The organism is Undibacterium umbellatum, assembly GCF_014284125.1.
Taxonomy (GTDB): domain Bacteria; phylum Pseudomonadota; class Gammaproteobacteria; order Burkholderiales; family Burkholderiaceae_D; genus Undibacterium; species Undibacterium umbellatum.
Map to the genome: position 1 here is coordinate 57,672 of NZ_JACOFX010000012.1, position 56,824 is coordinate 114,495.

60 protein-coding genes and 1 pseudogene (2 of these 61 only partly in view) are annotated in these 56,824 nt (G+C 49.5%); 21 read left to right on the plus strand and 40 right to left on the minus strand.

What is annotated here, in order from left to right; all coding sequences use genetic code 11:
• The 4 genes from H8L47_RS30105 to H8L47_RS19680 form a co-directional block, all read left to right on the plus strand.
• Positions 1–3,737 carry the 3' portion of a putative Ig domain-containing protein gene (locus H8L47_RS30105; protein WP_186955306.1) on the plus strand. Its footprint begins 6,850 nt before the window's first position, so 3,737 of the gene's 10,587 nt are visible here — the last part of the coding sequence; its start codon lies off the left edge, out of view; it ends in the stop codon at positions 3,735–3,737.
• A gap of 137 nt (positions 3,738–3,874) precedes the next feature.
• Entirely contained in the window at positions 3,875–4,291 is a 417-nt protein-coding gene (locus H8L47_RS19670; RefSeq protein WP_186955307.1) for a DUF2946 domain-containing protein, read from the plus strand.
• A 94-nt stretch (positions 4,292–4,385) separates the two neighbouring features.
• A complete protein-coding gene (locus H8L47_RS19675; RefSeq protein ID WP_186955308.1) occupies positions 4,386–4,961 on the plus strand; it encodes an SCO family protein in 576 nt (191 codons plus the stop codon).
• 36 nt (positions 4,962–4,997) lie between these two features.
• Positions 4,998–5,447: a copper chaperone PCu(A)C gene (locus H8L47_RS19680; RefSeq protein ID WP_186955309.1), complete on the plus strand. Its 450-nt coding sequence runs from the start codon at positions 4,998–5,000 to the stop codon at positions 5,445–5,447.
• A 78-nt stretch (positions 5,448–5,525) separates the two neighbouring features.
• On the opposite strand, the gene H8L47_RS19685 is transcribed toward H8L47_RS19680, so the two are convergent.
• The 5 genes from H8L47_RS19685 to H8L47_RS19705 all read right to left on the minus strand — a co-directional run bounded on the left by H8L47_RS19685 (position 5,526) and on the right by H8L47_RS19705 (position 8,391).
• Positions 5,526–6,326, minus strand: coding sequence for an alpha/beta fold hydrolase (locus H8L47_RS19685; protein WP_186955310.1), 801 nt, complete (start codon positions 6,324–6,326; stop codon positions 5,526–5,528).
• 160 nt (positions 6,327–6,486) lie between these two features.
• Complete coding sequence (locus tag H8L47_RS19690) at positions 6,487–6,678, minus strand: helix-turn-helix transcriptional regulator (RefSeq protein ID WP_186955311.1); 192 nt, start codon at positions 6,676–6,678, stop codon at positions 6,487–6,489.
• On the minus strand, positions 6,675–7,067 hold the full coding sequence (locus H8L47_RS19695; RefSeq protein ID WP_186955312.1) for a hypothetical protein: 393 nt from the start codon (positions 7,065–7,067) through the stop codon (positions 6,675–6,677). Before H8L47_RS19695 ends, H8L47_RS19690 begins: the two co-directional genes overlap by 4 nt.
• 287 nt (positions 7,068–7,354) lie before the next feature.
• Positions 7,355–7,774 (minus strand): organic hydroperoxide resistance protein, encoded by a 420-nt coding sequence (locus H8L47_RS19700; RefSeq protein WP_186955313.1) that lies wholly within the window; start codon positions 7,772–7,774, stop codon positions 7,355–7,357.
• Positions 7,775–7,938: 164 nt separating this feature from the next.
• Positions 7,939–8,391, minus strand: a complete 453-nt coding sequence (locus H8L47_RS19705; protein WP_186955314.1) for a MarR family winged helix-turn-helix transcriptional regulator — start codon at positions 8,389–8,391, stop codon at positions 7,939–7,941.
• A 171-nt stretch (positions 8,392–8,562) separates the two neighbouring features.
• On the opposite strand from H8L47_RS19705, the gene pyrF reads away from it, so the two are divergent.
• Entirely contained in the window at positions 8,563–9,381 is an 819-nt protein-coding gene (gene pyrF, locus H8L47_RS19710) for an orotidine-5'-phosphate decarboxylase (protein WP_186955315.1), read from the plus strand.
• 52 nt (positions 9,382–9,433) lie between these two features.
• On the opposite strand, the gene H8L47_RS19715 is transcribed toward pyrF, so the two are convergent.
• A complete protein-coding gene (locus H8L47_RS19715; RefSeq protein ID WP_186955316.1) occupies positions 9,434–9,709 on the minus strand; it encodes a hypothetical protein in 276 nt (91 codons plus the stop codon).
• A 267-nt stretch (positions 9,710–9,976) separates the two neighbouring features.
• Here H8L47_RS19715 and H8L47_RS19720 point away from each other — a divergent pair, with 267 nt between their 5' ends.
• A complete protein-coding gene (locus tag H8L47_RS19720; protein WP_186955317.1) occupies positions 9,977–10,834 on the plus strand; it encodes an HDOD domain-containing protein in 858 nt (285 codons plus the stop codon).
• Between the two features lie 2 nt (positions 10,835–10,836).
• Here H8L47_RS19720 and H8L47_RS19725 read toward each other — a convergent pair whose 3' ends face one another.
• The 10 genes and pseudogenes from H8L47_RS19725 to H8L47_RS19770 all read right to left on the minus strand — a co-directional run bounded on the left by H8L47_RS19725 (position 10,837) and on the right by H8L47_RS19770 (position 17,623).
• The gene (locus tag H8L47_RS19725; protein ID WP_186955318.1) at positions 10,837–11,583 is read right to left on the minus strand and encodes a LytR/AlgR family response regulator transcription factor; all 747 of its coding nucleotides are present in this window, start codon (positions 11,581–11,583) and stop codon (positions 10,837–10,839) included.
• Positions 11,576–12,643, minus strand: coding sequence for a sensor histidine kinase (locus H8L47_RS19730; RefSeq protein ID WP_186955319.1), 1,068 nt, complete (start codon positions 12,641–12,643; stop codon positions 11,576–11,578). Before H8L47_RS19730 ends, H8L47_RS19725 begins: the two co-directional genes overlap by 8 nt.
• Before the next feature lie 12 nt (positions 12,644–12,655).
• The gene (locus H8L47_RS19735) at positions 12,656–13,342 is read right to left on the minus strand and encodes a LiaI-LiaF-like domain-containing protein (protein ID WP_186955320.1); all 687 of its coding nucleotides are present in this window, start codon (positions 13,340–13,342) and stop codon (positions 12,656–12,658) included.
• A gap of 33 nt (positions 13,343–13,375) precedes the next feature.
• Positions 13,376–13,729: a LiaI-LiaF-like domain-containing protein gene (locus tag H8L47_RS19740; protein WP_186955321.1), complete on the minus strand. Its 354-nt coding sequence runs from the start codon at positions 13,727–13,729 to the stop codon at positions 13,376–13,378.
• Positions 13,730–13,925: 196 nt separating this feature from the next.
• The gene (locus tag H8L47_RS19745; protein WP_186955322.1) at positions 13,926–14,297 is read right to left on the minus strand and encodes a hypothetical protein; all 372 of its coding nucleotides are present in this window, start codon (positions 14,295–14,297) and stop codon (positions 13,926–13,928) included.
• A 125-nt stretch (positions 14,298–14,422) separates the two neighbouring features.
• On the minus strand, positions 14,423–14,869 hold the full coding sequence (locus H8L47_RS19750; RefSeq protein ID WP_186955323.1) for a DUF2214 family protein: 447 nt from the start codon (positions 14,867–14,869) through the stop codon (positions 14,423–14,425).
• Between the two features lie 131 nt (positions 14,870–15,000).
• Positions 15,001–15,579, minus strand: coding sequence for a DUF1223 domain-containing protein (locus H8L47_RS29870; RefSeq protein WP_268978080.1), 579 nt, complete (start codon positions 15,577–15,579; stop codon positions 15,001–15,003).
• A gap of 25 nt (positions 15,580–15,604) precedes the next feature.
• Positions 15,605–15,883, minus strand: a pseudogene (locus H8L47_RS30455) (hypothetical protein); the annotation flags it as partial.
• Entirely contained in the window at positions 15,837–16,769 is a 933-nt protein-coding gene (locus H8L47_RS19765; RefSeq protein WP_186955325.1) for a fused MFS/spermidine synthase, read from the minus strand. The gene H8L47_RS19765 and the pseudogene H8L47_RS30455, both read right to left, overlap by 47 nt.
• A 23-nt stretch (positions 16,770–16,792) precedes the next feature.
• Entirely contained in the window at positions 16,793–17,623 is an 831-nt protein-coding gene (locus tag H8L47_RS19770) for a ParB N-terminal domain-containing protein (protein ID WP_186955326.1), read from the minus strand.
• A 256-nt stretch (positions 17,624–17,879) separates the two neighbouring features.
• On the opposite strand from H8L47_RS19770, the gene H8L47_RS19775 reads away from it, so the two are divergent.
• The 3 genes from H8L47_RS19775 (at position 17,880) to H8L47_RS19785 (ending at position 19,640) form a co-directional block, all read left to right on the plus strand.
• Positions 17,880–18,137 (plus strand): hypothetical protein, encoded by a 258-nt coding sequence (locus H8L47_RS19775; protein ID WP_186955411.1) that lies wholly within the window; start codon positions 17,880–17,882, stop codon positions 18,135–18,137.
• 13 nt (positions 18,138–18,150) lie between these two features.
• On the plus strand, positions 18,151–18,996 hold the full coding sequence (locus tag H8L47_RS19780; protein ID WP_186955327.1) for a PA4780 family RIO1-like protein kinase: 846 nt from the start codon (positions 18,151–18,153) through the stop codon (positions 18,994–18,996).
• A gap of 113 nt (positions 18,997–19,109) precedes the next feature.
• On the plus strand, positions 19,110–19,640 hold the full coding sequence (locus H8L47_RS19785; RefSeq protein ID WP_186955328.1) for a GNAT family N-acetyltransferase: 531 nt from the start codon (positions 19,110–19,112) through the stop codon (positions 19,638–19,640).
• 14 nt (positions 19,641–19,654) lie between these two features.
• Here H8L47_RS19785 and H8L47_RS19790 read toward each other — a convergent pair whose 3' ends face one another.
• The 7 genes from H8L47_RS19790 to H8L47_RS19820 all read right to left on the minus strand — a co-directional run bounded on the left by H8L47_RS19790 (position 19,655) and on the right by H8L47_RS19820 (position 25,866).
• Complete coding sequence (locus H8L47_RS19790) at positions 19,655–20,038, minus strand: hypothetical protein (protein WP_186955329.1); 384 nt, start codon at positions 20,036–20,038, stop codon at positions 19,655–19,657.
• Between the two features lie 324 nt (positions 20,039–20,362).
• Positions 20,363–20,980 carry a transporter substrate-binding domain-containing protein gene (locus tag H8L47_RS19795; protein WP_222616614.1) on the minus strand — a complete coding sequence of 206 codons (618 nt, stop codon included), beginning with the start codon at positions 20,978–20,980 and terminating at the stop codon, positions 20,363–20,365.
• Between the two features lie 353 nt (positions 20,981–21,333).
• Positions 21,334–22,299 carry a phasin family protein gene (phaP, locus tag H8L47_RS19800; protein WP_186955331.1) on the minus strand — a complete coding sequence of 322 codons (966 nt, stop codon included), beginning with the start codon at positions 22,297–22,299 and terminating at the stop codon, positions 21,334–21,336.
• 241 nt (positions 22,300–22,540) lie between these two features.
• Complete coding sequence (locus tag H8L47_RS19805) at positions 22,541–23,233, minus strand: TorF family putative porin (protein WP_186955332.1); 693 nt, start codon at positions 23,231–23,233, stop codon at positions 22,541–22,543.
• 43 nt (positions 23,234–23,276) lie between these two features.
• Positions 23,277–24,590: a S8 family peptidase gene (locus H8L47_RS19810; protein WP_186955333.1), complete on the minus strand. Its 1,314-nt coding sequence runs from the start codon at positions 24,588–24,590 to the stop codon at positions 23,277–23,279.
• Positions 24,587–25,267 carry a zf-HC2 domain-containing protein gene (locus tag H8L47_RS19815; protein ID WP_186955334.1) on the minus strand — a complete coding sequence of 227 codons (681 nt, stop codon included), beginning with the start codon at positions 25,265–25,267 and terminating at the stop codon, positions 24,587–24,589. The genes H8L47_RS19810 and H8L47_RS19815 overlap by 4 nt, the downstream gene beginning before the upstream one ends.
• The gene (locus H8L47_RS19820) at positions 25,264–25,866 is read right to left on the minus strand and encodes an RNA polymerase sigma factor (protein ID WP_186955335.1); all 603 of its coding nucleotides are present in this window, start codon (positions 25,864–25,866) and stop codon (positions 25,264–25,266) included. Before H8L47_RS19820 ends, H8L47_RS19815 begins: the two co-directional genes overlap by 4 nt.
• Positions 25,867–26,348: 482 nt before the next feature.
• Between H8L47_RS19820 and mrtJ the strand changes: the two genes are divergently transcribed.
• The 8 genes from mrtJ to H8L47_RS19860 all read left to right on the plus strand — a co-directional run bounded on the left by mrtJ (position 26,349) and on the right by H8L47_RS19860 (position 34,318).
• Entirely contained in the window at positions 26,349–26,657 is a 309-nt protein-coding gene (gene mrtJ, locus H8L47_RS19825) for a JDVT-CTERM system glutamic-type intramembrane protease MrtJ (protein WP_230413827.1), read from the plus strand.
• Positions 26,658–26,684: 27 nt separating this feature from the next.
• Positions 26,685–28,847, plus strand: coding sequence for a choice-of-anchor D domain-containing protein (locus H8L47_RS19830; protein WP_230413828.1), 2,163 nt, complete (start codon positions 26,685–26,687; stop codon positions 28,845–28,847).
• A 126-nt stretch (positions 28,848–28,973) separates the two neighbouring features.
• Positions 28,974–29,426, plus strand: a complete 453-nt coding sequence (locus tag H8L47_RS19835) for a TlpA family protein disulfide reductase (protein ID WP_230413829.1) — start codon at positions 28,974–28,976, stop codon at positions 29,424–29,426.
• A complete protein-coding gene (locus H8L47_RS19840) occupies positions 29,423–29,662 on the plus strand; it encodes a DUF4266 domain-containing protein (RefSeq protein WP_186955338.1) in 240 nt (79 codons plus the stop codon). The genes H8L47_RS19835 and H8L47_RS19840 overlap by 4 nt, the downstream gene beginning before the upstream one ends.
• Positions 29,663–29,677: 15 nt before the next feature.
• On the plus strand, positions 29,678–30,874 hold the full coding sequence (locus tag H8L47_RS19845) for a DUF3570 domain-containing protein (protein WP_230413830.1): 1,197 nt from the start codon (positions 29,678–29,680) through the stop codon (positions 30,872–30,874).
• A gap of 29 nt (positions 30,875–30,903) precedes the next feature.
• Positions 30,904–32,793 (plus strand): protein-disulfide reductase DsbD, encoded by a 1,890-nt coding sequence (gene dsbD, locus H8L47_RS19850; protein WP_186955339.1) that lies wholly within the window; start codon positions 30,904–30,906, stop codon positions 32,791–32,793.
• Between the two features lie 23 nt (positions 32,794–32,816).
• A complete protein-coding gene (gene trxB, locus H8L47_RS19855) occupies positions 32,817–33,761 on the plus strand; it encodes a thioredoxin-disulfide reductase (RefSeq protein ID WP_186955340.1) in 945 nt (314 codons plus the stop codon).
• A 158-nt stretch (positions 33,762–33,919) separates the two neighbouring features.
• A complete protein-coding gene (locus H8L47_RS19860) occupies positions 33,920–34,318 on the plus strand; it encodes a nucleotide pyrophosphohydrolase (RefSeq protein WP_186955341.1) in 399 nt (132 codons plus the stop codon).
• On the opposite strand, the gene H8L47_RS19865 is transcribed toward H8L47_RS19860, so the two are convergent.
• The 11 genes from H8L47_RS19865 to H8L47_RS19915 form a co-directional block, all read right to left on the minus strand.
• Positions 34,315–35,505, minus strand: a complete 1,191-nt coding sequence (locus tag H8L47_RS19865; protein ID WP_186955342.1) for an MFS transporter — start codon at positions 35,503–35,505, stop codon at positions 34,315–34,317. The two genes, H8L47_RS19860 and H8L47_RS19865, sit on opposite strands and share 4 nt — an antisense overlap.
• An 18-nt stretch (positions 35,506–35,523) precedes the next feature.
• The gene (gene arsN2, locus H8L47_RS19870) at positions 35,524–36,465 is read right to left on the minus strand and encodes an arsenic resistance N-acetyltransferase ArsN2 (protein WP_186955343.1); all 942 of its coding nucleotides are present in this window, start codon (positions 36,463–36,465) and stop codon (positions 35,524–35,526) included.
• Between the two features lie 426 nt (positions 36,466–36,891).
• Positions 36,892–37,419: a hypothetical protein gene (locus H8L47_RS19875; RefSeq protein ID WP_186955344.1), complete on the minus strand. Its 528-nt coding sequence runs from the start codon at positions 37,417–37,419 to the stop codon at positions 36,892–36,894.
• A 143-nt stretch (positions 37,420–37,562) separates the two neighbouring features.
• Positions 37,563–38,459, minus strand: a complete 897-nt coding sequence (locus tag H8L47_RS19880) for a hypothetical protein (RefSeq protein WP_186955345.1) — start codon at positions 38,457–38,459, stop codon at positions 37,563–37,565.
• Between the two features lie 70 nt (positions 38,460–38,529).
• Positions 38,530–39,039, minus strand: a complete 510-nt coding sequence (locus tag H8L47_RS19885) for an EVE domain-containing protein (protein ID WP_186955346.1) — start codon at positions 39,037–39,039, stop codon at positions 38,530–38,532.
• Between the two features lie 2 nt (positions 39,040–39,041).
• Positions 39,042–39,404, minus strand: coding sequence for a VOC family protein (locus H8L47_RS19890; RefSeq protein ID WP_186955347.1), 363 nt, complete (start codon positions 39,402–39,404; stop codon positions 39,042–39,044).
• Positions 39,405–39,567: 163 nt separating this feature from the next.
• Positions 39,568–41,574: a flavin monoamine oxidase family protein gene (locus tag H8L47_RS19895; protein WP_186955348.1), complete on the minus strand. Its 2,007-nt coding sequence runs from the start codon at positions 41,572–41,574 to the stop codon at positions 39,568–39,570.
• Positions 41,575–41,637: 63 nt separating this feature from the next.
• Positions 41,638–42,831, minus strand: a complete 1,194-nt coding sequence (locus tag H8L47_RS19900; RefSeq protein WP_186955349.1) for an FAD-dependent oxidoreductase — start codon at positions 42,829–42,831, stop codon at positions 41,638–41,640.
• A 73-nt stretch (positions 42,832–42,904) separates the two neighbouring features.
• Positions 42,905–43,741, minus strand: a complete 837-nt coding sequence (locus H8L47_RS19905; protein WP_186955350.1) for a heme-binding protein — start codon at positions 43,739–43,741, stop codon at positions 42,905–42,907.
• A 340-nt stretch (positions 43,742–44,081) separates the two neighbouring features.
• Positions 44,082–45,335, minus strand: coding sequence for an MFS transporter (locus H8L47_RS19910; RefSeq protein WP_186955351.1), 1,254 nt, complete (start codon positions 45,333–45,335; stop codon positions 44,082–44,084).
• Positions 45,336–45,526: 191 nt separating this feature from the next.
• Positions 45,527–46,228, minus strand: coding sequence for a hypothetical protein (locus H8L47_RS19915; RefSeq protein ID WP_186955352.1), 702 nt, complete (start codon positions 46,226–46,228; stop codon positions 45,527–45,529).
• Between the two features lie 154 nt (positions 46,229–46,382).
• On the opposite strand from H8L47_RS19915, the gene H8L47_RS19920 reads away from it, so the two are divergent.
• Both H8L47_RS19920 and H8L47_RS19925 read left to right on the plus strand, forming a co-directional pair.
• Positions 46,383–47,018 (plus strand): glutaredoxin family protein, encoded by a 636-nt coding sequence (locus H8L47_RS19920; RefSeq protein ID WP_186955353.1) that lies wholly within the window; start codon positions 46,383–46,385, stop codon positions 47,016–47,018.
• Positions 47,019–47,451: 433 nt separating this feature from the next.
• Positions 47,452–48,021 carry an outer membrane beta-barrel protein gene (locus H8L47_RS19925; RefSeq protein WP_186955354.1) on the plus strand — a complete coding sequence of 190 codons (570 nt, stop codon included), beginning with the start codon at positions 47,452–47,454 and terminating at the stop codon, positions 48,019–48,021.
• Between the two features lie 80 nt (positions 48,022–48,101).
• Here H8L47_RS19925 and H8L47_RS19930 read toward each other — a convergent pair whose 3' ends face one another.
• Together H8L47_RS19930 and H8L47_RS19935 are read right to left on the minus strand one after the other, a co-directional pair.
• Positions 48,102–48,614, minus strand: a complete 513-nt coding sequence (locus tag H8L47_RS19930) for a hypothetical protein (RefSeq protein ID WP_222616615.1) — start codon at positions 48,612–48,614, stop codon at positions 48,102–48,104.
• A gap of 39 nt (positions 48,615–48,653) precedes the next feature.
• Positions 48,654–49,004, minus strand: coding sequence for a YkgJ family cysteine cluster protein (locus H8L47_RS19935; protein ID WP_329605475.1), 351 nt, complete (start codon positions 49,002–49,004; stop codon positions 48,654–48,656).
• Positions 49,005–49,287: 283 nt separating this feature from the next.
• On the opposite strand from H8L47_RS19935, the gene H8L47_RS19940 reads away from it, so the two are divergent.
• Positions 49,288–50,388 carry a serine hydrolase domain-containing protein gene (locus H8L47_RS19940; protein ID WP_186955355.1) on the plus strand — a complete coding sequence of 367 codons (1,101 nt, stop codon included), beginning with the start codon at positions 49,288–49,290 and terminating at the stop codon, positions 50,386–50,388.
• A gap of 158 nt (positions 50,389–50,546) precedes the next feature.
• On the opposite strand, the gene H8L47_RS19945 is transcribed toward H8L47_RS19940, so the two are convergent.
• Positions 50,547–52,880 carry an O-linked N-acetylglucosamine transferase family protein gene (locus tag H8L47_RS19945; RefSeq protein WP_186955356.1) on the minus strand — a complete coding sequence of 778 codons (2,334 nt, stop codon included), beginning with the start codon at positions 52,878–52,880 and terminating at the stop codon, positions 50,547–50,549.
• Between the two features lie 120 nt (positions 52,881–53,000).
• On the opposite strand from H8L47_RS19945, the gene H8L47_RS19950 reads away from it, so the two are divergent.
• Positions 53,001–53,240 carry a hypothetical protein gene (locus H8L47_RS19950; protein WP_186955357.1) on the plus strand — a complete coding sequence of 80 codons (240 nt, stop codon included), beginning with the start codon at positions 53,001–53,003 and terminating at the stop codon, positions 53,238–53,240.
• Positions 53,241–53,255: 15 nt separating this feature from the next.
• Here the strand turns inward: H8L47_RS19950 and H8L47_RS19955 are convergent, their stop codons facing one another.
• From H8L47_RS19955 to H8L47_RS19965, 3 genes are all read right to left on the minus strand, one after another.
• Complete coding sequence (locus H8L47_RS19955) at positions 53,256–54,185, minus strand: TonB family protein (RefSeq protein WP_186955358.1); 930 nt, start codon at positions 54,183–54,185, stop codon at positions 53,256–53,258.
• A gap of 70 nt (positions 54,186–54,255) precedes the next feature.
• On the minus strand, positions 54,256–55,986 hold the full coding sequence (locus tag H8L47_RS19960; RefSeq protein ID WP_186955359.1) for a glutamine--tRNA ligase/YqeY domain fusion protein: 1,731 nt from the start codon (positions 55,984–55,986) through the stop codon (positions 54,256–54,258).
• Between the two features lie 178 nt (positions 55,987–56,164).
• On the minus strand, positions 56,165–56,824 hold the final stretch of the coding sequence (locus H8L47_RS19965; protein ID WP_186955360.1) for a GGDEF domain-containing protein. The gene runs 669 nt beyond the window's last position; 660 of the gene's 1,329 nt are visible here — the last part of the coding sequence; its start codon lies beyond the right edge, outside the window; it ends in the stop codon at positions 56,165–56,167.

Consider the following 56,824-nt stretch of genomic DNA (forward strand, 5'->3'; position numbering starts at 1 on the left):
ATGAACGTCATGTTCAAAAAACTACGACGATCTCCATGAGCATGGAAGACATCCGTGCGGGTGGCTCAAACAATCATATCTTGTACAGCTATGCAGCTGGCGGTTGGGACGCCACTGGTTATCAAATCATTGACGCTGGTGACGGTGATGACTTTGTTGATAGCGGGATCAGCAAGTTCGGCCCTTTACAGGAATGGGTCAAATGGACTTTGTTCAATCCCAAAATTCAGGACTTTAATGCCAGCCGCAATGATGTGGAAACTGTCTTCTATCAAAACGATGATGGTGCGTCTGGTTGCCTGGTATATGGTGGCGCGGGCGACGATACCTTGCTGGGTACAGGCGGTCGCGATGACATCATCGGTGGCGATGGCAATGATTTCATGAACGGTGGCGCGCAGGGGGACTGGTATCGTTTGTCTGCCGGTGATGACGGCTGGGATGTGATTTATGATTCTGGCGTGGCCAACCGGACCAGCATGCAATTCCCGGCTGAGGGGGCATTTGACGTCGATATCGATCAGAGTAATTTACCAAAAGATACGGTGATCTTCGAGGCGGGTATTAATTTGAGTGACCTGCAATTCTCGTGGGGGCTTTTTGAGGCCGATACCCCGCACCAGACCTTGAATATTTCCTGGGGCCAGGGTAAGGGTGTACGCATCGTGCTCGCCAATGGTGATGAGGGTAAGAATTTCGGTATCGAAACCTTCGAGTTTGCCGATGGCAGCAAGCTCAGTCTTGATGAAATGTTGCGACGCGCCCCTGCACGGCCTTCCCTGGGCAGCAATATTGCACCGACTGTGACAGGTACGATTGCAGAACAAAAAATCACTGAGAAGAAGGCATTCAGTTTGACGTTGCCTGATCAGTTATTTAGTGATGCCAATGTGGGTGATGTGCTGCGCTATAGCATTAGTCTGGCCAATGGTGACGCCTTGCCTGCCTGGCTGACATTTGATGCTAAGACAAAGACATTGACAGGTACGCCGGGGCACGACAACGTCGGCGATCTGTCTGTCAGGGTCACTGCCAAAGATGAAGGGCAGCTTGCTGCCAGCCTGGATTTCAGTTTGAAAGTGATTGCAGAAGCTGATGCCAACACTGCACCAGAGGTCAAGGCGAGCCTGGCAGACCAGACGCTGGCTGAGAAAAAAGTCTTTACGCTCGTTATCCCTGATACGCTCTTTGCTGATGCTGACAAGGGCGATGTATTGGGCTATAGCGTCACTCTGGCTGATGGCAAGGCACTGCCAGCCTGGTTGACGTTTGATGCCATCACCAAAACTTTGAGCGGCACGCCAGATCATGCTGCGGTGGGCGATTTGTCTTTGTCTATTGTCGCCAAGGACAAAGGCGGCCTGACAGCGAAGACAAACTTGAATCTGCACGTGGCGGAATATGTCGCACCAAATACTGCGCCAGTCGTCGTCAAAACCCTGTCAGATCAAGCCGTGACAGAGAATGCTGTCTTTAGCTATGCCATACCAGCAGGCACATTCAAGGATGCAGATGCTGACGACGTGCTGACTTATAGCGTCACCCTGGCAGACGGTAAACCTCTGCCAGGCTGGCTGACATTTAACCCTGTCAGCAAGACCCTGAGCGGCACGCCAGATCATTATGCGGTAGGTGATTTGTCATTGTCGATCGCAGTCACGGATAAGGGGGGGCTGACAGCTAAAACAGCGCTGAACTTGCATGTGGCAGAATATGTCGCACCGAATACTGCGCCAGTCGCTGCCAAGACTTTGGCTGACCAGACCTTGACGGAGAAAGCAGCCTTCAGCTTTGCCTTGCCAGCGGGTAGCTTTACCGATGCAGATGCGGGTGATGTGTTGACTTATAGCGCGACCATGGCAGATGGCAAGCCATTGCCAGACTGGCTGACATTTGATGCGCAGACTAAAATCCTGAACGGCACGCCTGATCATGCTGCTGTGGGTGACTTGTCTATTTCCATCCAGGTCAAAGACAAGGGCGGTCTGACAGCAACCAGCAAACTGGTGCTGCATATTGCAGGTGCAACGCCTGGTGGACTGAGCGGCACTGATGCAGCAGACGTCTTGAGTGGCACTTCTGTTGCAGATGTCATGAGTGGTGGCGCTGGTGCTGACACCCTGTCTGGTGGTGCAGGCAATGACAGTCTGACTGGCGGTATCGGTAATGACGTTTTGAATGGTGATGCTGGTGATGACCAGTATTTCTATGCTCAGGGCGATGGCCTCGACTTCATCAGTGATACTGCTGGTGTTGACAGCCTCAATTTCGCCAGTGGTTTAAGTCTCGATAACCTCATCGGTTCGGTGGCAACGGTAGGTAATAAGAAAATTGCCCAAATCCGCGCCATTAATGCTGAAGGGGATGCCAGCCAGGGCCTTGACTTTGAAGTCACTGTTAATGCGCAAGGCAAAGTCATTTCCCCTATCGAGAAATTTATCCTCTCCGATGGCAAGCAAGTGAGCTGGGATGATCTGTTGGTCAAGCAAGTCACTGTCAATGGTGGTAATGCAGCAGAAGTGGTCAGGGGCGGGCGCAATGACGATACCATCTTTGGCATCGATGGCAATGACACCGTGTATGGCGGCTATGGTAATGACAAACTTGACGGCGGCAATGGCGAAGACGTGGCCTATGGCGGTGTTGGCAATGACAGACTGTACGGTCAAAGCGGTAATGATGCCTTGTATGGTGAAGACGGCGATGACTTGCTTGATGGCAGCAGTGGTAACGACACCCTGGATGGCGGCGAAGGCAAGGACACGCTGGATGGTGGTGATGGCATAGACATCCTGTATGGCCGGGCTGGTGACGACAAGCTGACCGGCGGCAATGGCAACGACATGCTTGATGGTGGTGATGGCAATGACACCCTTGACGGTGGTGACTATGACGACAGCCTGTATGGCGGCAATGGCGACGATATCATCAGCGCCGGTTATGGCAATGACTACGTCAACGGCGGTAGCGGTGTTGACACCATTACGCTGGCCAATGGTAATGACGTTGTGCAAGGTGGTGCTGGCAATGATGTGATCACAGGTGATTACGGCAACAAGCTGGTTGACGCTGGTGATGGTGACGACACCATTACCATGAATGTCGGCAATCACTGGTATGCCGGTGGCAAGGGCAATGACACGATAGACCCAGGCCAGGGTATGAATGTATTTGCCTTTAACCGTGGTGATGGCGCTGACATCTACAAAAACAACAAGGTCAATGGCAATACGATTTCTCTGGGCAATGGCATTAAATATGCTGACCTGTCACTGAGCAAATCCGGCATGGACCTGGTGTTGAAGCTGGGCCAGGGCGACAGCATCACCCTGAAAGACTGGTATGCCAATCAGGGCTTGCGTGGTGTAGACCGCCTGCAATTCATTACTGAAGGCGGTGATTATGATGCGGCATCAACTGACAAGACCAAAAATAGCAAGGTGGAAGTGTTTGATTTCACCAAGCTGGTCCAGAAGTTTGATGCCAGCCTGGCGGCCACGCCTGGCCTGAATCAATGGGCTGTCATGACCTCGATGCTGGATGCGCACTTGTACGGTTCGAACACGGTTGCTATCGGTGGCGATCTCAGTTACCAGTATGGCTTGAATGGCAATCTGACTGGCATAGGTCTGGGTGTTGTTCAGACCAGCCTGGCTGCTGGTGATTTTAACAATAACAAGGGCCAGGCTTTGCATAGCAGGCCGCAACTGGAAACGGGGGCTTTGTTGTTGATGTGAGTTTGATGTAGTTAGGATGCAAGTTGAGAGGGGCGCTTATATATGGGTAGAGGCGCCCCTTTTTTTGTCTGAGCCTGATTGGCCTGTCTTTTGGTGACTTGTTTTTCAATTGTGCTTGCATTGGTTATAATCTGCCCATGCGTATTTCTATCCGACTCAGACAATTGACGATATGGCTAGCTTGTTTTGCCTTGTTGTTCAATGGCTTGCTGCCAGCCATGGCTGGCGGGATGGTCGTGGATGTCAGGGCAGTTGGCAAGCCTGGTGTGGTGGAGGTTTGTAGTGTCGAGGGTGTCAAATTTATTGATGTCGTGACCGGCAAACTGATCAAGCTGGTGGCTGGCAAGTCTGCGCAGGACCAGCAGCATATGGCTGCGCATTGTGCTTATTGCGTGCCGCATGCGGGCCATGATTTTTTGTTGCCTGGGCAGTTTGCGGATGTGCCGCCGGGTAATGTGGCATGGGTTGCGCCGCCATTGTTTTATCAGTCCCCTCATGCTGTTTTCATCTGGACTGCGGCGCAGCCGCGTGGTCCGCCTGTCTATCTGATGTGAATCACTTCCTGTTCTACCTGTAGAAAGTTTTATATGGGTAGAACGACATCAATCCATCGCCATTCTTGATGGTGAATGAAGAAAAGAAACCGAAATGAAACGTCGTTCCGTATTGACGCTACTGGGCAGCATGTCATTGCTGGCTTGCAGCCGCACGCCTGTGGCCTTCAATGGTATAGATATTACTGGTGCCGCCTATGCCAAAGATTTTCTCATGCGCGGGCATGATGGCAAGGACTACAGCCTGGCCAGTTTCAAGGGCAAGTGCCTGCTGATATTTTTTGGCTTTACCCAGTGCCCGGATGTTTGCCCTACGGCCTTGAGCCGTGCTGTGCATATACGCAAATTATTGGCTGACAAAGCTGAGCAATTGCAGGTGGTTTTCATTACTATAGACCCGGAAAGGGATACCCCGGAATTGCTGGCACAATATATGAAAGCATTTGACCCTGGCTTCCTGGCCCTGTATGGGGACTTGAAGCAGACACAGGACATCGCGGCTGACTTCAAGGTGTTTTACCAGAAAGTGCCCAGTGGCAGTTCTTACACCATGGACCATACTTCCATTAGCTATGTGTTTGATGCTCAGGGAAAAATTCGCCTGGCTTTAAAGCATGAACAAACAGCAGAACAATGTGCGGCAGATTTGCGTGCACTGATGGCTGCCTGAACTACGAATTTGCAAATTAATTTTAAGGAAAAGACTATGAACAATATCAACAAAATCATGATGGCAGTTGCTGCTTCCGTGTTGGCTATTTCTGCTCAGGCGCAGGTTACGGTCAGTGACGCCTGGGTACGCGCAACTGTGGCGCAGCAAAAGGCAACGGGTGCTTTTATGCAAATCAAGTCCGTCAAGGACGCACGCTTGCTGGAAGTGCGTTCGCCTGTGGCAGGTGTTGTCGAAATCCACAAAATGGAAATGGCCGACAATGTGATGAAGATGCGCGCTATCGATACCCTGGACCTGCCTGCCGGCAAGGTGGTAGAACTCAAGCCAGGTTCCTATCACATCATGCTGCTGGACTTGAAAGCCCAGGTCAAGGATGGCGATGTAGTACCTGTCACCCTGGTTGTTGAAGGCAAGGACAAGAAGCGTGAAACCATAGAAATCAAGGCTACTGCCAAGCCTTTGAATCAGACGGCACATCATTGATGTAGTGCATGCTGAAGCTAAAAATCCCTTGCGCCGTGATAGTGCAAGGGATTTTTTATTGATACATACGGCGCAAACTCATTGCACGGTTTTCAAGAACTGATTGAGTGCTTCAGCAAATGCCTGGGGTTGATCCAGCATGGGGAAATGACGAGAATGGTTAATGGCGACGACTTGCAATTGGGGGGCGCCGTGCAGCAGGGATAGGTAGTAAGCATTCTTGGCTTCCAGGCTGATATTGCGCGAGGCAAAATCGGTTGCGTAGTAAGGGGATATTTCCAGCAAGGGCACCAGGACTTTGTGCATGTCCTTGCGTAAATCCATGGCGACGATTTCACTGGCATAGTTGGCTGTGGCTACCGGGTCGCTCTTGCTGGTGTGTCTTGCTGCGCTTTGCGCGAGTTTTTCATCAATCACACCCATCGTACGCATGTACTGCAACTGCATCGCCGCGAATATTTCCGGGGTTGGCGCTGTCATTTGTGTTTTAAAGCGGGCCGCCAGGGCGGGGCGCTGGTCTGCAGGCGTGTTCTCGGTGCCGGGGGAAATTGGCAAACCATCTACCGCAATGACGCCACGTATTAATTCACTATGTTGCTGGGCAAACCAGATTGCCAGCGTGGCACCTATGCTGTGGCCGAGTAGTACGGGTTTGTCGATTTTTTGCGTCTGTATCAAGTCAAGCAGTGATGCCCTGGCTTTTTCCAGCAGCGGGCCTTCAGTCGCAGCTTGCCCATCAAACCCGGCCAGGGTGACGACATACAGGACATGATCTTTTTCCAGTTGCCGGACTGTGTCTTGCCACACCCAGGCGCCGCTAGCAAGACCGGGTATCAGTATCATGGGTGTCCCCTGCTTGCCATGGCGCTCTACATGCATGCTGCCTGCTTGAAAATGATTTACCGCCTCAACTGCATGGGATATGGAACAGAATAAACAGAATGCGCTGTAAGTGAATGCGCGAATGAAGTTCTTGATGTGCATGATAAGAGGTCTCTTGAGTTTTCAGGATGAAACGGGCTGCTTTACTAGCCTTGTTTTATTCAGCTTCGAATATTTTTTCTATCGGTAGCTGGAACAGTTTTGCTATGCTAAACGCTAGCGGCAGGCTGGGGTCGTAACGGCCAGTCTCGATCGCATTTACTGTCTGGCGTGATACTTCCAGCAGGTCGGCCAACTGGGCCTGGCTCCATTCACGCTGGGTGCGCAATTCCCTGACGATGTTTTTCATTGCGACTTTTCTTTCCAGCTGCGCAGACAGGTAATCACACCCCACGACCCCATGATCAAAGACCAGGTCGCAAACATGCTAAGCCTGGGGAAGCCGGTGATTTCCATGAAACCATAGCTGAGGGAGAAGGCGGCTGTGAATGCTGCGCCCATGCCCAGGTTTTCCAGGGACCAGATGCGTACATATTCATCCATGCGCTGGAATTGGCGGATGATGGTCCACACCATCAACAAAGCTGGCAGGATGGGGCTGGCAATCAGCAGGCTGCGCAACGGCCCAGCCTGAACTGAGTCCGCGTAGATGCTGCTGACCGATACAAAGAGGCAATACAGGCCTAGTGTCGCAAACAGCTCGCGGAAATAAAGGGCCTTGGCTTGTTTCTCACGCATGGTTTTCTCCAGACTGGTAGATGGGATAAGTAAAGTTTGCTTTACATGCTGAGGCATAAAAAATGCCCTGGAAGCGGGCATGGCTGAATTCAATTCAGCACGGAGTTTTATCTCAATGGATGTAAAGCATGCTTGTCATCATATCTCAAAAAAGAAACATGTCAAGCACACTTTACATTGCGGGTGATTTTTAGCCGAATTGGGGCAAGGGCAAAATGAAAAAGGCTTGCAGAACAATCATTCTGCAAGCCTGGTTGCTTGTTTCTTTGGGCTCAACAGCCCCAAAATTACACGATATTCAATGTCACTTCGATGTTGCCGCGTGTCGCGTTGGAGTAGGGGCAAACTTCATGTGCCTTGTGTACCAGTGCTTCTGCTGCAGCGCGGTCCATGCCTGGCAGGCTGATGTTCAAAGTCACGGCCAGTCCAAAACCGCCTTTGCCATTCGGGCCTATGCCAACCAGGCCATTCACGGAAACATCAGCTGGCAGGGCGATTTTGCCAGCGGCAGCAACAAATTTCATGGCACCGATAAAACAGGCAGAGTAACCGGCAGCAAACAATTGCTCAGGGTTAGTACCTTCGCCGCCTGCACCACCAAGTTCTTTTGGTGTTGTCAATTTGACGGAAAGTTGATTGTCGCTTGAAACGGCGCGGCCATCACGACCGCCAGTTGCTGTTGCATTTGCTGTGTAAAGTACTTGCATGGTGAACTCCTGATATGAATTTAATCGGTTTATTGAATTCGACTGCTGAGTCGATGGATGAACTATAGCGAACAATTTAATTGTACGCAATTTAAATTGCGATTGTCTTTTTCTATCAACGCGATAGCATCAGTAAGCCAGAGTAGTTCAATCTATAGCAAATGTTAAGGATTTAATAATTCATTGCGTAAATCACTGAGCTGGCTGCGCAAGTCCATCAGGGTTTCCTTGCTTTGTCCGCTGGCGCAAAGGATTTTTTGCGGAATATCGAGGGCGGCATTTCGCAGATCCTTGCCTGCTGGTGTCAAAGTGATCCTGACCTGGCGCTCGTCGTTCTTGTCGCGGTGGCGTTGCAACAGGCCGTTGGCTTCCAGGCGTTTCAGCAAGGGAGTCAGTGTGCCGGAATCAAGGAACAGGGCATGGCCTATGTCTTTCACCAGCACATCATCCTGCTCCCATAAGACCAGCATGACGAGGTATTGCGGATACGTCAGGCCCAGGGCATCAAGGATGGGCTTGTAAGCCTTGGTAAGTGCGAGGGAGGATGAATACAGGGCGAAGCAAAATTGATTTTCCAGTGCCAGCATGTTGACGGGTTTTCCTGCGGGTGTTTTCATTTTGGCACTCTGGCAAATTCATGAATCGATGGTATGCAGGCATGATAAACAGTTTTTGATGGTGTCGTGTGGCGTTTAGGTAAATAAGCCTGAACTTTCCTGGCTGTTGCGCAAGGTATAATGTCGCCCATTGCGCGTGCACTGCCACGCACCACTGTAAGAGGTAAAACTGTGACTTTCATCGAAAAACTTTCTGCTGCCTGGACAGCCAATAATTCCCTGCTATGCGTAGGCCTTGATCCAGATGTCAGCCGCTTTCCGACCGAATTGGCGGGCAATCCAGATGCCATTTATGCATTCTGTAAAACGGTGGTCGATGCCACGGCTGACCTGGCTTGCTCTTTTAAACCGCAAATCGCTTATTTTGCAGCTCTTCGCGCTGAAGATCAGCTGGAAGAAATCTGCCGCTATATCAAGACTGCTTATCCGCACATCCCGGTGATACTCGATGCAAAGCGTGGCGATATCGGTGCCACAGCAGAACAGTATGCACGTGAAGCTTTCGAGCGTTATGACGCCGACGCTGTGACAGTCAATCCTTATATGGGTTTTGATTCCGTCGCACCTTATCTGGAATGGAAAGACCGCGGGGCTATCGTGCTATGCCGCACATCAAACGCTGGCGGCTCGGACCTGCAATTTCTTGATGTTGGCGGCAAGCCTCTGTATCAGCATGTTGCCCAGTTGGTGGCCGATAAATGGAATACCAATGGCCAGTGTGCGCTGGTGGTTGGTGCCACTTTCCCGAAAGAGCTGGCACAGGTACGTGAAGTGATCGGCGATATGCCCTTGCTGGTGCCTGGTATAGGCGCACAAGGTGGGGATGTGGCGGCTACTGTACAGGCAGGCAAAACGGCAGCGGGCGCAGGGATGATGATTAATTCTTCACGCGCCATTTTGTATGCCAAGCCTGTCGCCACCGAAAGCGCGGCAGGGGCTATCCGCCGTGTTGCCCTGGAAACGCGGGACGAAATTAATCTTTATCGTTAATTTAATATCAGTGCCGGAATAGTTGTACGCGACCCCGGCACAAATCCCGCGTTTATGGCTCTTTATGTAGTTGATTTGCCTGCTGCTGGTTTTCTTTAAGATGAATTGCCAGCAAGATGACGATGAGCTTGAAGATCATGAAGGCAATGAAAATGCTCAATGCCAGTGGCAAAATCATCAGGGCGACCGCAATTCCCAGGCATATCACCAGTAAATGCGGCAGCGGCAAGGCCATCGCTGCGACAAAGGCTTTGCGGCAAAAATAATAAAACTCATGGGCGCTTTTACGCAGCAATATTAAGATTTGGTCGATTTGAGTAGAGCTCATCTTGGTTTCCTTGGTTTCTTTGTGTTAGTCAGTGCTGCAATGGATACAGAATATGCTTTCGCAATTATGCTGGCTGCAGCTTTGCGACGAAATGCATGTAGGCAGGATCAAGCGGTGGCATAAGCATGATGAAGGGATAGATTTCATCCACCCAGATCTAGCTAGTCAAGGTTGGAATTGAAAAATCATGTAAGCAGGCGTTGCCAAGCCTTAAAAAAAGGATTTGCCAAGGTACAATAAAAAATCGTCGGCATTCTTATTGCTATCATGACAGACCAAAAAACTACCGAATTCGCTTTTCTGGAAGCATTTACAGCAGAGTTGTCTGCTAAAAAGCTGGTGTTCCCTACATCCCTTAGTGCGACCATGAAGATAAGGAAGGCACTGAGCCAGCCTGATATTTCGACCGACATGGTTGCACGTATCATCGGTACTGAGCCCGTCTTGTCAGCCAAAGTGCTGTATTTGAGTAATTCTGTCATGTTCAATCCCCAGGGGCGAAAAATCGGTGATCTGCGTGCCGCGACCAATTTGTTGGGATTTTCTGCAATACGCAATATCGCCATTTCCATAGGCATGAAGCAACTGGCAGAGAATAAATACAATGGCAGCCTGTCAGCGCAAATGGATGGTTTGTGGCGGCGCAGCTTGCGTGTGGCAGCCCTGTCCATGGTGATTGCCAGAACTTATACACGCCTCAGTGCTGACAAGGCCATGTTGGCCGGGTTGTTGCACGATATAGGCAAATTCTATATTTTGAATCGCGCCAATCATTATCAGGAATTGTTTAGCTCAGAACAGGTTTTGTGGGATTTGATTGATCACTGGCATGCCAGCATAGGCAGTGCAATTTTGGAAGACTGGGAGATTTCTGAAGATATTCGGGTAGCGGTGCTGGATCACCGCGATCATCAGCCAGGTGCAACACATAAAATAGCCTTGATAGACGTCGTGGTGGTGGCAGATTTTCTGGATGCACATTTTGTCGATGAAAGTATCGCAGAGCTGGACTGGAATACCGTGCCAGCCAGTTTCAAAGTGCTGAATATCGATAAAGATAACATCGATGCCCTGATGCAGGAAACCAGAACTGAACTGGCGCTGGTTCTGAAAGCGATTAACTAGAGTTAATTCAGCAAAGCTTTGATGCGTTCATAACCAGCGCGGCTGACTGGGACTTGTGCTCCGTTCTTCAGTACAGCAACCTGGCTATCCTTGCTGGTTTTTTCTATCGCTTGCAGGGCGTTGAGCTGTAACAAAAAGGATCGATGCACACGCACGAATTTGCTGGCATCAAGTTGTGCTTCCAGTTCAGACAAGCTCTGGGTTTTCATATGCGACTTGCCAGCTGCATGGATAAGGATGTAGTCATCCTGGGCTTCGACATAGTCTATGCTCGCCAGCGGCACCACATGAACCTGGCCACGGTCACGTATCAGCAGTCGTTGCAGTTTTTCGCTTTGCTGTGTCAACAATGTTTCTATTGCTTGTGTCGACGATGATGTTTCTTGCGCCAATAATTTGCGTGCTTTAGTCAGGGCGTCATCAAAACGTTGTTGTGAAAAAGGCTTTAATAAATAATCAACAGCATGTAAATCAAATGCTTTCAGCGCGTATTGATCATAGGCGGTCGTAAAGATGACACCGCTGCGTCTGCCTGTTATTTCCAGCACTTCAAGTCCTGACAATTGCGGCATCTGTATGTCGAGCAAGACCATGTCAGGATTGAGTTTGCTGATGGCGTCAACGGCTTCCAGCCCGGTTTCGCATTCCCCTACGACTTCTATGTCAGGATGGGAACGCAAGTATTCCAGCGATAATCTGCGGGCCAGTTCTTCGTCATCGACGATCAAGACTTGTAAGCGTTTATTCATGATTGTTATGCTCAAAGGGTAAAGTCATTTCCAGGACAAATTTCTCGTCTGTACGCTGCCAGCTGACGCGCGCCTGCTCGCCATACAAGGCAAAAAAACGCTGACGCAGATTATTCAGGCCCAGGCCATTGCCTGTGCTGTTGCCAGGAGCGCTACTGACAGGGTTTTCTACCGCAATGTGCAGCCAGCAGTCACGTTGAAATATCGTGACCTTGATGATGCCGCCTTTGGGTAAATTGCGTATGCCATGCTTGATGGCGTTTTCCAGCAAGGGTTGCAATATCATGGGCGGGATCAGCGCAGTTTCTGCTTCAGTCGTGACTTCAAATTCCATGCCCAATTTTTTGCCAAAGCGGATTTTTTCCACGGCCAGGAAATTTTCACAGAGACGCAATTCATCATTGAGGCTGATTTTTTCTTTCTCGGCTATCGCCAGGGTTTGCCGGAAGAAGTCAGCAAGCGCAATCGTCATGGTGCGTGCTGCGACGGCATCAATTGCAGTCAAGGCACTGATGGAGTTGAGGCTATTGAATAAAAAGTGGGGATCAATTTGCGAACGCAAGACTTGTAGCTCAGCATCCCTGGCCAACAGGCGTGAGGCCGCTTCACGCCGGTCAGCCTCACGTATATTGTCGAAAGCGATATACACATCAAAAGCGAGCAGCGCCAGCAGATAAACAGCAAAACCGGTGATGAAGAACAGCACCGACAAATGGCTGCTCATATGCAGTACTTCTACTTCATCCAATGCCAGTACCAGTACCTTGTTCCAGCCATAGCACAGTCCTAGCCAACTGATGCCTGAAATCATGGATGCGCTAGCAAAGATCAGGGCAGCCAGACTGAAACTGCGGCGATTGAACGGTAGAGAGCGGCAAACAAAATACGCCGAAGAAGTCAGAAAACCGCCAAATAAAGCCAGCGGCAGTGAGAATACCATGGCAAACGACCAGTTTGCCAGATCCGCCGAGACCAGTAACCTGGCGATCAGCACTCCAGTCATCATCCATGCTGTGATGTAGACCAGAAAGCGGCGCCGATCTGACAAAATGGGATGCATAGATCGTTATCTTCAGTTGATGATTTCAACGCCACCCATGATGGCATAACCCTTGATGTATAGTTTCTTCGCATTCAACATAGGCGGCACGGTTTTATCATCAAAGCCACCAAGTATGGGCGAGCCATGCGAAACGACTGTCCAGTCATTTGGCACTTTAAGGACGATACCACCCCACATGGCAAAAACATTCAGAGTAGCCTCTGTCTGCATGGAGGCGCTGCGCAAATCCAGCTCCACGCCACCCATGACGCAATTGATTTCACCACCGAGAAAATCCTGCGAACTGTTTTGCAGCTTGTTGCCACTCATCACCGCGACGATATTGCAGATAGCATCCTGATTGCCATCCTTGGCGATTAATTTATCCTGATTGCCTACCTTGCCTTTGAAAATAACCATCAAACCAGCAAAGATCAGGAAAACAGGCCACCAGTCACGCATGCGGAAATAGATAATGCCCATGTGATGCAATAGCAACAAACCACCCAGGCCAATAAAGCCACAGCCTATGATATATCCAGCGGTAGTATCGCTTTTTGAAATTTTCAAGGCGCCGACGAATATGAAGACCATGGGCCAGAAGTGAAAAATTTCTCGTGCCCTGAACAGGTTCAGATTATCTAACAGTGCCAAGGCACCAAAAATCAGGAGCAGGGATCCGATTAGGACGCGGCCCTGAGGATTATCGTTTTTCATGATAGTGATCCAAAAAATTGTGAACGTTAATTTTTATTTTTGTACTTCTCTGGTTGCCAGCAAACCACCCACCAGATGCTGTATGCCAAAGGCAATCAACAGCAAAGGCCAACTGGTGCGGAAGTTCCAGCCCCACAACTGCTCTATGGAGACATACAGCCACAGGGCAAACACCAGGCTGAAGCAGCCTTTGGCGATATGCTCAGGCTTGCTGGGGCTGACGATGTCAACCACGCCGCCGAGGGCTATCATGGCGGGTAACAAGAACCAATAGTCGAATGCATGGATCAATTCCATGCGATCCATCAAAAAAACAGTACCTGCGACGATCAGAGTCAGGCCAAAAAACAAATTACCCTTGCTTTGACTTTCAGAATTGCCAGACATATCCTATCCTTTCACTCATCAAAAACTGCTGTGGTTTTGTTCCGTGATTGAAGATACTGAATGCGCAGACTCTTGTCGCCTCAATTTCGGCGAATGACGGTGCTTCGTCGGTGACTGACGAAAAGCGGGTTGGGGCAGGGTACAGCGGGATGGAATGACAGCTCTGTTTGAGCAGGGCTGCCACTCTATGTATGGTTTAGCTCAGTAACTGTATGAAATGTTCTGCGGTACGTACGATGCGCCTGGATTCTGTGCCAAAGACATCGTGAGTCTCTTGCACAATATATTCATTGGAACCCTTGGTGCAATACAGCAAACCACGGAAATTCGTGCCCAGATAGGTAAACGGCGCCAGTTTGGTCTTGACTGGCACATCACTCCCTATCAGGGCCCGCAGTTTGCGCTCTACATCGTAAAGGCTTTTTTCATCCAGGGTGACAATTGCCCCTTTTGGGGTAGGAAAAGTTGCTTGAAACGTTGGGCTTTGCCCCATGGGGTTCCTGAACGTGATTTTAATACCCAGTTTCAAGAACTTGGATACTGCGGTGAAGTCGTTTTCGTCGTACATGGCAATGTCCCGAATAATCGCGCCACCAAGAATGGTGGCAACGCCATATGATAGGGAAAGATTGCCAGAAATCAGTCATTTATACAACTTTTCTTGTGTCAGGCATGAGTTTAAACAATACCGTCTTATATCATGCGCCCCTTGGCCATGAGCACTGCACTGGCCAGAATGAAAAATATACCAGCCAATTCCAGCTTCAAAATCCTTTGTATGGTCCTGGCCTGCCCCTCGGGCAGTGATGGCAACTGGTTTTGTTTGACAGCCTTGCCCCATTGCAGGAAAACCTTGGTCGGGTAGATGGAGAGCAATCCCACGACAATGAAAGCGCTCATTTTGAGCATGAAGGCATGATTATGCAGGTAATAATCCTGACCTTTCTCAAAATACATGACGCGCAAGACACCCAGCATGATGATGAGCATGGCGCTCAAGCCATAAATGCTGTCTATGAAGCGTAGGCTTTTTGCAGATGACAAAGTCAGGGGCTGGCGTATCAAGACGAGTTCGGTCAGCAAAGTGCCAACAAGAGTAAAGGCAGCAATATGGTGCAGTAAGGCGACGAGTATATTCACGGTGATGATTCCTGTAGGGTAAGCAGGGAGGTCCATAAAGTCTAAGCGATTTGCGTTTTGCTTACTTGAGAAATAAGACCATGGCTGTGAATTTTGTCGTCAACCAGCGAAAATCTGGCGTGAACAGTCGCTTATCGCTGCAGGGTTTCACATAAAGGCAGGCTCAGGGCTTGCAGGATATTGCCCCGCTTATCCTGGACAAACGCCAGCACCGACAAATTTTTGCGTTTCGCATTGGCAGGTAAATCCAGTTGATTGGCAAAGTTTGCCAGCTTGCCTGCACTAAGTTGGTGAGCCTCGCCCCATTCCCTGGCGACAAAGTCATGTTGCAAACTGGCACCCCGGTTCTCTCCAGCTTGCACCTTGCTGACCAGATCTTGTTCGACTAGTGAAAAATGTAGCTTAGCGTCTTGCATGCTATTGCCTTGAAGAGTGAAATACAGCTTGTTATCGAGCAGTTTTTCTATGCTTATGCGCAAGGACGCCACAGCAGGTTTTTGATTGATACGGCGGATTTCATCTGTCATGCCATTGCGCCAACTGCGCAATTCTTTTCCTGCTATAAAAATTTCCGGTGTATAGATAGTGCGTGAGCCAGCAAGGTCGGCCAAATTCCTTTGTCGCTCGGTGAAAGTTTTTTTGCCAAAAACATCTTTCCAGCCCAGATGATCCCAGTAATCGACATGCAGGGAAACAGGAATAACCTTCAGTGTTCAGGCCAGTGTTTGCGTGCAAGCGGCTAATGGCCTTGTCGGCGGGTGGGCAACTGTCGCAGCCCTCAGATGTATAGAGCTCCAGCAGGGCGACAGTATGCGCGGGGCTGGATTTACTGCAAATTTCGGCCGCTTGTGTATTGCTGGCAGCAAAGCTCATCAGGCTAATCAAGATCAGGGCTTTCATGGCGATCCTTATAGTTTGGATGTCCATTGGTCGGATTTCGGCTGATTTGCTTACATCGTGATGATTTTCATTCGCCAACCTGTTTCTTCCAGTCCGCATAATTTTGTGGGACATTGGCGTCAGGCACCATGATTGTTGCCAGACTTTGTTTGAGTGCAAGTAGTTCCTTTTCTGTAGAGGAGTATTCTGCAGACAAAGGCAGGCTTAATAAATTCTCCTTCAACTCAGAAAATTGCAAGCCTGGATGCTGGTCGGACAAAGCTTTTACCGCATTTTCGTCAGCCTGATTCAATACACCCTTGATGGCATATACGATGAGGTTATAACTGTCAGGTGAGCGCGCCCAGTTGACCTGGCGCGCAAACTGCTGGCGCAGGCGGCTGAGCATGCCAGCCAGGGCGCTGGGCTTGCCCCAGACATTGGCAACCATGATGCCATCTGCTTTCAGGTTGGCATGGCAGATGGCGTAGAACTCTGCCGTATTCAAGTCCGCCACCAGGCCGTTTTCATCATAGGCATCCAGTAGCAGCACATCGGCATCGTAAGTGTTGATCTGCAAGTGTGTCACTGCATCGCAATGGATGACTTTCAAACGCTCATCATCTTGCGGTAGCATGAATAGATCGCGCATGGCGATCACGTCTGCATTGATTTCCAGTACGGTAATGCGGCTGTCTGGCAAATGGCGATAGCAGTATTTAACCAGCGAACCTCCGCCCAGACCTATCAAAAGGATGTGGCGTGGCTGAGGGTGGAACATCAGCAGACCCATGACAGTGCGTGAGTAGGCGCATACCAGTTCATCCGGCGCATCCAGCTTCATCGCGCTTTGCATGCATTTGGGGTTCAGGTACATGATGCGCAGATTGCCATCATCGAAATGAAAGGGGCGGCCCTCATGTGTTTTTTGAATTTCTTCCAAATGGCGGATATGTTCGCTCTCAGCAGCCGGCACCTTGTTAAGAAACAGGCTGGACAGGCTTTGCCGGGGTTTTTTCATATACGCCACCTTTAAGTTTGTGCTCAACCTGCCAGTTGGGCTTTCAGCGCCGCAATCTGGCTCAGCAATTCACTGTTCTCAGTCTGCAGGTGCATAACTTGCTGGCGCAGGTTGCTGAGTTCATCTGTATTACTGCTGCTGGCGCTGTCCTCCCTGCCTTCTATCACTGCAGGGGCAACGGCTTCACTGGAAGCAGCCTTGGCCGGACCTTTTTGTTCACGTACTTTTTCCCTGACCTGGCGGGCAGCTTGTTGCAATTCCTTGCGGCCACCAGCGACAGCGGCGACTTGATCTTCATTGGGCAGGGAGGCAATGGCTGCTGCTGCGCTGATGGAGATAGTGCCGTCGCGCACGGCTTGTACCAGTTCAGGTGCGGCAGCTTTCTGGATTTTCTCTATCTGTACCACGGCATTGCTGCTGATGCCTGCCAGGCGAGCTATTTCCTGGCGGCTCTGCGTGGGCTTGACTACCGGGACGGCAACTTCGCTTTCCGCATTGTCTGACGGTGCCTGTTCTTCCTGCGCCTTCATGCGAGCCAGGACGATTTCTTTTTTGCGCAAGGCCAGCATGCCGCGTTGGAAGTCAGTGACACTACGACGACCCAGATGGTTGTCTATCATCCACAGTTGCACGTCTTCGATATTGCTGAAGTTGTCGTTTTGAACAATATTGTAAGGCAGATTATGACGCTGGCAAATCGCATAGCGGTTATGCCCGTCTATCAGGATATCTCCCCAGCATACCAGGGCGTCACGGCAGCCTTCAGTCAGGATGCTGCGTTCCAGAGCAGTAAATTCATGCTCGGTCAAAGGGTCTATATAGGCGCGCAGGGCCTCATGGATGATGATACTCATGCAATTATATCCAGGCTGGAATTTTTCGGGGAAGGCGGCATTGTAGCCGAGAACCACCGCAACACCGTTGTCAGCGGGTAGCACGTGTACAATACTGGTCTTTCGGCGTAATCTTTCAGGCGTAGTGAGCATAATGAGCGCTATGGAGTTAGCCCATTTTATTGACCAAATTCGTTATAAAAATTGCCATGGATGCAATGCATCTACAGCCGCAGTTTCCAAACGCACTTCATGACAGACAGGAAAAACCAGCATGATGACCTATGAAGAATATCTGGATGAAGTCACCACTTTGATGACAGAGAGATTTGACCTCAGCGATGATGAAGCCATCAAACATGTGATGCGCGCCCAGGCCGCTGAATTTTTTAGCTTGCATGACGATGTTCCTGAAATGCGCACGCAAGAACGTGCAGAGCAGGATGCCAAGACAATTTATGATATGCGCAACAAGTCACGCGGCCATGCACCAGTCAAGCTGGTAAAAACTGGCGGCAAGCCACGCAAAGCCTGAGCCGTCCCCATCAATGAAAACACCAAAACGACTGCAACCCCTGCAGGAAGAAGGTTTGATCGACGAAGTCATGCGCCAGCTCATGAGTGGCAAGGAAGCCACAGTATATGTCGTGCGCTGTGGCGAAGAGATTCGTTGTGCCAAGGTCTATAAAGAAGCGAGTCAGCGCAGCTTTAAGAACGCTGCCTCTTACCAGGAAGGCCGCAAGGTCAAGAATAGCCGTCAGGCCCGCGCCATGGAAAAAGGCACGCGCTATGGTCGCAAGATGCAGGAAGAAGTCTGGCAAAACGCAGAGGTCGATGCCCTGTATCGTCTGGCTGCTGCCGGTGTCAAGGTCCCCAAGCCGTATATCTGCCATGAAGGCGTATTGCTGATGGATCTGGTGACAGATGCTGATGGCAATGCCGCACCCCGCCTCAACGATGTGGAATTGACGCCGGAATTGGCACGGAAATACCATGCCCAGTTATTGCATGAGGTCGTCCTGATGTTATGTGCCGGTGTCATCCATGGCGACTTGTCTGAATTCAATATCCTCGTCGATGAAGAAGGGCCGGTGATCATCGATTTGCCGCAGGCGATAGATGCCGCCAGCAATACCGAAGCAGGCGTCATGCTGGAACGCGACGTGAACAATCTGGCGACGTATTTCGGCCAGTTTGCACCTGAACTGAACGGTAGCAAGTTTGGCAAAGAAATCTGGAAGCTGTTTACCGCAGGCTTGCTGACACCGGAAACCGTATTGACCGGCATCGTTGCGCAGGATACCCGCCCGGTTGATCTGGGTGCCGTCATGGAAGAAATTGAATCTGCCATCTTTGAAGAAAAAGAAAGGCAAAGGCGTTTGCTGGAGACATAGGTGTTCTTGCTCATGATAATTCCCAGCAATACTGGGAACTCTTGCCATCAATCTTTGTCCATCCTGAACACTGGTGAATCCATCACACAATTGTTTAGCACAGGAGAATCTGCATGATCAAAGGAAGTTGCTTTCACCTTCGCCACATCAGAAAAGAAGATGTCATGCCCATGTTGGAGTTGATGAATCACCCGGATGCCAAGGGTGATTTTTTATCTCAGGAACTGATGTTGCCAGGTGTGGCAGAGAAAAAATTTGAAGATGAATCACGCTCCAAAGAGCAATTCGAGACTTTCTTGATCATCGATGAAAATGAAAAAATGATAGGGCGCGTGTTTCATTTCAAGACCGTGCCTTACTTCAATTCCCGCGAAATCGGCTACGGCATGTTTGTCAAAAACCTGCATGGCAAAGGCATCATGACCGAGGCTGTCAAATTGCTCAGGGATTATCTGTTCAATACCATGCTCATCAACCGTCTGGAAATCCACATGAATATTGATAATGTCGCTTCAGAAAAAGTGGCGATCAATTGCGGCTTCCAGAAAGAAGGCATAGCACGCGGTGCCATTTTCACACACGGCAAGCACAGGGATATCGTGATGTATGCCTTGCTCAGGAATGAGTGGGAGGCGTTGTCGTAGTCAGATTTGCTAATTTAGAGTCGGAATATTGCCCGAATGGTTTGCAAAAAGGTAGCTTGTACAGCAGTTGTTACCACAGTGTTAGCTAGCCGGTTTTCATTCGGACTGGTGTGCTGACCGGATTCATATCCGACACCAAGGCGACGTTTTAGGGCTTCCGGATTTGCCATATATTCGTCTAAAATCTTACCCCGTTCGTCATCAATCATGTTGATATAGCGCTGACCTTCGCCTGCGGGCATCTGGTTAGCATTCGCAAGCTCACGTTCCTCAAACCTGTGTATGCATTCCTCACCTAATGAGGCCGATCCTTGGGTAGCAAAATTAAGCATCGAGCGCCACAAATCATCGACTACCTTCTTGCATTTTGCCCGCATGATTTCATTTTCGATATCCATATATTGGCTATTCCTCTCACTTCCTTTTGGTTAGCTTGTGTCCTTCCCAAGTCCATACACCTAGCCATGCTAGCACTACGGGTAAAACACCAATAGCCAAAAAGCCGACTACCTTCGTTTTGAACGGCATAAAAGAATCATCAAGGTACATCAGCAGCCATGCAAGTACCCAAATGATTGACATTGTCAAACCAAATCGCTGTTTCCAATTCAATACCCGCATATTTTCATTTTTCTCTGAGTTATAGTCTATGGCTGCCACTATCAACGTTATGCCCCATTGCTTTGCTAATAATAAACCGTTGATTATTAGCTGACTAATCTCTATTTCTTTACCGGATAAATCTTGAGCAAAGCCGTATTGATCTTACGCATTTGCTCAGCCGTCACATCCTTGCTGCAAACAATATAGCGATTCAAGCCTGAAGGCATGCCCTGCAAATCCATTTGTGTAGTCTGACTCAGGCTTTCTTCCTTTTCCTTCAGGTATTCCCAGTCCTCCCTGTCTATCAGCATATAGGATGCGCGGTTGGCGGCGACCATGCGTGCCATGATCATGGGCAAGGTTGTGCTGCGTACGACCTTGTTTTTGGTAGTGGTAAACATGGCGTCCAGTTCAGGGCCATAAGAAACTGCATCGACTACACCCAGCGTCAGATTGGGATCGGACATTAACGACTTTAGGGTACGATGTGCGGCGACCTGTTTCGCGGCAGCCGGACTGACCAGTAAGGTATGTGGCGGGTCAGTATGAAAGATCTCAGAAAACTGCACAAGTGCTTCTCGCTCGGCGATTCTGTACCAGCCAAACGAACAATAATTCTTGGTGCCACCAGAAAAATTACTCCAGATGCGTTTTGCTGGTTCCTCCACAAAACGGTGGGCGATTTGTGCAGTGCTTAACACCTGTTTGGCTCGCTCCAGTAGTATGCCTTTTTCCACACCATTTTCCAGGTACTGATGAGGTGGTTTGATGCGCCAGGCGACAGTTATAGTCTCTTGTGCAAGCGTATTTTGACTTGTTAAAAATATGCTCGCCGTACACACCACGCAGGCTAAATGGTAAAGATTCATTTTATTGTCACTGAATGTTTAATTCATTCTAAGTGATCCAATGCGATTGGACGGGATTTTCAGAGGCAATTGACCGGGAATATCCACATTTTTTGCTCCAGAGACACATTTTTGATCTTGACTGGTTTACTAAAGCTTAATTCTTGCCGCAGATAGGACAAAGCCACAGTGCCGATCAAAGCTGATCTGCACTGCGGCTTTGTTTTTATTCTTGCGATGGCTTATTGGCGTACTGGCTTCTTGGCGCCAGTGGCTGCGCTGGATTTTGCCTTGTAGGCTGGTTTTCCGCTATTTACTGGAAATCCAGATGTCTTCTTCAAATTGGACGTGGCTGGGAATGGGAATTTTACAGCAGATTTTTTCTCTGTAGTTTCAATCGATTCATTTGCAACAGGGCTGGCTTTAGTGACCGCTTTTGCTGCAGTTTGTTTTGTAGACACGGTTTTTTTCTCAGATGCTTTTGGTATAGTCGCGGCAGTTGCACTGCTTGCTGCTGGCGTTGGTACTGTGGTTGGAATGGTTTCTGGAGCTACTGGTTTGACTTCAACTGTCGAAACAGGGCTGTTAGTCTGCGGTTTTTTTATCTCTGCCTTGATTGTTGCAGGTTTTGCTTCAACTTTGGCTATTTGAGTTTTAGTCACAGGTTTAACCACTGGTTTTACTGTGGCTTTCTCTGTGACTGCCACCGAAGGCTTTTGTTTTAATGGTGCCTTGGCGGGTTTGGCTTCTGTTTCTGCCAGCAAAGTTAATTGTTTGGTCTCAGCGATGGGCTTGGCAGCAACAGGCTTTTTGACCTCTGGTTTGGTCGTGGACGCTGGAGCGGTTTTGGTCTCAGTCACTGCCGTTTCTGTAACAGATGGGGCTTGCTTGCTGACGATTTGCCATATTTCTGCCCTTGTGCTGCTGGTAATACTGGCCAGCTCGCGCCCGTAGGACAGAAATTTTTCAATTTGTGGCTGACTATGTGTGCGGCTCACATCCAGCAGTTCTTGCGGCTGTTTGACGGCAAGCAGTTCACGGGTCACGCTGTTGGCGTTTTCCAGGGATTGTTTGGCAGTATTGAAATTCAGGGCGATCAATTTTTCCAGACCGCCAAAGGCTAATTGCGACCAGGCTTGAAAAACGGTAATTTGTTTCGCCAATTGAGTCTGGGCAGCAGATGATAATTGTTCAGTAAGCAAAGACATGAAACTCTCCAGAGTAGGGAAATTGAAGCATCAAGAAGATAGACGCCAATTGAATCAGCATATTGTAAAAAAATGGCGCAATGCAGCATTATTTGTCAATAACGCATTCTATCGCTAGCCTGCTTAATTTGTAAGCATTATTTTTGCATCGCAATATTTATTCGGAAAATAAAGTTCTATTGATGAAAAAGTTGAGGAGGCATTGCCTATTCGAATCTACCTTACTAACGTGGCAGGCTTGTCAAAATAAATAACTGGCGCTGAATACCAGACTGTTGCGGGAGTTGTTTTGATACTTTCCTGTTTTGTAACTATATTGTGGCCTGGTGATGCTATAAGCCAGTTGCAACTTCCAGGAGGAAAAATTGCTGCCCACACCTACGCGCAGGTCCACGCGATTACGGTTGACTCGCCCCACTTTACCATCTGGGTAAACCAGCCAGCCTATATGGGAAAACAGGTCCAGATGTTCTTGTAGTTGATAGTCTGCATTGGCTTCCATATACAGCGTCTTGCTATTGAGTCCTATGTAATTTGGAGAGTAGTAAATCCTTGCACTGAGATTGTCGAACATCAGGCCGGCAAACACTTCGCCATAATTGAGGTCGTTAGCTTTAGGGAAAAGCGCCGCAGTAGCACCAGCTTCCCAAATCAATCCACTACGCAGCCGTCGGGAAAATCCCGAATACAGCAAAATCTGTTCACCGTTACTATCACTACTAGTGAGCTTTACCTTTGATCCAAAGGCGCCAGCATACCAGCCGTCCGGGGCGTCATAAACCAGATTAAGTTGTGCCACGGGTCGCTCATTACTCAGTGAGACACCACGATAGCTATAGTCGGAAGCAAGCGTGATACTGCCACTGACCTGTGCGCATGCCTTGCCAGCAATAGCAAAGATGGAAATGACCAGAATCACGCAATATTTAAGCAATACCACTCCTTAATGAGGGTGCAAGGGATATATCTTATGCCTTCTATGGCTGATTGACAGCTGTTGCCGAAGCGGCCGTCAAATGACATGAACATGCACATTTACTCGTCAGCTTGCTCAGAGTAGCGCACAGATTAACCTGGCCGCTGATGTTGGCATCACCCTGGTTCACAGGATTAACCACCATGTCAGCGCGTATTTGCGTGAGGCTGGCTAATGGTTTCAGTTCGCTGAGCAAGGCCAACATGCCGGAGATATGCGCAGCCGAGTACGATGAACCAGAGACAAAGCTCCAACGTGCCCCCGGTGCTGTAGTCGGTATGTCACGCCCTGGTGCTACCAGTATGTCATTCGTCAGCAATCTGGTTTTGCTGTCCGCCACTGCAAACACACCAGGATGTGAAGCCGGGAAGCCGCCATCGGCACGGTTGGGGTCCATGGCGCCGACTATCTTGATATTGCGGGAAATGGCAGCATCCAGCAATTGCTTCAGCAAGCGGTCAGGCGGGCCAGACAAACTCATATTAATCACTTGCACACCCTGCGTCAGGGCGAAATTAAGTGCCTTGCCGAGGGTAAAGCTATTGCACCTGGTTTTATTTTCTGGCTCTTGCCAGCAAGCTCTGAGGGCCATGACATGGGTATTCGGCGCGATGCCCTCTATACCCACACCATTGCCAGCACGCGCCGCGATAACGCCTGCCACGCCTGTGCCATGGTTTTCACCGATATAAGGATTGCCATCGATGAAGTTTTGATTCAGCGAGATTTGTCCGGCCAAATCAGGGTGCTTGATTTCTACCCCGCTGTCGATGACCGCCACGACCACATTGCGGCCAGTCGCAATCTTGCGTATCTCATCAAGCTGCCAGTATTTGTTCGCTGGTTGGACCGGGAACAGCGGGTCGCTTTTTGCTTGTGCATCAAAGGTATTAATGGTTTGCACCCAGGCTACACGTGCATCCTTGCTCAGGCTGGCGATGGTCTGTTCTTCAGAGATTGCGTCGCTTTCTTCCATGACAAAGCAATCCACATTCAGCACTGGCATGGGCCAGTCTTCCAGTAGTTTCAGGCCATGGGTGCGCGCCAGTTCTTCAGCAATACGACGGCGTGCGGTACGGCTGACATCATTGCTGTAACCACCGCTATAACTGACATCCGGGCGAAAATGCGGCGCTGGCAAGTGCAGCATGACCAGTATCCGGCGCTTGGCTTCAGGTTCCTTTGCTGTGTTCTGCTCCTGTACGACGACAGTGTCAGCACTGGCCAGCCTGGCACCGGATAGCGCGGTCAATGAGAGGAAAAGGCAAAGGCAAAGACCGAATTGACTCAGACGATTACTCCAGCGCGCTTTCATTTTGCAGCTCCCGAACCCAGGGATTCAACCAGCTCTATGCCCGCCTCAGAGCGCAGTTCCCTGATGCTTTGCTCCAGCCTGGCATCATCGACATTGAGCAGGTAGGCATTGGTGACAGTGGGGCCATCGATGATGCGGGCGTCGTTGATGGACATGATGCGTTGTATATCCTTGACGGTCGTTTCTGGTTTGAACACAACCACAATATTACCGGAAGAACGCTCGCCGTTACCGAGTACGCGATAACTGCTGTCGTCCTGTCTGGGCAGTGCCATAAACGCGACCAGTCCGACAATGACGGCAGTTTGTGCTGCCATGACCGCCATTCCCCAACGCGCTGGGGCCTTGCCATTCGCAGTAAACAGCGTCCGCAAACCTGCCATGAAGTTATTGGTATTGTTAACTTTGGCTGCTGGTACTTGCCCATCCAGCTTTGGTAAAAGACGGGCGAGGGCTCTATCCACATTGGGAACTGTACTTGCCGCCGGTTCACCAGCCTTCAGCTTTTGTTGCCATTGCAGGTCATCCTGACATGCAGTGCAGGTTTGCAAATGCGCTCGCACTAACTGCTGTTCATCAGCTTGCAGGGTATTGTTGGCATACCAGGGCAGCAAGTCCTGCACCTGGCTATGGTCAGACTCATCAGATTGATGAACCTGGTTAGTTTTCGTGTTCATAATATTTCCTCCATGCTGTCGGAAAGCATGAATCTCAAACGCTGTCTGGCGTGGAACATCCGGGTCTTGACAGTATTGACCGGGCACTCCATGGTTTCAGCGATTTCCTTGTACCCCATCTCATGATAATAAGTCAGGCTGACGACGACGCGTTGTTCCATGGGCAAAGCACGCAGGGCCCGGTTCAAGTCAGCATCAAGCTGCTGGGCTGACATCTGCTGTTCTGGTTCATACCGGGTTTCTGCTGCATGATGTTCAAAATTGGATTCGACTGCTTCGTCAAAACTATGTATTGCCTTCAAAGCCTGGCGATAGGCTATAGCAAATACCCAGGTGGATACGCGGGAAGTATGGTTAAAGCTGTGTGCTTTTTGCCAGACGACCAGCATTGTATCGTTGACTATTTCTTCTATCAGATGTGTATCGCGTGTCATTTTGTCCAGAAACCTGGCCAGCCTGCCAAAGTACAGGCGATACAAGGCCTCAAACGCCTGGCGATCGGCGTTTGCAATCAACGTGATCAATTCAACTTCCTGCGCTTCCGGGGTATCTGGACGTTTCTTGTCTGTTTTACCTCGCCATCCCCAATTCTCAAACATGCCTGCACTCTCCTCGATTAGCTGTTAATACCTGCTCAGGTGGAAAAGGTTCATGTCGGCGTAAAAAATATTTGGCATTAGCCTGATGAGGGATTGTTGTTTAAATGATAGTGCTTTCTGGTCAACCAGTCATCTGCCATATCTTGCTCAGTCCAAGCGTTCGCAAATGATTGTAGCGCATCGCCATGATGATATTTTTTATCTTCTTCCTTCGTATTTTTCTCTTCAAGTTGTCATCAGAAAAAACGTCTGCAAATTCACAAATTGCTGATGTTTTTTCTCGCATCAAAAAAATATTTCATTTTTCTTTGAACCAATTTCAATGATTCCCGCATTAACCGCTTGAAACAAACGAAGAGGTCTATTTTTTCATGTGAAGAAAAACCTCTTTTTTAATCTACCCGCATTGCTTATCGATGAACCTTATCTCTCCTCTTTTTGTTCAGCAAGCGATGTGTGGAAATCAGTTGTGGTCAGTGGATATGGCAACCCTGTTGCGGCTATTGCTGCTGGCACCGGTTCTGGAAGAGTTGGTCGTGCGTGCCGGTTTGCAGCAATACCTGATAGACCGGTTTTATGAGCCGGGTAGCCATACAAGGTTGATGCCGGTGTTGTTGTCTGCGACGGCGTTCAGCGGCTTGCATCTGGCATCTGGCTGGGCAGTAGTGTCGGCTGTTTTTTTACCAGGCTTGCTGCTGGCGGTGCTGTACCAGGCGACACGTGACTGGAGATTATGCGCGCTGACCCATGCCGTATTCAATGGAATGGCTCTTGGTGTTTGCATGCAGTAAAAAATTTAATCATTTAAGGGAACTATGATGAACTTGCATTTTCGTTTTACGCGCACGCTACGGCAGCTCAGTGTGCTGGGGACTGTGTTATTTGCTGGCATGTCAGCAGCTCATGCAGCAGATGCCCTGAATGGCAAAAGCCTGTATCTGAATGGCCCAACAGGCGGTGGCACCAGTTGCACCGCCTGCCATGGCGCTACCCCTGCCAATAACGTCAACGGTATTTTGCGTGGAGCGAATAATCCAACAGAAATCAGCAATGCCTTTGCCCAGAATAAAGGTGGCATGGGAAATTTATACAGGAATAAATTCACCGCAGATGAAATCGCTGACCTTGCTGCATTCATTGGCAACCCCAGCGTCGTAGCAGGGCCTATAGCCACAGTTTCACCAGCCAGTCTGGTATTTACCGGAACCACGGTAGGCCAGACCAGCACGGCCCTGAGTACTACTCTCAGCAATACTGGATCTGCCGCATTGAGTATCACTTCGATTGCGCTGACAGGTGGAGCAGCTACGGACTTTAATCTCGCAGGTGGTAGCTGCGCAGGCGGCAGTTCACTGGCGCCGAGTGCTAGTTGTACTGTGTTATCTACATTCAAACCAACTGCACAAGGCAGTCGTACTGCCAGTATCAGTATCAGCCACAATGCGACTGGCGGTGTTAGTCTGATTACGCTGAGCGGCACTGGAAATGCCGCTGCCCAGGCTGGCCTCACAGTGTCAGCCAGTAGCCTGAACTTTGGTACGCTGCTGGTGAATGCTGCGTCTGCACTGCAGACTGTTAACATCAGCAATAGCGGCCAGGCGGCCTTGAATTTCAGTTCCATTGCTTTGACTGGTGCAAATGCAGGTATCTTTGTCGTTGGTGGCACCTGTAGTACGCAGACTGCGGTTGCCGCAGGTGGCCAGTGCACCATCACCTTACAGGCAACACCAGCCACAGCAGGTGCTTTTGCGGCAGCATTGAATATCGCCAGCAATGCCTCGAACGGCAATGCCGTCGTCAGCCTGGCAGGTAGTGCAGCAGCGTCCACACCAGCCATTACCGCGACACCCAGCGTGCTGGCCTTTGGTGCCCAGACGGTAGCTGCTTCACCATTGACACAACAGATCAGTTTATCCAATACCGGCAATGTCGCACTGACTTTCACAGCGATCAAGATCAGCGGTGCATCTGCAATTACGCTGGGTGCAGGTAGTACTTGTGGCAGCAGCCTCGCAGTTGGTGCAAGCTGCAATGTACCCGTGGTATTTACACCGACGGTCGAGGGTGATGTCAGCGCCAGCCTGGCTGTGACATCCAATGCTGCGCCTTTGCAGGTAGCTATTACTGGTACGGCGACCAAACAGGCAGTTGCGAAACCGGTCTTGTCAGATACCGGCACAGTACAGTTCAGCGACACCCAGGTTGGCACCACTTCTGCCAAGCATACTACCACGCTGAGTAATACCGGCACTGCAGCGTTGAAAATCACCAGCCTGGTCTTGAATGGCAGCCAGCTCAATGACTTCATATTGGCCGGTACTTGCAGCACAAATGCCACGCTGAGCCCGGCAGCAAGCTGCACCATCGACACCAGCTTCAAGCCGGGCAGCGCAGGTAGTAAAACCGCAAATGTCTTGCTGGTGACCGATGGTGGTGCGCAACTCAGTCTGGGGCTGGCGGGCACTGGCGTAGCGATCCCTGTCAAGACTGTTACGCTGAATATCAATCCGCAATCCTTTGACTTTGGTTCGGCCACGATAGGCAGTGCCAACCTGGTAAAACGCTTCACGCTGACTAACCCGGGCAGCACTGCGATTGCGCTGACAAATGCTGGCTTTAGTGGTGCCTTTTCAGCGGTGGTGGATGGCTCATCCTGCCCACGCTTCCCATTCAGCCTGCAGGCAAATACTTCTTGCGAACTGGTGGTCAGTTATGCCCCAACAAATGCAGGTACTAACAATGGTAGCGTCGTCATCAGCTCTTCAGACACCAGTACGACCTGGAACATCGCCTTTTCAGGTACTGCAGTGAATGCCGTCACCCCAACGGTGACAGGCAATGCGCCAAGAAATGAAGGCGGCGGTGGTTGTTCGGTTGCCCGTGATGGCAATGATCCTATGTTACCTGTCCTGGTGATACTGGCTGCTGCAGTCATCATCTGGCGCAGGAAACAGGCGCGTCAGGCTCGCTTACAAAATTGATCAATAAAGTCGGACTGCGGTCCGGCTTTTCAAGTTTCAGGATATGAAAACTATAGGGCCAAGAATATGAAATTCTCTATGAATATATACAAAAGACACTTTGCATTTGGCGTTGCTGCACTAGTCATGGCAACCTCAGCAATGGCGCTGGATAAAGGCAGTAATGCCCCGGCATTTGACCTCAAGGGTTTGGAAGGCAATATCAATCTGGCCAAGTATCAGGGCAAGTTGGTGTATCTGGATTTCTGGGCTTCGTGGTGCGGCCCTTGCCGCCAGTCTTTCCCATGGATGAATGAGCTGCAATCGAAGTACGGTGCGCAGGGTTTGCAAATCATCGGCGTCAATCTCGATCAAAAAAATGAAGATGCCCGCCAATTCTTGACGACCACGCCAGCCCGCTTTTTGGTCGCGTTTGATCCGGCTGGTGCTACTCCCCGCAGCTATGGCGTGAAAGGCATGCCGAGTAGCGTGCTGATAGGCCCGGACGGAAAAATCATCTTTGAGCATGCAGGTTTCAAGGAGGCCGACAGGGCTGCGCTGGAAGAAAAAATAAAATCCTCATTGGGAGCAATCAAATGAAGGTCATCGTAAAGAAAACCACGACGATGTTATTGATAGCCAGCGCTACATTGGCACTGTCTGCTTGCGGAACGATCAAACCCGTACAGCCCTGGGAAAAAGGCAATCTGGCGAAAACAGCCATGACCTTTGAAAACGACAGGCTCGAATCCCGTTATGGCGAACACATCTACACCAGTCGCGAATCAGCGTCTGGTGGTGCAGGCGTGGGTGGCGGCGGTTGTGGTTGCAATTAATCAGAGAATTTCGACATGACAAAAATTATTGAAAAAACTTCGGTTCCCTTTATTGCCCCGGCCGCATCTGAAACCTTGCCTGCTTCATCTGACATGCAAACCATAGGCGCAGCACTGCTGACTGCTGCTTTGCTATTACCCGGTGTCGTCAAGGCCGAAACGCCACCTGAGCATGCCAGCCTCAGCCTCAAGTATCTGAACTATGAAGAAAAGCAGGCTGGCCTGAAACGCATTACAGCAAACTCGCCTTCGCTTTCACTGATTACTCCTCTGGGCGCGGACTGGTCGCTGGATGCTACTCTGACTTCAGACGACGTATCCGGTGCATCGCCGCGTTACCATACTGCGATCTCTGGTGCATCGCGCATGAATGACCAGCGCACTGCCGGTGATGTGGCTTTCACCCGTTACTTCCCGCGTGCCAGCCTGACAGTCGGTACCGCATATTCAACTGAGCATGATTACGAGTCACGTGCCTTGTCTGCAACCGGGAATTTTTCTTCAGAAGATAAAAATACCACCTGGACTGTTGGCCTGGGTGGTAGCCATGACCGTATCAATCCTACCAACCTGATCGTTAAAAACGAGACTAAAAAGACGATCAGCATGATGGCAGGTGTCACGCAGATACTGACCGCAGAAGACATCGCCCAATTGACGCTCAGTCATAGCAGAGGGGAGGGATATTTCTCTGACCCTTACAAGGCGCTGGATCGCAGGCCGAGAGAGCGTAATCAGACTACCCTGTTGGCCCGCTGGAATCACCATTTCCTCGGCACGGGTGGCACAGGCCGCTTCAGTTATCGCTATTACAGCGACACTTACGATGTCAAGGCACATACCCTGACAGCAGAGTATGTACAGCCATTTTCGCAAGGCTGGACAATCACACCGTCGCTGCGTGTGTATAGCCAAAGTGCCGCCAGTTTCTATTTTGACCCTGTCTATGATGCACAACTCGGTGCACCTTTCCCGCCTGGCTATCAGTTTGTTTCTACCCAGCCCAGCTCTGCTGACCAGCGCTTGTCGGGTTTTGGCGCATTGACCTTTGGCTTCAAAGTGAGCAAGCAATTGACCAGTGATTGGACTGTAGATATCAAGCTGGAAAACTATGAGCAGCGCGGCAACTGGCGACTATTCCACAAGGGTAGCCCCGGTCTTGCAGCGCTGAAGGCGCAAAGCATACAACTGGGTATCAGCAAGCAGTGGTAGCAGTCTTGCTGCTAAAAACAGGAGTTCATATGAAACAGTATTTTTATAAATTATTTTCTGCCTTGCGGCTGTTGTCGCTATTGCCGGTGTTGTTGATAGCAACTCTATTGCATCCGCCTGCCCATGCCGATGATTTTCTGGAACCAGAGCGCGCGTTCCAGTTGCAGGCTGAATTGCGCGATGTCAGTGGAGCGAAAACCCTGGTGCTGTCGTGGGCCATCGCCAAGGATTATCATCTGTATAAAGAGCGCCTGAGTTTCAATGCAGTAGAGCAGGGCATCGCTCTTGCAGAACCTCGACTGCCGGACGGCGTACGCAAATTTGATACCACCTTCAATAAAGAAGTTGAAACCTATCAGGATAAACTGGTGGTGGAGTTGCCAGTTACTAAAGCAGACAAGGTCTTCACTTTGAAGGTCGGTTATCAGGGCTGTGCTGATGCAGGGCTATGTTATCCACCCGTAGAACAGCACTACAAGGTTGATACTTCTGTATCCGGCAAGTTGCGTGTTGTGCACGCAGATCAGGTCTCGCAAGTTGCAGACGCAACAACTACTCCCGTTGCGCCTGCGAATGTCAAGAATGCTGCGCACACAGAAGATGACAGTTCGCTGGCACAGCGCACCTTGCAAAGCGGCAGCCTGTGGCGCATAGGCCTGGCATTCCTGGTATTTGGTTTGCTGCTGTCTTTTACTCCCTGCGTATTGCCCATGGTACCTATCCTGTCATCGATCATTGTGGGTGAGGGCAATGTATCGCGTGGCCGTGGCTTCATGCTGGCTCTATCATATTGCCTGGGAATGGCAATGGTGTACACCCTGTTGGGTGTGGCTGCAGGCCTGGCTGGTGAAGGCTTGGCCGGAGCCTTGCAAAAGCCCTGGGTCTTACTGACGTTTGGTGCCTTGCTGGTGGGTCTGGCATTGTCCATGTTTGATGTCTATCAATTGCAATTGCCTGGCGGCTTGCAAAGCCGCTTGAGTCAAACAAGTGGCAGTTTCAGTGGTGGCAAATTCCTTGGCGTGTTTGTCATGGGGGCTTTGTCTGCATTGATCGTTGGCCCCTGTGTGGCCGGGCCACTGGCGGGTGCCTTGCTCTACATCAGCCAGACCCGTAATGTGATGACAGGTGCTTGGGCCTTGTTCTCCATGGCGGTAGGTATGAGTGTACCTTTGCTGCTGACAGGCATTTCTGCTGGCAGCCTGTTGCCGCGTGCCGGGGCATGGATGAACCATGTCAAGAAATTGTTTGGCCTGCTGCTGATTGCAGTTGCCATCTGGATGGTATCGCCAGTTTTCCCGGTCAAGGTCATGATGGCTGTATGGGGTGCTTTCGCGATACTGTGCGCAGTATTTCTGCATGTGTTTGATCAGATACCAGTAGGTGCCAATTTGCGCCTTTACTTTGCCAGGGCCTTGGGCATTACCTTCCTGCTTGTGGGTATGTTCGAGTTGATCGGCGCTGCCAGTAATGGCAAAGACGCCTTGCAACCATTGGCGCATTTGCGTGCGACAGAAAATGCAGCGCAGATCGCAGGTAACAGCGATACAGAAAAGCATGCGGAGAATAAATTCACACGCATACAAAGCGTTGCTGAACTTGAGGCCACTCTGGCCAAGGTGGATGCTCCTGTGCTACTAGATTTTTATGCAGACTGGTGCGTGTCCTGCAAGGAGATGGAGAGGTTTACTTTCTCTGAACCCAAGGTCAGCGCCCAGCTCAAACAACTGCACTTGTTGCAAGTTGATGTGACCGCCAACAGTGATATGCAAAAAGCCCTGATGAAACGCTTCTCCCTGTTCGGGCCACCGGGCATCATTCTGTTTGACCGTAACGGCAAGGAAGTGCCAAACAGCCGTATCATTGGTTACCTGGAACCTGAGCGCTTTATCCAGCATCTGTCGCGTCATTTTGCTCTGTAAGTCACAATACTCTATTCATTACTATGTCCACACCCAAACATGCTCGCGTCTTAATTCTTGGCTCTGGCCCCGCAGGCTATTCTGCTGCTGTGTATGCTGCCCGCGCCAATTTGAACCCTGTGCTGATCACGGGTGTAGAACAAGGCGGCCAGTTGATGACCACCACCGACGTGGAAAACTGGCCAGCTGACCCTATGGGTGTGCAAGGACCGGAACTGATGCAACGGTTTCTGCAACACGCAGAACGTTTTAATACTGAAATCATTTTTGATTACATCCATACTGCCAAACTGGATGAAAAACCGATACGCCTGATTGGCGACCAAGCGCAATACACTTGTGACTCTCTGATCATTGCTACTGGTGCATCTGCTCAATACCTGGGCCTGCCATCTGAGCAAGCCTTCATGGGCAAAGGCGTGTCTGCCTGCGCTACTTGCGACGGTTTCTTTTACCGAAGCAAGGAAGTGGCTGTCGTTGGTGGTGGTAATACAGCTGTTGAAGAAGCATTGTATCTGTCGAATATCGCCAGCAAGGTCACGGTTATTCACCGCCGCGACAAGTTCCGTGCTGAAGCAATCTTGATTGACCGCCTGATGGCTAAAGTTGCCGAGGGCAAGATAGAAGTCAAATGGAACCACACGCTGGATGAAGTGGTTGGTGACGAATCTGGCGTAACCGGTATCAATATCAAAGCTGCAGATGGAACAGTTACGCCTATCACTGTGCATGGTGTCTTTATAGCGATAGGCCACAAACCGAATACCAGCATTTTTGATGGCCAACTGGAAATGTATAACGGCTACATCAAGACCCGCACAGGTACAGAAGGAATGGCAACAGCCACTAATGTACCAGGCGTGTTTGCCGCTGGTGACGTGCAAGATCATATCTATCGCCAGGCGATTACCAGTGCGGGGACAGGTTGCATGGCAGCCCTGGATGCACAGCGCTTCCTGGAGAATTGATACAGAAAGGAGGAGGTAGAGGAAAGGCAATACGCGAAGGAGGCATCAACTTGTGGGCTTGAGATGAAGATAAAACAGAAGGAATTGCGAGGCCATGTACAATACCTTCCGCGGTCGTGACTTGGCCACTTTCTCTGCAGCTTCCTTTTATTTAAATCATGTCCCAAACAACTACTGCACCTGAAGTTCAATACACAGACATCCGTGACCGTTTGCGCCAGTTTGTTGCTGAGCGCGATTGGGCGCAGTTCCACACGCCCAAAAATCTGGCCAGTGCACTGACTGTCGAGGCAGCCGAGTTGCTGGAAATCTTTCAATGGCTGCCGACTGGCAAGGCAGAGGAACTGGATGAGCAGGCCAGAACCGCCATACGCCATGAAATGGCGGATGTGCTGAATTATCTGGTCATGCTGGCCGATGCCCTGGACGTGGACCTGTTCGCTGCCAGCATGGAAAAAATTGTCCTGAACGCTATCAAATATCCAGTGGCGCAAGTTAAAGGCGATGCCAGGAAATATACTGAGTATGAGACAGAAGATAAAAGCGATAAACCTTAACTTTTGACGCTACGCAAGGCAGCAAAATAAAATACCAGTGATGTCAGGGCAAACAGTAGTAAGCAGACCAGAATAGGGTAGGGCGATGTCGTGTGATGTATCAGGCTGGCGATCAGCAATGGGCCTGCTGCCTTTGAAAGCAAGGCGGGCCCAGACATAGCTCCCGAGATTGCGCCATAGTTTTCCGAACCAAACAGGGTTTGCGGTATGGTGCCACGTACGATGGTGAGGATGCCATTGCTCAAGCCATAGAATATGCAAAACAAGGCTACAGCCCAGGCCTGTGTCCCCAGAAAAATCAAAGCCAGCAAGGCAGCGGGCAAAGCGGCAAAAGTGAATTTACCCACAGTCTGTGGCAAGACATTTCTTGCAATAGTCATCTCGCCGATGCGGCCCACGACCTGCATGGGGCCAATCAAGGCAGCCATCAGCACAGCCAGTTTTGCTGCATGTCCCATTTCCTTCAGCAATGGAATCAAGTGGACGGATAAGGCTGAAAAAACAAAGCTGTTGGCAGAAAAGGCAAAAGCCAGGGTCCAGAATGTGGGATGGCGTATCGCTTCTTGCAGGCTAAAATTTTTCTTTTGTGCTGCACCAGGTATGAGCCTATCAGGCGACGCGCGCTTGCTTTGCAGCAGGAGATGCAGCGGCAGGCACAGCAAAATTTGCGCCAGGCCATAAGCCAAATAGGTATTTCGCCAGCCCATTATGCCATTCAGTTGCTGGGTAAGAGGCCAGAATACCGTACTGGCAAAACCGCCAAACAGGGTCAGCGTAGAAATTGCCTGGCGACTGTGTTCTTTGAATTGCTGGGTCAGGGTGGCAAAAGCGGCTTCATATAGAGTCATGGCCATGGCCATTCCGAGTATGCTCCAGGCAAAATAGTACATGGCCAGATTGTGCGCCTGACTGAGAATGATCAAGCCAATGCCACAGACCAGTGAGCCCATGCCCATGACGAACTTGCCACCGTGGCGATCGAGCAAGATGCCAATGTAGGTGGCGATTATGCCTGCTACCAGCAGGCTCCATGAAAATGCCGCGAATACCAATTCCGCACGCCAGGCCATCTCGCGCTGGATTTCAGGTGCCAGGATGGCGATGGCGTAATACAAGGAACCCCATGACAGGATTTGTGTGACAGCCAGTATGGCAATGGTCTGGTAGGCGTGGGGAGTGTGTTTCATTGTTTGGGCAGCTTCTGATTAATTTGTTTTTTTGATTTTCAACAGCATGGCTATTGCTGATGCAGGGCAGGCACCTTGTAGCTGTCGTGAAGCATGCATTGCTGAAGGTAATTTGCTGGTGTCGATTTTTTCAAACCCCAGTTTTTGAAAATATGCTTCTGCATCTGTCGTCAGCAAATACAAATGTTTTACACCGGCTGCGTTAGCGGTTTTGATCATGTATTGCACCAGCCGTATACCGCAATGCTGGCCCTGTGCTTCAGGTTTGATGGCGAGTGAGCGCAAGAGGGCGGACTTGCCATATATCTCCAGCCCGGCACAGCCCAGTAACTCCTTGCCAGCATGTATCAACTGGAAATTGTTGAGATGTTCTTCTGCGCCATCCAGCGACAGACCCAAGCCTTGTAACAGTCCGGTGATAGCTGGCCAGTCTGTTTCCGTGGCTGGGGTAATCAGCAATTCGCTGGCAAGCAAAGTTAATCTGGACAGTTTTTTTGCTGGCCTGGCTTTTTGCGGCGTGCAAGTGGCAGCTTTGCGGTTTTGCACAGCAGGCAGCAATATCTGCATGGCTGCATGTACCAGGGCTATTTGCTCTGCATTGGCGGCAGATAATAATTGATCAGCGTGGCTATTCAGTTGTGCATCCAGCAGGCTGGCACGCTGGCGACCAGCCGGGGTCAGGCTGAGGTTGACGCTACGGCGATTATCAGGATTCGTAGTTTTCTTGAGGCTGCCTTCGGCAACCAGGGCATCCGTGGCCCGGCTGATCCAGCTTTTATCCAGCCCCAGGCGCGTTACCAGTGTCTGCTGTGTCAGTCCATCTTCGCGCAGTAATTCTGTCATCAAGTGACATTGCACAGTCGATGCAGCGTCACCACAGGAGGCATGGATGCGCTGATCACGTACATAGAGTCGGGCAAATTCCCTGATCAGGGTGCCGGTGCTGGAATTATCGTTCATTATCGAAATTGGTTGCTTTACGCAACAATCATAACTGAAGAAAGTGATTGTTGTCAAAAGCAACCAAACACTGAATGTGTGTGGGATGCATTCTAAGTGCGGAGGAGAATTCAGTTTTCGCTAATTATTAGACTCAGTCCACGGAAATTCTATTTACTGCAAACTTCAAGCAGAGCCAACTATGAACAAGAAAACAAAGAATGATACGAAAAAACTCACTCCATAGTACATCGTCGTAACCATGACTCTGAATATGAGGGGGACATCGCTTCTTGAGAGAATAGGAAATGCGCTCAGAAGTAGCAGGAATACACCCCAATAGAGATACTTTTCATGCCTTAAGCTGGCAAAAATTGCGATTCCCCAAAGCGAAAAACTAAGCGCAAGGACATTGATCAAATATGAAATGACTTTTCTCATGAAGATTTACTTCTTCGAATTATTACCATCTTCATCCGGCCTCTTGCCACTCCCTTCCAGCTTGTAAAACAGCAGGCACATGGCAGGTGCAAAGATCAGCCATAAGAATACCGTCCACATTTGCGACTGTTTCTCGCCAGAGCTTGGCAGGGCGAGGTAGGCTTTGGCCGGGTCGGATAATGATACGTAGACTTTGAGTGTTGCGCCGGGAACCAGTTCTGCCGGTTTTAATCCCGTCATTCGCAAGACATGCTTGGCTTCGCAGCGGGTGCAGATGGGGGAGATGGTATCGGTAGTTCTTTCCACGCCGTTCAGGTTATAGCTGTAGGTCAGTTGTAATAGCTGCTTGCTGAAACTGCCATTGACGACATAACCGGGGTTATTGTCGACGTCGTGCACCATGAGGACAAGATTGCCGTCCACCTGTTCAAATTCGCTGACCGGTATCCGCATGGTATTGAGTTTTTGCAGATTATCTATGCCAAAGTAAATCGAGACCATGGCACAAATGACGACTAGGGTTCTGACTATCATGTAGGGCGGCTTTTTTGCTTGCTTGATGAGTTTGGAGTCGGATAATTTTCAGTATCTCTGACGAAATTCTACTCGTTGCATACCAGCTAGGGACTGGCAAAGTAATAACAAGTGTCAAATGTCTTGCCAATGTTCACTGTAACTCACTTGGCCGGCGGAGTTTGTTGCTTCAGATCCGAGGCGACAAGCTTGACTGGTTTCCACCCTGGATGGGATGCTTCCAGCTTTTTCCAGATTGAGGCATTTTTCCCCAGTTCGCCAAAAGCCAGAGACTTACTTAATTTTTTCTGGGTTATGGCGGCCCAGCTTGCCATATCACTGCACTTGCCTTGGGTGGTCGTGAGATTTAAGGCAAAGCTCAGGCTTTTTTCCTTGCCAGGCATGATCAGCCGGCAGTAGGTATTGTCTTTTCCAATTTCCAGGATATAGGCTTGTTGCTGCTCATCGTAATAGGCCACGTTCTTTTGTGTACTCAGATCATCCCATTCATTCGCAGCCATATTGACGGTTTGCAGCAGTTTTCCATGAAAATCCACGCGTTTGACCGTCAATTTGTTGAGTTTGTTAATTTCCAGACAATCTACAAAATTGCTGTCAGGCGGAGCGTTGATCATGTCTGATGATGGGCAGAGAGGGATGTTTGTTTCCCCATACGTAGTCATCAGCCTGACTTGGGTGTCTGCCGATTTGCTGTCTAGGGCAGCTTGGGCTTTGGCGTACTTGCTACTTTTGGCGATCAAGATATCTTTGTCATCAATCACATTGACCAGATCATAGTCCAGGTCTTGCCAGTCATCGTAGGCGATGAACCAGAATCTCTGCGGCTTGCGTATGGCATAGTGCAAGGGGGGCGTACCTGCTGCCTGTGATCCTGTCGCTGTTTTGCTGACCCTGAGCCAGTCTGTCAGTTGCAAAGCCTGATCTTTGCCCTTGTTGTCGCAGCCAGACAGGCTGCCAACCGCCAGCAATAGCAGAGTCGCTGCCGCCCACAAGCGCATGGGGATGTGATAATGATGAAGGGGGTGATTATATCCTTGCAAGCTTGCTCTCAATGTAGGGGAGGATCAGGCGACATTGTAACGCCTGGCTTGTTCCAGTTCATAGACAGTATCAACTTAAGCCCAGGCTGAGTTGTAAATTTGTGATAGCAGCTAACTCAGCACAGGTATTACCTGCTTCAAACAGCGCACGCTCTGCACCCATCGCCATTGCGATCACGCGCATATCATGCTCGCTGATGGCAAACAGGCCGTAGCGAAATTGATAGCCCCAATTTTTCACGCCAACAGAAAATTCCAGAGTTTGCAGCAAGGGCAAGATGCTGGCGTGCCGGGACGATGTCCAATCTACATCACGCCGGTAAGGATGAAAACCACCACCCATGTCGGCCTGATAGGCGTCCCGCAGCTTGACCCTGCCTATGGCAGTGAATGCCTGTAATTTGATATTGCTGCCAAAGACCTGGCTGGGTGAGTAATATACGACCCGGTCGCCAGGCTTAAGACGGCGCAATGGCGCTGCCTTGCCATGACAAACTTGCATGTAGCCATCTGCCTGACCACGCAACACGTGGTCGGCAGAGGCAACAGCGATCCAGTTACGGTACTGTTGCGTATCCATGATCAGGCTGGCGCGAAAACACGCAGACGGTGGCCGTCAGGGTCCTGGGCTACAAAGGTATAGCCAAAATCCATGCTGCAAGGAGTTTGGGCCATCGTTATGCCACGTGCGGCCCAGCTGTTATAGGTGCTGTCTACGGTGGCATTGTCCCCTACTGCAAAGGCAAGTTCACTGCCGCCTGAAGATGTGGCGGCAGGTTCTACCGTGTGCTTTGACCACAAGCCCAGTTTGTGGCCAGAATCAAGTATGAACAAATAAAAAGTAGGCGATGCTTCTACTGGTGTCAGGCCCAGGATTTTGCTGTAAAACGCTGCGCTGGATTCCGGGCTGTCGACATACAAAAGTACATAGCTTGGGGTCATCATGGTGTTTGCTCCTAAAAAGAGATGGTGTTGTTTGCGTTGATGAAGTTGTTCAAGGCAAAGACATCTTAGGATGCAGTAGTGTCAGTTTCTGTCAGTAGTGATAGCAGGGAGGGAAGCAAGTACAGGCATGGAACAAATGCCTGTACTTCAGTAAGGAGGGAGTTTACTTGGCCGAGCAGATGAAAGGATATTCTCGATTGTCTATCAAGGGCTCGACACCAAAGAAGTCATTCAATACTGATTCAGCCGTGCAATAAGCGCCTTCTACCCAGGCCTGGTCATTCGAATAAGCTTCACCGACGATGAAAATATTTGCGTCTGCCCCTGGTATCAATTGTGAAGGCTTGCGGATTTTTTGCTGAACATCGCCGATGTCATAGTGCGCCGCCCAGGCATGATAACCGGCATTAAAGGGTGGCAGTGACCAGTCTATGTAGGCAGCATCCAGCGGTTCAGGTACAGAGCTGAAATCGGCATTCGGGCCAAAATGGATATTCGCCAGTTGCTTGCGCAACATCTTCAGCATGCGGCCTGGCACTTTACGCGGGCCTTTCAAGGGTTCGGTATTTTCAGACAAGGGTACATGCCTTTGCTGTTCCGGGCCAAGTTCCAGCTCTTGCCAGAAGGTCGTAAAGGCTTCATCGTCATAGGCAGCCAGTAAGCCGTAGACAGGTTCTGTGCTTTTGTCGAGAGCATTGTTACCAAAATAGACGACCATGCGCACAGGATTGTCGGTCACACTGGGGCCTATGGTATTGCGGCTGGAGGTCGCCAGGAGTTGGCTTTCCTGTGGCACGGTCAATCTTTCTTGCAGGCGTTGTTCGGTCGCCGTAAGTAAACTGGCAGCACTGGAATACGGTGTATTCATGATCTCTTGTTGTTCACCAGTTGCGGGCTGGCTGAGTTTGTCCAGGTAGCTGGCCGGGAAACCTTGTTCTGCCAGTTGCGCAATCACGTCCTTGGTGACTTCATAGCTGCTCAGTTGCGGTGCATAAGTTGCTTGCGTCAGCCACCAGGGTTCTTTGAAGAACATACCTATCTTGTAGGATGGTTGCATGATGCTTGATTCCATATACAACTGCACTTTTTGGTGATTCAGTACATCCAGGCCAGGATGGTTTTCATAACGTGTGGCTTGCGCTACCAGTTCCAGCGCATAGCGCGGCATGGCCAACCAGGCTGCATCGGTTTTGCCGCTGCTGGATTTTTTGTTGGGATTGTCACGGTTGGCAATGCCGTAATGGATGGTATTGTCGATTTCCAGTATCGAATGCAGGCGGCGGTTAGGCTGGTAATTGAAATGCACGCCCTTGTCACGGGCCAGTTCAGTGATCGCCGCAAACAAGGCCTTGAACATGCCTGAATAGCCGGTGGTCAGGGTCATGTATTCATTGCCTGGCGTGAATTCATTATTCGCCTGGAAAGCCACGGCAGCATTCCAGTTGATGACGTTCGAGGTATAGCCATTACCATCAGCCGCATAGTTATAGCCTTCAGAACCAAGCTGATCAAACATCAGGTTCCAGTAACCTATATCTTTCAGCTTGTCGCCTTTCTGGAAGATGGAGGAGGAGGGCAGTTCTGCCGTGATTTTGCCATGCTGGTAAAAATGATCCCATTCCCTGCGGGTCTGTGGCCCTTTGGTGGCGGTGACTGCCAGGTTTTCTACTGTCGTAAAGCCCTGGTTGGGTGAAGTGCTGGCCCCGAAATTATTCACGTTGTACGGTGCAGGATGGAATGAAGTGACATCATTCAGGTAAAAATTTTTGCCGCGCAAATAGTAAAGTGGATTACCTGATTCATTGAATGGGACCACGTATTTATCCAGTCCCAATTGATGGATGACTGTGGTCACCAGCCTGTGTCCCGGGACTTTGCCATTGTTGTGGTTTTTTGCCTTGGTATCCCATTCAGAGTAACGCATGCCACCCAGCTCTACATAAGATTTGCCGGGGTCATTCTGGTAATGCCAGGTGCAGACACGGGCACCTGGAGCGCGTGAGCCGTTATCATCTTTACTGAAATCATATTGGCCCCAGTCATACAGTTCCAGGGTATCGCCTTTTTCCAGTAACTTGTTCTTGTCAGTGCTTTTGCCGCTCAGCAGACGCCAGGCAGTATACAGGCCGGCTGCACCGGCACCGAAGATGGAATAGGTTTTGGTTTTCATGATCTTGCTCACTCAAGGTTGGGTTTGAACTGCATGAAGGTGTGGCCATCGCGTTTTAGTTAACTACTTAAGCTGCGTGAAATATTTAATACCCGTTGCGAAGTGCGAAATATCAAATGGGGTATGTCCATCTAAACTAAGGTCTGCCAGGATTTTGCCTAGCAAAGGCACGAACTTGCCTGCCCAACCCGTGGCATAGATGACGATATCCTTGTGCCCGGGGACATAGGCTGGAGCAAAATCGACGATCAATTCTTTATTGGCGATCTTGCTCAGGGCGACCAGGCAAGTCGAGGTGTAATGCGGTACTGGGTCCAGCCCACGCATATGATTTTTGACCCAGGTAGCGGTATAGCCCAGCTCTTCAGGATTTGGGATAAGCGTACGCTGCTCTGGTGAGTCAAGTGGGAGCATGACAAAGTCAGATGCGACCCGGATATAGCCGGGATAATTCCAGCTGACTTCAGGGAAACCATAAAACTGGTTACCGTTATTGCCAACGGGATTCTGGAACACAAACCAGGTTGGATACTGTATGCGTGGATCTGTTTTTTTGTAAAAGGCAGAAGCCATATTCCAGTATGTTGCTGCGACCTGGAAGTTGAGCAATTTAAAGACCGCATCCGCATATGGGCCAGGTACCAGCACCAGTTTTTTTGCAGTGAAATTGCCTATGGGGGTAGTGATTTCAAACTGATGCTGGCGGTACACAATTTTTGTAACGGGTGCTTCTTCCTTCAGCGTGACATAGCTGGATTTACGGTTCCAGTTATACAGAGTTTGCTGGGTTGCTTTCAAGTCTATGCTGGCACCTTGTGGCTGGAACAGGCCCGTATAAGTGGATGGCAAGTCCTTGAAGTGATACTGGCTTTCCAGTTCCGCTGCACTAACCTTGGTATAGGGTACGTCTTGTGCCTGCAATGCCAGTTCAGCTTGCCGTATATTGCCCTCGGTTGAATGTACGTCGGGATCACCAAACCACAGGGTGCCGACTTCATCCATCAGGGGGGCAGGCGTCAGGCATTGCAACTCATCCCAGTAGGGTATTGATTGCTTGACCAGTTTCACCATGTATTCATCGGGATAAGGAATGCGGAACTGGCGCGACACCCCGGCAGAACTGCCTAACTGGTTGATAAAAGTAAATTGCTCCAACACCAGCGTCCTGGCTTTTCTTTTACTCAGGTGATAAGCCGTAGACAGACCCATGGGGCCACCACCTATGACGACGACATCAAAATGATTTTCATTGCCCATGTGATTGCCTCTTTCTGTTGACACTTTGGTGGGAGGAACCGCTTGCCCAGCCTGATGACTACTAAATAGTGACTCAGGTACGGATCAGCGTGGCAACCGAAATATGCGGCCAGTCTATGTCCAGGAAATTCAGAATCACGGTCTGGGTGTACTGCAATTGCATGAATTGCGTGCCGTCAGGGCGTTCCACTGTTTCTATCCAGAAGATCGCATCGAGTTTGGTGGCATTTGCATTCGCAGTAACAAAGGGGATATTGACTATGCCACCTACAGGTAACGATGAGACGGACAAAACCGTGGTATTGACGATCTTTTGCCCCTGTATGGCATCAGTCAGAGCTTCATTCATGTTGTCGACATAACTTTGCTTCATGCCGGGTGGCAGATTGGAATCCATGTAAGTATCAAGATAACCCCATGGTGCATGTGCCATGCCTGGGCCGGTAGGCGTGGAACTGACAGCATCTATCCGGGGGCCACCAGGGACTTCAAAGCTGGTCCCTTGCGCCAGCAAGGAATCGCCATGTGGAATGGTCGATTGTCTGACGATACTTGCAGCCGCCAGTGGATCACTAGTCGCTGGAACATTCAGCCAGATGCCTGGCTCTATGTGCAAGCCTTCCATGGTCGGCGCATCGTTAACTTGTTGCAGGTAAGTCAGGCCGTAGATATTGATATCGTCTTGTACCGAACCGCGATTCGGCACTGCACCACCTATGGCCGTGAATTGTATGCGCTCGGCAGTAGCATTCAACATCAGACGAAAAGTGCCATGGTTTTGCTTGTTGGGTACAGCAATCAAGTTAAAGCCGCGCCCCGACCAGGTCCCCTCCAGTTCTGCAAGATGTCCTAGTGGTGATGAATCCAAGTTGCCTGGGGCCGCAGCGCGCCTGGGTGAGTAGAGCGTCATTTTCAAGTTCCTTCAAAGTTTGTTGTACTACATGGAGTAAATCTGAACTTGTTATTCAAATTCGGAGACAGCTAAACTTGTTCGTGAAAGTGCTATTACCTATTCCCAATAGGTGATGCTTAAAGAGTAAGATAATTATCTAATAGTATAATAAAAAACATAAGTAAATGTGGGAAATTGAAGATTTAACATTACGTTTTGACAAGCTGCACAATTTCACGCGCAGACATTGCGCGAGTGAAATTAAAATGGGCGATGGGAAAGGATCGCGACCCCAGATTGGGGTGCATAAGACTTGCGGAAGCGAGTAACTGGAAGCCTGAGCAGCTTCCAGGCAAGTTTAGCTGGTGCTTGGTATTCTTTGGCCTGCATTGTAGTACAGCGCCGGGATTTTCTTCTTGCTGAGTATCATCATCGCTAGGCTGGCCACTGCCAGCAGGGACCAGTTGAGCCCTGGCATTTTCATGCTCTGCGCCAGATCAAACAAGACACCACCTGCCAGGCTGCCTATCATGGTGCCAGCGCTTTGATAAAACATTTGTTGCGACATCAGCCTGCCCGTATCTGCCGCAGACTTGTTGGCAAAGCGGGCCACCAGGACATCCAGTGAGGGGCCATAAAACACCTGGCCGAAAGACAGCAAGATGGCAGAAATGATGACAGCAGCGGCACTGTGGGTAAACACCACCATGATGGCAAAACTGACAAACAGGCAGGCATAGCCTATCTTTAAAAAACGGAAGTGATCAAGAGTACGTACAGCACGTTTGGAAATTGGTATCTGGAAAAAGATAATGACCAAGGCGGCCAGCCAGAATGGTGTCGAGACAGGTATTTCAGGCGTGAACTTGGGAATATGTAAGCTGAAACCTATCATCGGTTGCACAGCAAAACACCAGAACACTGAATTCGACAGATAAAACATCAGCGGCAATTCCACCGGTTTATCGTCATCGGCATTGTTTGCCAGGGCAGTTAGCACCGTTTGATCTGAGAATGCTTTTTGCTCCTCAGCCAAACCTTTTTCTTCATGCTCACTGATGGCACGCATGGCAATCAGCATGAATAAACCATATACAATAAAGGTAATGAAGACGATCAAAAACACCAGCTTTAACTGATCGTGAGGGACAAAGCTGGCCGTCAGATAGCCACCCACCAGGCCCATGCGAATCGCAAACGCCAGTTTGCTGAACAGGGATGCCTGATCCAGCCCCTTCAGTTTCAATAAATAATTTTTTAAGCCAGGGAAAGATAAACCGCTGCCCAGCCCTGCCAATAAGGCAAACAAGGCCAGCGCCCAGGCCTGTTGCAGATAGGCCATGAAGTATAGGGCGATACCTTCCAGCAGGATATTGCCGGTAATCGCCAGAGGATGATTGGCCAGGCGAGAAAACCTGACTCCCATGTAGGAGCCAAGTACGCGCCCCAAGTTCAAGCCAAACAAGATCGACGCAGCCCAAAATCCTGAGAAAGACTTGCCTGTTTCAGCGACAATAATCGGTGTATAGAGCGCGACACCACCTGATGCAATTGCGACGCCTATGTAAATCAGATAGGAATTGAATACAGGATTGAATTTCTTGGTTTGCATAGATCAGGGTGTTAGCGCAAGGCAGGCGCCAGGCAAATAAAAGCAGAAAACGGCAATCGAGCCGGACGAGGTCTTTACGTTGTGATGCCAATCAACATAAAAAGTTCATCGATATGCGTGCAGCGAATATGCTCTAAATTGTACGCCTAATTTACAAACCCTGTTGCCAGGTCGCAATATGGCAATATGCCTTAGATTTTCCCCATATAAAGCCAGGCCCAGGCAGCCAGTAAACAAACGCTGAGCAAAAACAAACCAGTTGCCCCATTTGGGCGCAAGATGCCCATATAACCTATGGCGACAGTTGTAACACCTTTCTTAACCCGTTTCATGCTACGCCAGCGCTGTAAAAATTTAAGCATCGACAAGACAAAGGTAAACGTGGCACACGACAGCAAAGAAACCCTGAAGACATTGAGCAAATTGATTTCGCCAAGGGATATTTTCTTATAGGCCAGGCCTATAAGAGCCATGACCATTGCTGCTGCGATGGAGATGGCGACATTGGCATACATGGATTTGCGGCTGGTAACAGCGGCATCTTCCAGTTCGCACTTCAACAGATCCACTTTTTCATTGATGAGTGTGGATGTCTCATGTTTGATGGCAAGAATGCGCTGATCTATGGCCGCGCCTATCTGGCTGGTTGAATAGTCGATCAAGTCCTTGATGTCATCCTTGGTCATGCTGCGCTGGCTATGGATTTCATCTGACAGCAGGGCAATATTCCTGTCCATCTGCGCACCAGCCTGACGTATTACTTCCGACAACTCATTGCTGACCTGATGGATGGAGCGGTCAACCAGAGGGCCTACCCGTTCATCGATGACACGGTTCAGGCTTTCTTCAAAATTGACTGATGCCTGTTTCAGATTGAGTGGGTCAAACGCCATCTTTTCTCCGTGACATACCAAGTTACCCTTCTATCTTATGCCAGATTGTCTTATTTCAAGTCTGTAATCCATACTTCAGTATGGGCGACAAATTCATGCGGCTACAGTATGGTGTAGGTCATAGTGTCCGGAGCTACGTACAGGAAAGTGAAGCATGAGAAATTTGGTGGTTTTATTGTTGATCGTTGGTGCTGTCTGGTACTGGAAAAAAGGGCTTGCAAAGAATGATATCTCTTTTGATAAATCAGGTAACCCTACTGTAGTCTTGTTCACTGCACCGCAATGTGGAGAGCATTGCCAGATCAGCGTGCGCTTCCTGCGTGACCGAGGCGTGCCGTTTGAAGAAAAACAAGTTGTCCTTGATGATGAAAATGATAGTAATACCCGGCTCTGGAAAAAATATAGCAGCGGTCAATTACCTGTCACCCTGATAGGCAATGACAAAATCATGGGAAATTCCAAGTGGGATATGATTGCCGCCTTAGGCCAGAATTTTGAAGATCAATATCTGACCCGGCCAGAGCGCGCATATTTTAAAAGGCACTTCCAGGCTGATGGAAAACCCAAGGTCGCCTTGTATGGCACAGACTGGTGTCCATCTTGTGCGCAATTACGTGCCGACTTTAAAGACAGCAAGATAGATTTCGTTGATATTGATGTAGAAAAAAGTGGCGAATTCAATCAAATAACCACGGTCATGGAGATACCCGGATATCCAGCCACCTGGTACGGTTACACAAGAGTCCACGGAACATCCATAGGCGATGTCAAGAATGTCATGGCGCGTTAATATCCTGGTGATTTAGGGAGTCCTGCCTCAAGAGTGCATCATTGCTATGTTACAGGCCAATCGATCATAACGAAGTAATCCTTGAGCAGTGCGGGTTTGCTGAACAAGATATCAACAAAAGAAATAAAGGCGCAAGCATGCATAAAACAGCAACTTGTTTCTAGCCTGGCTTTGCAACGCTCATTCAGAATAAAGTTCGCTTGTTTGACATCATTTTTTTGCGAGCATGAGCAAATGTCTATCCAGACTATCCCCGCAGGTCTCTCAAGCAGAACTTGCATATTTTTAATTTCCTTTTGCTATAAATTCTATACGCTGCAACTTGCTTGTTGATTAACAAAGCCGGTGGTTTTTAAATGCGCCCCTGCTTTTACGGGCGTCAGGCCGATTTCCTGATGCAGCTCAGATTCATAAACAAAGGATTAAATTTACTATGTTGATCAAAAAAATTTCCATCATTGTGTGTGCCACAGCTGGCATGCTTGTCAGTTCTTTTGCCTCGGCCCAAACTTACCTCGGTGGCTCCGTCGGGCAGAACGATACCAACAATAACTGTAATTACAGCACTACTTGCGATTCCAAAGCCACCAGTTTCAAGGTGTTTGGTGGATATGACATCAACAAGAATTTTGCCGTGGAAAGTAGCTATTTTTCTTCAGGTAAGACCTTGGTAAACGCCGGCCTGTTGGGTGGAATGGAGATCAAGAAAACGGGATTGAGTTTGGCAGGCCTGTACAAATATGAGTTCAATGAAGCCCTGGCAGGTTTTGCCAAATTGGGTGTAGCACGTGTAAAGACAGAGACTTCTTACCAGACTTCTGGCTTGTCACCTTATTCAGCATCTTATACTGAAAACCAGGCTTTGCTTGGTCTGGGCCTTACTTACAAGATCAGCACAAATCTGTCGTTGCGTGGTGAATATGAGAAATACAATCCCAAGACTTTTTCCAGCAGGGGAACTGCAATGAGTAATCTTTCCGTCGGTATGCAATACAATTTTTAAATGAATGTCTGGCGCTGTGAAAAAATTTCGATTTCATCAGCGCCATTTGAAAAAAGTTTAAAACAGATGCCGAAGCCTGGTCAATCCGGGCGACGAAAATCATCCGCTATCCAGGCTCTCGCATTTTGCTGATTCAATTTGTAGTTGGGTGCAACCCTGACCCTGGCCAGTTCAGTATTGCCGGCATCCTGTGCACTCAGCCAGGCATAAGGATCGTCTTCATCAGGAACGATATCCAGCAGAATCTTATAATCAGCATCTTCAGTAGCCACCATCAGGCTCTTATGCAAGGTCGCATGTAATTGCTGTTCATGACGACGTATGACTTCCGATGCGGTTTTCACCAGCGTACCAAAGGCATTGGCATCCAGCGGCTTGGGATTCTTTTTATCGCGCCCCATTGTCCAGGGGCCAACCAGGGCTGGCTCTGGTTCACCATCCTTGATCATTGCTACAGCCCAGCCTTCATCATCATCGTTCTTGATCACTTGAGCAGTCCAGCCTTTGTCGCGCCACCGCCGTGGTTCGCGGATTTTTTGATCCTCCTCTTGAGGAGCGTGATCTTCGGAGTTGTAGTCGTTATCGTTGGTCAAAGCAATTCTCGATTTGTTTCTTCAGGCTGCATCCTACACTCAAGCGGCCAGTTTGTCTGAATCAGTCACTGTTTTGGTTGGCAGGGCAGGCAAGCCATGTCTGGCACGGGCTTTCTGGCATTTGTCATCACCAGCCAGCACTTCCCGGCAGGGGGATGGTCTTTGCTCATACATGCTGCATTTCACGGCTTTTCCAACTTCACCCACCAAGGCCTGACAGTGAGGGCTGGAATGGTTGGTGCCACGCAAACAGGAGTACACCGGTGTCAACGCCTCTACCATGGAATCAGCAATCCCATTGGCATCTGCCTCAGCCCAATAGAATGAAACCCGGTAACTGGCGCAGCATGCTCCGCAATTCAGGCAGGGTTCAAGAGTAGCGATTTTAATTCTTTCCGTTAATTAAAACCTGAAAACCAGGTCTCATGCACAAACATATTTGCGCGATTCAAAGCACTTTGTTCCGCAAAAATCCACATTCATTCCCTTATTTTGCGCTTCTGTCTCAATCTGCCTGCTTGCAATTTCTGATTTACCTATAGTGCGTCATGTGTATGCAAGCTGCAAGCATGAAATGACGAACGGCTTGTTCTTTGCGCAGTTTCGTCAATCCGCAGATCCCTGTAGCAGCGGGTCTGGTTTTCTTAACCTTGAATCAGAAAGCAAATCGAAAATGAAAACAACTTTCCGCCTCCTCCCTGCAAAATTGCTGATGGCAACACTGGCGCTTGGCGCGTTTCAGGCACATGCCGCAACTTCCATGACAGATACCGAGATACTCAGTGTACTCAAGCAGCGCATTGATACAGAAAAGAAAGGCGTCGGCATTGTAGTGGGCATTGTTGATGACAAGGGTAGCAGGGTGATCAGCTATGGCTATGCCAATCTGGCAGATCGTCGCCCTGTCGATGCGGACACTCTGTTTGAACTTGGTTCCATCACCAGCGTATTTACTGGCGTGACCATGATGGACATGGCCGAGAAAAACGAAATCAGATTGAAAGACCCGCTGGCAAAATACCTTCCCGATACTGTCAACGTGCCAGATTCAGACGACAGAAAAATTACCCTTGCCGATTTGTCTGCCCACCGTTCTGGCCTGCCAGCCTTGCCCGTCAACCTCAAGCAGACTGGAAGTGACAATCCCTATGCCGGTTTTACGACCAGCAAGGCCTATGAATTCTTGTCCGGCTACCAATTGAAATACGATGTCGGCAGCCGCTATGAATATTCCAATTTTGGCAATGGCCTGCTGGGACAGGCACTCAGCCAGCGCGCTGGCACCGACTATGACACACTGGTGAAAAACCGAATTGCCACACCTCTGGGCATGACCGCAACGGGCGTCACACTCAATGCTGACCTGCAAAAACGCATGGCAACAGGCTACAGTAGCAAGGCACAATTTGCTGCCGCACCAAGCTGGAACTTTAACTCATTCGAAGGTGCAGGCGGCCTGCGTTCATCGGCTAACGACATGCTTAAATTCGTTGCCGCAAACATGGGGCAGACCAACACTCCATTAAAAGACACCATGCGCAAATTGCAGGAGCCATTCGAACCCGGCAACCGCCTCTTGCTGGTCTGGGGCGGCTACAACAACAAATTCGGCAGTTCCATCCTGGCGCAAGAAGGCAAGACTGGTGGCTACAGCAGCTATGTGGCTTTCGATAAAAAAGCTGGCAAAGGCGTGGTGATACTGTCAAATGCAGATATCAGCGTTAGCGATATCGGAAACAAGATCATCAATAGCGAATTCCCTCTGGTGCAGTAAATTCAAAGAAGCAGGCAAGCACGCAGTATCAATGATGATAATGCGTTCGCTTGCTTTTTGGTCTGTCGCTACTGATTGCAGGTAGGCTTTGATATCACTGATATGTCAACGTTGTTGGCAGGTGTAGCCTTAAGCCAGATTTCCAGATTTCCAGATTTCTATGGCTTCGCATCAGGCACATCTGTACATTCAGTCCGAGTCGCCTGCACATGTTTATCCCACATGCCTAGCAATGCCTGTTCAAAATGTTGTGTAAATTGTTTTGCATCATATAGTGAGCTATTCAGCGAGCGCTGGCGTAGTGTGGCACGCAGTTGCGCCAGTTTTTCAAGGTCAGCGGCATGGCTCAGGGCGCGCCTGACATAGTCATCTTCAGAGTTGGCAATCCAGTCTTCCAGGCCAGCATAAGTAAGTAAACTGGCACCCTGGAGTGAAGACATGGTATTGCCAGCAAGGCTGATTGTAGGTACACCCATCCAAAAAGCTTCGCATGTGGTAGTGCCACCGCCATAGGGAGAGGTGTCGAGAATGATATCGACTTCAGCATGTGCTGCCAGATAGGCTTCTCTTGAGCCAGGACCAAGTATGCTGATACGTTCTGCCGCTATGCCATGTTGGACAAATCTATCCAGCATTTTTTTGCGCTCTGGCTCTGTCGCCAATTGCCAGCATTGAAAGCGTAACTTGGCATTGGGCATGCGATCAAAGATCTTTGTCCATAACTGCAGGGTGAAATCATTCAATTTCCTGATGTTTTGAAAGCAGCCAAACGTGATATAGCCATTTTTCAATGCAGGTAAAGGAGGAACGGAAGCCAGCAGTTCACTGTACGCAGGTGGTGTGAGACATAGTCTGGTCGATGGCAAATACCAAATTTGCTCGGTAAAATATTCACTGTGGGTCTCAGGAACTGAAATCCTGTCTGCCAGGAGATAGTCCATGCCAGGTACGCCTGTTGTCGCAAAATAACCCAGCCAGCTTACTTGCAATGGGGCAGGCTTGAATGCGAACACTGGCAGGCGGTTGTGTGCAGTGTGACCAGCAAGATCAATGAGTATATCGATGCCATCCTCATGAATCATGCGTGCAGCGCTGGCGTCATCTATATTTTCAATCACTTTCCATCCGCTGAAAAACGGTTTAATGCGTGCGGTCAGCGCGTCATCACGCACTTTACTGGAATACGCATACAGTTCTATCTGTCGCAGGTTGATGTTGCTGATGACGTTTTCCAGGAAAAAACCAACAGGGTGCAAACCAAAATCGCCTGAGACAAAACCTACTCTCAAACGTCTTTGCTCCTGTGATACGGGAAGACATTTCCACTTATTATAGGCTCGTGCGTGGGTAAGCAACCTGGCTGCATATCTGTTGACTTCACTCTGGTAATACTCGGGTGTTACAAGGTCGCCAAAGCATAAGTTGAAAAGCATGCTGCTGTAAGCGTCAAAGTAGTCAGGGTCGATCGTCGTGGCTGCCTTGTAGTAATCTATGGTTTCATTTTGCCTGCCAGTATCCCTGAGAAGATTGCCCAAGCTAACCAGGGCCCAGGTCTTGGTCGTGAATTCTAGAGCACAAGCTGCACGAAAACTTGCCTCAGCTTCGTCCAGTTTTCCAATGTCAGAGTAAGCTTTGCCCAAATTGTAATGAGCGATTCCTGCATCTGGTTTGAGTGCCACTGCCTTCAAATAGGCTGAGATCGCCTCTTCTTTTCTTGATTGGGTGTTGAATACCGTTCCCAGGTTGTAATAAGCTTCATACCGGTCTGGAGCAACCTCCAGCAATCTCCTGTAGCTGGCTTCTGCCTCTGCAAGTTTACCTTGCCCTTGCAAGATCCAGGATATATGCCAAATGGTATCTGCATGATCGGGTTGCATTGCCAGGGCCCTGTTATACAACTGCAGTGCTGCATCATGTTGTTTGCGGTCAGTTTCCAGATTGGCCATCAGTAGCAACAATCCCATTTCTTGTGGAAACTTTTCGACAGCAATGGAAGCAAGCGAATGCGCAGCAACTTTATCGTCTGTAGTGACGTAAGTTTCGATCAGGTCGTAATAGGCATCCAACATGTTGCCATCGAATGCGAGTGCCTTGCGAAATTCAGAGATAGCGGATGAATAGTCAGCCTGCTCCTTGGCAAGCACTCCTTTGTTGTAATAAATGTAAGCGTCACCTGGATTCAGGGTCTGCGCCTGTTTCAGTGCCTCTGCTGCTTCAGCAAATTTCTTTTGCATACGCAAAGCTACACTCAGGTTGATATAGGCATCTGCAAATGTGGGATGGCTGTTGATCGCCTCCCGATAGCATTGTTCCGCCTGCGCAATATCTCCTGATCTCAGAATGCTGTCAGCCTGCTCTTTGAGGTTTGTTGCCTTGAGTAGCGACTCTTCCGCAACGTTCACTTGTGTCTGCTGAGTTGCCTGAAGTGTTTTCTGGTCTGCAGGAACCGCTACTTCCTTGCTACGAAACAAGCTGAGAATTTTTTCAAACATTTTTTGATCTTGAAAATGGGTATTGTATCTGGGTAATTATCGCAAAATCCCACTGTGTTTGGTGAGTGAAAGGCAGGTTTTTGTACGCACCTTGCATTCAAGATTCAATAAAACGAAATCATGAAGATAGGTAAGAGCGCTAGTATTTTTAGAATAAACTTGGCTACTACGGTTGTTTTTTTGAACATCGTTCTGATCGCAACTCAGACGGCTGGAGAAAGCGTCAAAGAGTGCGGCACTAATCTGGATATTGCGTTTGATCCCCTTGAAACTCTTGTCTCAACTTCTATCGACAAATGCTTGTTGACAGATGCCAGAAGTAGTAACGCAGTCAGTAATGACACACACTTTCAAGAGTAAATTATTCTGCTGATTCTATTTCGGGAGAAAACGCATTGAAATCCAGCGCTCTGCATATTTTGAATGTTCTGTTGCAGGATTAAATTTACAACTTTCAAATATGCGAAGGCTTTCTACATTATGGTTGTCGTCGGTGCTTTCCCATTCAATGCTGATCTCTTTAGGGCTACCATTTTCTGAAATAGTTCCACTAACGACAATACCGCGTCCCAGTTCTGCAAAATCGGGAATTCTTAGCAAGCTTGATGCCGAGCAGCTATGACGTAGAAGTTCTGGTTGTGTTCCATTTTTGGGTTCAATATTCCAGGTATGCTGCATTTTGATTGCCCTGGATTGCCCATCAGGATCTGGAGGCAATTGGCATGATCGTAGAGATTTAATAAAGGCATTATCTAAAACTCTGTATCCACTACTCTTTATCAGAACAATATTATTTATCTTTCCAGCATCAGTGGTTGTTGCATCAATCTGTGCTGTACCTTCTAGCTCACGACGTAACGCACTTCTGGGATATTCTGGCCTGGGGCAGGATTTGAAGGCATTAACAAAGCCATGGTGTCTATTGAAATTAAAGGTCTTTGTATACCATGTTGGTATCACACTTTCTTCGCCAGGTTGTGGAGAAAATTTGCACTCTATCATGGTTTTTCTGACGGCATTATCGAGACTCTTGAATCCGCTGGATTTGTCGACAATCACATCTCTGACTAAACCGTCTTTTCTTACAACATATTTGACTACCACACTCCCGAGCTGACCGTTTTGTGAAGGAACTGGTCCATTTATAGTATCGCAGTCATTCAGGCTGGGACCTGGACTTTTGTCTTTGACAGGAGATTTAGAATTTTCGAAAGGATAGTATGTTTGCCCCAATGAATATGAGGCAGTGCTAATGAATTGTAAAAATAAAAAAGCTGACCGGAATTTAGAGAAATTGATTTTCATTGGGTTAATGTTGAGACGGGAAATGAAGTTGAACGTAACGCGTTTGCGTTACGTTCACTTTTTCGCTTGCTTATTTGACCCAACTATCCTTCAATGTCGTTACCCGGTTAAACACCGGCTTGCCAACAACTGAATCCACACGGTCAGCCACAAAATAGCCATGGCGTTCAAACTGCAAACGGGTATCCGGAGTGATCGTTGCGAGGCCAGGTTCTACGTAGGCGCGTACTACTTCCAGTGCATTTGGGTTCAGCAAGGCCATGAAGTCTTTGCCGCCGGCATCGGGATTTGCGTCAGTGAATAAACGGTCGTAAAGGCGGACTTCGGCTTCCAGTGCGTCGGCGGCATTAACCCAGTGCAGGTTGCCTTTGACTTTGTAGTTGGCGCTGCCTTCGGTACCGGATTTGCTGTCGGCGAAGTAGTTGCAATGGACGGCGATGACCTTGCCGTTCTCATCCTTGTCGCAGCCTGTGCATTCAACCACGTAGCCATAACGCAGACGCACTTTGTTACCGGGGAACAGGCGGAAGTAGCCTTTGGCGGGTTCCTCCATGAAGTCTTCCTGTTCTATCCACAGTTCTTTGCCTATGGTGAATTCACGGTTGCCCAGCTCTGGGTGGTGCGGATGGATAGGTGCGGTGCAGGCGATGTTTTCGCCTTCGGGGAAGTTGTCGATGATGAGTTTCAGCGGACGCAGTACGGCAGTGGCGCGCGGTGCTTTGGGGTCGAGGTCTTCGCGCAGGCAGCCTTCCAGCGTGCTGTAATCGATCCAGCCATCGGAGCGGGTCACGCCTATGCGTTCGCAGAACAGTTGCAATGATTCTGGCGTGTAACCACGGCGGCGTATGCCGACGATGGTGGGCATGCGCGGGTCGTCCCAGCCGTTGACGATGTTTTGTTCTACCAGTTGACGCAGCTTGCGTTTGCTGGTGACGACATAGGTCAGGTTCAGACGGGCAAATTCATATTGTTGCGGAACTGGTTTTTTGAAGAACCCACCTTCGGCGGCGCGCTCTATGATCCAGTCATAGAAAGGGCGGTGATCCTGGAATTCCAGTGTGCAGATTGAATGGGTAATGTTTTCTATTGCATCAGACAAGGGATGCGTGTAGTCATACATAGGGTAGATGCACCATTTATCGCCAGTGCGGTGGTGGTGGGCATGGCGTATGCGGTAGATGGCAGGGTCACGCATATTCATGTTGGGTGATGCCATGTCTATCTTGGCACGCAGGATGTGTTCACCATCCTTGAATTCACCAGTCTTCATGCGGCGCAGCAAGTCCAGTGACTCTGCGGGTGCGCGGTCGCGGAACGGGGAGTTCACACCGGGCTTGGAAAAATCACCACGGTTGGCGGCCATGTCGGCAGCGCTTTGGCTATCGACATAGGCATGGCCTGCACCGATCAGGTACTCGGCGATTTCATACAGGCGCTCAAAATAGTCACTGGCGTAGTGTAGATGTTCTTCACCCTTGTTGTTCCAGTCAAAGCCCAGCCATTTGACGCTGTCCATGATGGTATCGACATATTCCTGATCTTCTTTCTCAGGATTGGTGTCATCAAAGCGCAGGTGGCAACGGCCCGCGTAATCGCGTGCCAGACCAAAGTTCAGACAGATGGACTTGGCATGTCCTATGTGCAGATACCCGTTTGGTTCTGGCGGGAAGCGGGTGATAACCGTGGGCAGGCCATCGCGGGCGTATTTGCCCGCAGCCTGGTCGTTGTCGATGATGGCGCGCAGGAAGTTGGATACCGGTGCAGGTGTTGTATTATCGTTATTTTTTATATCTTTGCTCATAGCTAATCACTGTTGTGAACCTTGTAAGGCACATTATAAATAGGGACATGACAAGCATTTTACCGTAGCGCAGCATGGATGGCGCGAAGTTTGGTTATGCAAGGGGCTGGAATACCGGCCTGAAGAGAATATCAGGTTGAGTGCACCTTAAAAAGTGGCTGATCTGACAATGCTAAATTCACATTTCGCTGGCTTCAACGCGGTTCCGCCCACATTTTTTTGCGTGATACAGGGCATTGTCTGCCCGTTTCATCATTTCATTGATATTGTCAGGATGATAGTAGGCGGTGACACCAAAACTGGCAGTCTTTTTGCCGACGATCTCAAATTCATGGTTGGCGATCGCGCAGCGCAGTTTTTCGGCGGTGGCAATGGCGGCATGGATGGTGGTTTCACGGAAAACCACCAGAAATTCTTCGCCACCCCAGCGCCCCACGGCATCCATGCTGCGTACATGATCTTGCAAAATGCGGGCGATATTGATTAAGACCTGGTCGCCCGTTTGATGGCCATGGGTGTCGTTGACTTGCTTGAATAAATCAATATCAACGATGGCAAGAGAAAAGGCCGTGCCATAGCGCTGGCTGCGATGATGCTCTTCTTCCAGTATCTGTTCCAGTTTCAGGCGATTGAACAGGCCGGTCAGCTTGTCTGTGCTGGATAATAGTTCCAGGTCATGATTGCGCAACTCCAATTCACGGGTGCGGGCGATCACAAGGTTTTCCAGGTTGGCATTCACTTCCATCATGGATTTATGACTGCTTTCCAGTTTCTCCGCCATTTGGTTGAAGCCTGCTTCCAGCTCTTGCAATTCGCCACCAGAATTGGCGGTGATGCG

Bases quoted from the DNA above. Each gene is read 5' to 3' on its own strand.
- H8L47_RS19670 (WP_186955307.1), top strand. From the start codon at position 3,875: ATGCGTATTTCTATCCGACTCAGACAATTGACGATATGGCTAGCTTGT.
- H8L47_RS19675 (WP_186955308.1), top strand. From the start codon at position 4,386: ATGAAACGTCGTTCCGTATTGACGCTACTGGGCAGCATGTCATTGCTG.
- H8L47_RS19680 (WP_186955309.1), top strand. From the start codon at position 4,998: ATGAACAATATCAACAAAATCATGATGGCAGTTGCTGCTTCCGTGTTG.
- H8L47_RS19685 (WP_186955310.1), bottom strand. From the start codon at position 6,326: ATGCATGTAGAGCGCCATGGCAAGCAGGGGACACCCATGATACTGATA.
- H8L47_RS19690 (WP_186955311.1), bottom strand. From the start codon at position 6,678: ATGAAAAACATCGTCAGGGAATTGCGCACCCAGCGTGAATGGAGCCAG.
- H8L47_RS19695 (WP_186955312.1), bottom strand. From the start codon at position 7,067: ATGCGTGAGAAACAAGCCAAGGCCCTTTATTTCCGCGAGCTGTTTGCG.
- H8L47_RS19700 (WP_186955313.1), bottom strand. From the start codon at position 7,774: ATGCAAGTACTTTACACAGCAAATGCAACAGCAACTGGCGGTCGTGAT.
- H8L47_RS19705 (WP_186955314.1), bottom strand. From the start codon at position 8,391: ATGAAAACACCCGCAGGAAAACCCGTCAACATGCTGGCACTGGAAAAT.
- H8L47_RS19715 (WP_186955316.1), bottom strand. From the start codon at position 9,709: ATGAGCTCTACTCAAATCGACCAAATCTTAATATTGCTGCGTAAAAGC.
- H8L47_RS19720 (WP_186955317.1), top strand. From the start codon at position 9,977: ATGACAGACCAAAAAACTACCGAATTCGCTTTTCTGGAAGCATTTACA.
- H8L47_RS19725 (WP_186955318.1), bottom strand. From the start codon at position 11,583: ATGAATAAACGCTTACAAGTCTTGATCGTCGATGACGAAGAACTGGCC.
- H8L47_RS19730 (WP_186955319.1), bottom strand. From the start codon at position 12,643: ATGCATCCCATTTTGTCAGATCGGCGCCGCTTTCTGGTCTACATCACA.
- H8L47_RS19735 (WP_186955320.1), bottom strand. From the start codon at position 13,342: ATGAAAAACGATAATCCTCAGGGCCGCGTCCTAATCGGATCCCTGCTC.
- H8L47_RS19740 (WP_186955321.1), bottom strand. From the start codon at position 13,729: ATGTCTGGCAATTCTGAAAGTCAAAGCAAGGGTAATTTGTTTTTTGGC.
- H8L47_RS19745 (WP_186955322.1), bottom strand. From the start codon at position 14,297: ATGTACGACGAAAACGACTTCACCGCAGTATCCAAGTTCTTGAAACTG.
- H8L47_RS19765 (WP_186955325.1), bottom strand. From the start codon at position 16,769: ATGAAAAAACCCCGGCAAAGCCTGTCCAGCCTGTTTCTTAACAAGGTG.
- H8L47_RS19770 (WP_186955326.1), bottom strand. From the start codon at position 17,623: ATGAGTATCATCATCCATGAGGCCCTGCGCGCCTATATAGACCCTTTG.
- H8L47_RS19775 (WP_186955411.1), top strand. From the start codon at position 17,880: ATGACCTATGAAGAATATCTGGATGAAGTCACCACTTTGATGACAGAG.
- H8L47_RS19780 (WP_186955327.1), top strand. From the start codon at position 18,151: ATGAAAACACCAAAACGACTGCAACCCCTGCAGGAAGAAGGTTTGATC.
- H8L47_RS19785 (WP_186955328.1), top strand. From the start codon at position 19,110: ATGATCAAAGGAAGTTGCTTTCACCTTCGCCACATCAGAAAAGAAGAT.
- H8L47_RS19790 (WP_186955329.1), bottom strand. From the start codon at position 20,038: ATGGATATCGAAAATGAAATCATGCGGGCAAAATGCAAGAAGGTAGTC.
- phaP (WP_186955331.1), bottom strand. From the start codon at position 22,299: ATGTCTTTGCTTACTGAACAATTATCATCTGCTGCCCAGACTCAATTG.
- H8L47_RS19810 (WP_186955333.1), bottom strand. From the start codon at position 24,590: ATGAAAGCGCGCTGGAGTAATCGTCTGAGTCAATTCGGTCTTTGCCTT.
- H8L47_RS19815 (WP_186955334.1), bottom strand. From the start codon at position 25,267: ATGAACACGAAAACTAACCAGGTTCATCAATCTGATGAGTCTGACCAT.
- H8L47_RS19820 (WP_186955335.1), bottom strand. From the start codon at position 25,866: ATGTTTGAGAATTGGGGATGGCGAGGTAAAACAGACAAGAAACGTCCA.
- mrtJ (WP_230413827.1), top strand. From the start codon at position 26,349: ATGGCAACCCTGTTGCGGCTATTGCTGCTGGCACCGGTTCTGGAAGAG.
- H8L47_RS19830 (WP_230413828.1), top strand. From the start codon at position 26,685: ATGAACTTGCATTTTCGTTTTACGCGCACGCTACGGCAGCTCAGTGTG.
- H8L47_RS19835 (WP_230413829.1), top strand. From the start codon at position 28,974: ATGGCAACCTCAGCAATGGCGCTGGATAAAGGCAGTAATGCCCCGGCA.
- H8L47_RS19840 (WP_186955338.1), top strand. From the start codon at position 29,423: ATGAAGGTCATCGTAAAGAAAACCACGACGATGTTATTGATAGCCAGC.
- H8L47_RS19845 (WP_230413830.1), top strand. From the start codon at position 29,678: ATGACAAAAATTATTGAAAAAACTTCGGTTCCCTTTATTGCCCCGGCC.
- dsbD (WP_186955339.1), top strand. From the start codon at position 30,904: ATGAAACAGTATTTTTATAAATTATTTTCTGCCTTGCGGCTGTTGTCG.
- trxB (WP_186955340.1), top strand. From the start codon at position 32,817: ATGTCCACACCCAAACATGCTCGCGTCTTAATTCTTGGCTCTGGCCCC.
- H8L47_RS19860 (WP_186955341.1), top strand. From the start codon at position 33,920: ATGTCCCAAACAACTACTGCACCTGAAGTTCAATACACAGACATCCGT.
- H8L47_RS19865 (WP_186955342.1), bottom strand. From the start codon at position 35,505: ATGAAACACACTCCCCACGCCTACCAGACCATTGCCATACTGGCTGTC.
- arsN2 (WP_186955343.1), bottom strand. From the start codon at position 36,465: ATGAACGATAATTCCAGCACCGGCACCCTGATCAGGGAATTTGCCCGA.
- H8L47_RS19875 (WP_186955344.1), bottom strand. From the start codon at position 37,419: ATGATAGTCAGAACCCTAGTCGTCATTTGTGCCATGGTCTCGATTTAC.
- H8L47_RS19885 (WP_186955346.1), bottom strand. From the start codon at position 39,039: ATGGATACGCAACAGTACCGTAACTGGATCGCTGTTGCCTCTGCCGAC.
- H8L47_RS19890 (WP_186955347.1), bottom strand. From the start codon at position 39,404: ATGATGACCCCAAGCTATGTACTTTTGTATGTCGACAGCCCGGAATCC.
- H8L47_RS19895 (WP_186955348.1), bottom strand. From the start codon at position 41,574: ATGAAAACCAAAACCTATTCCATCTTCGGTGCCGGTGCAGCCGGCCTG.
- H8L47_RS19900 (WP_186955349.1), bottom strand. From the start codon at position 42,831: ATGGGCAATGAAAATCATTTTGATGTCGTCGTCATAGGTGGTGGCCCC.
- H8L47_RS19905 (WP_186955350.1), bottom strand. From the start codon at position 43,741: ATGACGCTCTACTCACCCAGGCGCGCTGCGGCCCCAGGCAACTTGGAT.
- H8L47_RS19910 (WP_186955351.1), bottom strand. From the start codon at position 45,335: ATGCAAACCAAGAAATTCAATCCTGTATTCAATTCCTATCTGATTTAC.
- H8L47_RS19915 (WP_186955352.1), bottom strand. From the start codon at position 46,228: ATGGCGTTTGACCCACTCAATCTGAAACAGGCATCAGTCAATTTTGAA.
- H8L47_RS19920 (WP_186955353.1), top strand. From the start codon at position 46,383: ATGAGAAATTTGGTGGTTTTATTGTTGATCGTTGGTGCTGTCTGGTAC.
- H8L47_RS19925 (WP_186955354.1), top strand. From the start codon at position 47,452: ATGTTGATCAAAAAAATTTCCATCATTGTGTGTGCCACAGCTGGCATG.
- H8L47_RS19940 (WP_186955355.1), top strand. From the start codon at position 49,288: ATGAAAACAACTTTCCGCCTCCTCCCTGCAAAATTGCTGATGGCAACA.
- H8L47_RS19945 (WP_186955356.1), bottom strand. From the start codon at position 52,880: ATGTTTGAAAAAATTCTCAGCTTGTTTCGTAGCAAGGAAGTAGCGGTT.
- H8L47_RS19950 (WP_186955357.1), top strand. From the start codon at position 53,001: ATGAAGATAGGTAAGAGCGCTAGTATTTTTAGAATAAACTTGGCTACT.
- H8L47_RS19955 (WP_186955358.1), bottom strand. From the start codon at position 54,185: ATGAAAATCAATTTCTCTAAATTCCGGTCAGCTTTTTTATTTTTACAA.
- H8L47_RS19960 (WP_186955359.1), bottom strand. From the start codon at position 55,986: ATGAGCAAAGATATAAAAAATAACGATAATACAACACCTGCACCGGTA.